52 protein-coding genes (1 of these 52 running past the window's edge) are annotated in these 57,671 nt (G+C 56.2%); 32 read left to right on the top strand and 20 right to left on the bottom strand.

What is annotated here, in order from left to right; genetic code table 11:
• Positions 1-287: 287 nt before the first annotated feature.
• The 3 genes from ACR0M9_RS11320 to ACR0M9_RS11330 are packed head-to-tail and all read left to right on the top strand — an operon-like array spanning position 288 to position 2,669.
• Positions 288-812, top strand: a complete 525-nt coding sequence (locus ACR0M9_RS11320; RefSeq protein WP_480773614.1) for an RNA polymerase sigma factor — start codon at positions 288-290, stop codon at positions 810-812.
• Positions 809-1,546, top strand: a complete 738-nt coding sequence (locus ACR0M9_RS11325; RefSeq protein WP_480773615.1) for an anti-sigma factor — start codon at positions 809-811, stop codon at positions 1,544-1,546. The genes ACR0M9_RS11320 and ACR0M9_RS11325 overlap by 4 nt, the downstream gene beginning before the upstream one ends.
• Positions 1,547-1,592: 46 nt before the next feature.
• Entirely contained in the window at positions 1,593-2,669 is a 1,077-nt protein-coding gene (locus ACR0M9_RS11330) for a helix-turn-helix domain-containing protein (RefSeq protein WP_480773616.1), read from the top strand.
• 42 nt (positions 2,670-2,711) lie between these two features.
• On the opposite strand, the gene ACR0M9_RS11335 is transcribed toward ACR0M9_RS11330, so the two are convergent.
• The 5 genes from ACR0M9_RS11335 to ACR0M9_RS11355 all read right to left on the bottom strand — a co-directional run bounded on the left by ACR0M9_RS11335 (position 2,712) and on the right by ACR0M9_RS11355 (position 9,921).
• Entirely contained in the window at positions 2,712-4,016 is a 1,305-nt protein-coding gene (locus ACR0M9_RS11335; protein ID WP_480773617.1) for a UDP-glucose dehydrogenase family protein, read from the bottom strand.
• A 381-nt stretch (positions 4,017-4,397) separates the two neighbouring features.
• Positions 4,398-5,462: a DUF2793 domain-containing protein gene (locus ACR0M9_RS11340; protein ID WP_480773618.1), complete on the bottom strand. Its 1,065-nt coding sequence runs from the start codon at positions 5,460-5,462 to the stop codon at positions 4,398-4,400.
• Between the two features lie 174 nt (positions 5,463-5,636).
• Positions 5,637-7,076 carry a mannose-1-phosphate guanylyltransferase/mannose-6-phosphate isomerase gene (locus ACR0M9_RS11345; protein WP_480773619.1) on the bottom strand — a complete coding sequence of 480 codons (1,440 nt, stop codon included), beginning with the start codon at positions 7,074-7,076 and terminating at the stop codon, positions 5,637-5,639.
• Between the two features lie 71 nt (positions 7,077-7,147).
• On the bottom strand, positions 7,148-8,041 hold the full coding sequence (locus tag ACR0M9_RS11350; protein ID WP_480773620.1) for a UTP--glucose-1-phosphate uridylyltransferase: 894 nt from the start codon (positions 8,039-8,041) through the stop codon (positions 7,148-7,150).
• A 644-nt stretch (positions 8,042-8,685) separates the two neighbouring features.
• Positions 8,686-9,921 carry a lytic murein transglycosylase gene (locus tag ACR0M9_RS11355; protein WP_480773621.1) on the bottom strand — a complete coding sequence of 412 codons (1,236 nt, stop codon included), beginning with the start codon at positions 9,919-9,921 and terminating at the stop codon, positions 8,686-8,688.
• A gap of 186 nt (positions 9,922-10,107) precedes the next feature.
• Between ACR0M9_RS11355 and ACR0M9_RS11360 the strand changes: the two genes are divergently transcribed.
• Genes ACR0M9_RS11360 through ACR0M9_RS11375 form a run of 4 tightly spaced genes read left to right on the top strand, consistent with a single transcriptional unit; the run spans position 10,108 to position 14,102 of the window.
• Entirely contained in the window at positions 10,108-11,067 is a 960-nt protein-coding gene (locus ACR0M9_RS11360; RefSeq protein ID WP_480483627.1) for a cytochrome ubiquinol oxidase subunit II, read from the top strand.
• Positions 11,064-13,154 (top strand): cbb3-type cytochrome c oxidase subunit I, encoded by a 2,091-nt coding sequence (locus tag ACR0M9_RS11365; RefSeq protein ID WP_480773622.1) that lies wholly within the window; start codon positions 11,064-11,066, stop codon positions 13,152-13,154. The genes ACR0M9_RS11360 and ACR0M9_RS11365 overlap by 4 nt, the downstream gene beginning before the upstream one ends.
• Positions 13,151-13,783, top strand: a complete 633-nt coding sequence (locus ACR0M9_RS11370) for a cytochrome c oxidase subunit 3 (protein ID WP_480773623.1) — start codon at positions 13,151-13,153, stop codon at positions 13,781-13,783. Before ACR0M9_RS11365 ends, ACR0M9_RS11370 begins: the two co-directional genes overlap by 4 nt.
• Positions 13,776-14,102, top strand: coding sequence for a cytochrome o ubiquinol oxidase subunit IV (locus ACR0M9_RS11375; RefSeq protein ID WP_480773624.1), 327 nt, complete (start codon positions 13,776-13,778; stop codon positions 14,100-14,102). The genes ACR0M9_RS11370 and ACR0M9_RS11375 overlap by 8 nt, the downstream gene beginning before the upstream one ends.
• Positions 14,103-14,175: 73 nt before the next feature.
• On the opposite strand, the gene ACR0M9_RS11380 is transcribed toward ACR0M9_RS11375, so the two are convergent.
• Entirely contained in the window at positions 14,176-14,877 is a 702-nt protein-coding gene (locus ACR0M9_RS11380) for a GntR family transcriptional regulator (protein WP_480773625.1), read from the bottom strand.
• A 67-nt stretch (positions 14,878-14,944) separates the two neighbouring features.
• Between ACR0M9_RS11380 and ACR0M9_RS11385 the strand changes: the two genes are divergently transcribed.
• Complete coding sequence (locus ACR0M9_RS11385) at positions 14,945-15,493, top strand: HutD/Ves family protein (RefSeq protein WP_480773626.1); 549 nt, start codon at positions 14,945-14,947, stop codon at positions 15,491-15,493.
• On the opposite strand, the gene ACR0M9_RS11390 is transcribed toward ACR0M9_RS11385, so the two are convergent.
• Entirely contained in the window at positions 15,490-16,854 is a 1,365-nt protein-coding gene (locus tag ACR0M9_RS11390; protein ID WP_480773627.1) for a formimidoylglutamate deiminase, read from the bottom strand. The two genes, ACR0M9_RS11385 and ACR0M9_RS11390, sit on opposite strands and share 4 nt — an antisense overlap.
• A gap of 82 nt (positions 16,855-16,936) precedes the next feature.
• Between ACR0M9_RS11390 and hutI the strand changes: the two genes are divergently transcribed.
• From hutI to ACR0M9_RS11455, 13 genes are all read left to right on the top strand, one after another.
• Positions 16,937-18,145: an imidazolonepropionase gene (gene hutI, locus ACR0M9_RS11395; RefSeq protein WP_480773628.1), complete on the top strand. Its 1,209-nt coding sequence runs from the start codon at positions 16,937-16,939 to the stop codon at positions 18,143-18,145.
• Positions 18,142-19,680, top strand: coding sequence for a histidine ammonia-lyase (gene hutH, locus ACR0M9_RS11400; protein WP_480773629.1), 1,539 nt, complete (start codon positions 18,142-18,144; stop codon positions 19,678-19,680). Before hutI ends, hutH begins: the two co-directional genes overlap by 4 nt.
• Positions 19,677-20,471 (top strand): N-formylglutamate deformylase, encoded by a 795-nt coding sequence (gene hutG / locus ACR0M9_RS11405; RefSeq protein ID WP_480483636.1) that lies wholly within the window; start codon positions 19,677-19,679, stop codon positions 20,469-20,471. The genes hutH and hutG overlap by 4 nt, the downstream gene beginning before the upstream one ends.
• A complete protein-coding gene (gene hutU, locus ACR0M9_RS11410) occupies positions 20,468-22,150 on the top strand; it encodes a urocanate hydratase (RefSeq protein WP_480507026.1) in 1,683 nt (560 codons plus the stop codon). The genes hutG and hutU overlap by 4 nt, the downstream gene beginning before the upstream one ends.
• A 142-nt stretch (positions 22,151-22,292) precedes the next feature.
• Positions 22,293-23,342 (top strand): quinolinate synthase NadA, encoded by a 1,050-nt coding sequence (gene nadA, locus ACR0M9_RS11415; protein ID WP_267366643.1) that lies wholly within the window; start codon positions 22,293-22,295, stop codon positions 23,340-23,342.
• A 6-nt stretch (positions 23,343-23,348) separates the two neighbouring features.
• Entirely contained in the window at positions 23,349-24,917 is a 1,569-nt protein-coding gene (locus tag ACR0M9_RS11420) for an L-aspartate oxidase (RefSeq protein ID WP_480773630.1), read from the top strand.
• The gene (gene nadC, locus ACR0M9_RS11425) at positions 24,914-25,762 is read left to right on the top strand and encodes a carboxylating nicotinate-nucleotide diphosphorylase (RefSeq protein WP_480483640.1); all 849 of its coding nucleotides are present in this window, start codon (positions 24,914-24,916) and stop codon (positions 25,760-25,762) included. Before ACR0M9_RS11420 ends, nadC begins: the two co-directional genes overlap by 4 nt.
• 114 nt (positions 25,763-25,876) lie before the next feature.
• Entirely contained in the window at positions 25,877-26,857 is a 981-nt protein-coding gene (gene bioB, locus ACR0M9_RS11430) for a biotin synthase BioB (RefSeq protein WP_209507670.1), read from the top strand.
• Complete coding sequence (locus ACR0M9_RS11435) at positions 26,854-27,987, top strand: 8-amino-7-oxononanoate synthase (RefSeq protein WP_480773631.1); 1,134 nt, start codon at positions 26,854-26,856, stop codon at positions 27,985-27,987. The genes bioB and ACR0M9_RS11435 overlap by 4 nt, the downstream gene beginning before the upstream one ends.
• Positions 27,984-28,604: a dethiobiotin synthase gene (gene bioD, locus ACR0M9_RS11440; RefSeq protein ID WP_480773632.1), complete on the top strand. Its 621-nt coding sequence runs from the start codon at positions 27,984-27,986 to the stop codon at positions 28,602-28,604. The genes ACR0M9_RS11435 and bioD overlap by 4 nt, the downstream gene beginning before the upstream one ends.
• Positions 28,601-29,887, top strand: coding sequence for an adenosylmethionine--8-amino-7-oxononanoate transaminase (bioA, locus tag ACR0M9_RS11445; RefSeq protein ID WP_480773633.1), 1,287 nt, complete (start codon positions 28,601-28,603; stop codon positions 29,885-29,887). Before bioD ends, bioA begins: the two co-directional genes overlap by 4 nt.
• Entirely contained in the window at positions 29,884-30,504 is a 621-nt protein-coding gene (locus ACR0M9_RS11450) for a pimeloyl-ACP methyl esterase BioG family protein (RefSeq protein ID WP_480773634.1), read from the top strand. Before bioA ends, ACR0M9_RS11450 begins: the two co-directional genes overlap by 4 nt.
• Complete coding sequence (locus ACR0M9_RS11455; protein ID WP_480773635.1) at positions 30,501-31,256, top strand: methyltransferase domain-containing protein; 756 nt, start codon at positions 30,501-30,503, stop codon at positions 31,254-31,256. Before ACR0M9_RS11450 ends, ACR0M9_RS11455 begins: the two co-directional genes overlap by 4 nt.
• Positions 31,257-31,380: 124 nt before the next feature.
• Here the strand turns inward: ACR0M9_RS11455 and ACR0M9_RS11460 are convergent, their stop codons facing one another.
• The 3 genes from ACR0M9_RS11460 to ACR0M9_RS11470 all read right to left on the bottom strand — a co-directional run bounded on the left by ACR0M9_RS11460 (position 31,381) and on the right by ACR0M9_RS11470 (position 33,775).
• Positions 31,381-32,307, bottom strand: a complete 927-nt coding sequence (locus ACR0M9_RS11460) for a carbohydrate kinase family protein (RefSeq protein WP_480560230.1) — start codon at positions 32,305-32,307, stop codon at positions 31,381-31,383.
• A 39-nt stretch (positions 32,308-32,346) separates the two neighbouring features.
• Positions 32,347-33,396 carry a glucokinase gene (locus tag ACR0M9_RS11465; protein WP_480560232.1) on the bottom strand — a complete coding sequence of 350 codons (1,050 nt, stop codon included), beginning with the start codon at positions 33,394-33,396 and terminating at the stop codon, positions 32,347-32,349.
• A gap of 91 nt (positions 33,397-33,487) precedes the next feature.
• Positions 33,488-33,775, bottom strand: coding sequence for a family 1 glycosylhydrolase (locus tag ACR0M9_RS11470; RefSeq protein ID WP_480773636.1), 288 nt, complete (start codon positions 33,773-33,775; stop codon positions 33,488-33,490).
• A 62-nt stretch (positions 33,776-33,837) separates the two neighbouring features.
• Between ACR0M9_RS11470 and ACR0M9_RS11475 the strand changes: the two genes are divergently transcribed.
• From ACR0M9_RS11475 to ACR0M9_RS11515, 9 genes are all read left to right on the top strand, one after another.
• Positions 33,838-34,587 carry a sugar phosphate isomerase/epimerase family protein gene (locus ACR0M9_RS11475; RefSeq protein ID WP_480773637.1) on the top strand — a complete coding sequence of 250 codons (750 nt, stop codon included), beginning with the start codon at positions 33,838-33,840 and terminating at the stop codon, positions 34,585-34,587.
• The gene (locus tag ACR0M9_RS11480; RefSeq protein ID WP_480773638.1) at positions 34,587-35,633 is read left to right on the top strand and encodes a LacI family transcriptional regulator; all 1,047 of its coding nucleotides are present in this window, start codon (positions 34,587-34,589) and stop codon (positions 35,631-35,633) included. Before ACR0M9_RS11475 ends, ACR0M9_RS11480 begins: the two co-directional genes overlap by 1 nt.
• 22 nt (positions 35,634-35,655) lie before the next feature.
• Positions 35,656-36,405, top strand: a complete 750-nt coding sequence (locus ACR0M9_RS11485; protein WP_480487386.1) for a basic amino acid ABC transporter substrate-binding protein — start codon at positions 35,656-35,658, stop codon at positions 36,403-36,405.
• Between the two features lie 66 nt (positions 36,406-36,471).
• On the top strand, positions 36,472-38,118 hold the full coding sequence (locus ACR0M9_RS11490; RefSeq protein WP_480773639.1) for an amino acid ABC transporter permease: 1,647 nt from the start codon (positions 36,472-36,474) through the stop codon (positions 38,116-38,118).
• Positions 38,115-40,100, top strand: coding sequence for a beta-galactosidase (locus tag ACR0M9_RS11495; RefSeq protein WP_480773640.1), 1,986 nt, complete (start codon positions 38,115-38,117; stop codon positions 40,098-40,100). The genes ACR0M9_RS11490 and ACR0M9_RS11495 overlap by 4 nt, the downstream gene beginning before the upstream one ends.
• A 124-nt stretch (positions 40,101-40,224) precedes the next feature.
• Positions 40,225-41,349, top strand: coding sequence for an extracellular solute-binding protein (locus tag ACR0M9_RS11500; RefSeq protein WP_209507630.1), 1,125 nt, complete (start codon positions 40,225-40,227; stop codon positions 41,347-41,349).
• A 116-nt stretch (positions 41,350-41,465) separates the two neighbouring features.
• The gene (locus tag ACR0M9_RS11505) at positions 41,466-42,578 is read left to right on the top strand and encodes an ABC transporter ATP-binding protein (RefSeq protein WP_480483654.1); all 1,113 of its coding nucleotides are present in this window, start codon (positions 41,466-41,468) and stop codon (positions 42,576-42,578) included.
• A 12-nt stretch (positions 42,579-42,590) separates the two neighbouring features.
• Positions 42,591-43,511, top strand: a complete 921-nt coding sequence (locus ACR0M9_RS11510; RefSeq protein WP_209597330.1) for an ABC transporter permease — start codon at positions 42,591-42,593, stop codon at positions 43,509-43,511.
• Positions 43,508-44,776, top strand: a complete 1,269-nt coding sequence (locus ACR0M9_RS11515; protein WP_480483655.1) for an ABC transporter permease — start codon at positions 43,508-43,510, stop codon at positions 44,774-44,776. The genes ACR0M9_RS11510 and ACR0M9_RS11515 overlap by 4 nt, the downstream gene beginning before the upstream one ends.
• A gap of 42 nt (positions 44,777-44,818) precedes the next feature.
• On the opposite strand, the gene ACR0M9_RS11520 is transcribed toward ACR0M9_RS11515, so the two are convergent.
• The 10 genes from ACR0M9_RS11520 to ACR0M9_RS11565 all read right to left on the bottom strand — a co-directional run bounded on the left by ACR0M9_RS11520 (position 44,819) and on the right by ACR0M9_RS11565 (position 56,085).
• Positions 44,819-46,735: a beta-galactosidase gene (locus ACR0M9_RS11520; RefSeq protein ID WP_480773641.1), complete on the bottom strand. Its 1,917-nt coding sequence runs from the start codon at positions 46,733-46,735 to the stop codon at positions 44,819-44,821.
• Positions 46,732-47,592, bottom strand: coding sequence for an SMP-30/gluconolactonase/LRE family protein (locus ACR0M9_RS11525; RefSeq protein ID WP_480773642.1), 861 nt, complete (start codon positions 47,590-47,592; stop codon positions 46,732-46,734). Before ACR0M9_RS11525 ends, ACR0M9_RS11520 begins: the two co-directional genes overlap by 4 nt.
• Positions 47,589-48,194 carry a 2-dehydro-3-deoxy-6-phosphogalactonate aldolase gene (locus ACR0M9_RS11530; RefSeq protein WP_480773643.1) on the bottom strand — a complete coding sequence of 202 codons (606 nt, stop codon included), beginning with the start codon at positions 48,192-48,194 and terminating at the stop codon, positions 47,589-47,591. Before ACR0M9_RS11530 ends, ACR0M9_RS11525 begins: the two co-directional genes overlap by 4 nt.
• Positions 48,191-49,084: a 2-dehydro-3-deoxygalactonokinase gene (locus ACR0M9_RS11535; protein ID WP_480773644.1), complete on the bottom strand. Its 894-nt coding sequence runs from the start codon at positions 49,082-49,084 to the stop codon at positions 48,191-48,193. The genes ACR0M9_RS11530 and ACR0M9_RS11535 overlap by 4 nt, the downstream gene beginning before the upstream one ends.
• Positions 49,085-49,088: 4 nt before the next feature.
• On the bottom strand, positions 49,089-49,853 hold the full coding sequence (locus tag ACR0M9_RS11540) for an SDR family NAD(P)-dependent oxidoreductase (protein ID WP_267364972.1): 765 nt from the start codon (positions 49,851-49,853) through the stop codon (positions 49,089-49,091).
• Complete coding sequence (locus ACR0M9_RS11545; protein WP_480773645.1) at positions 49,853-51,559, bottom strand: IlvD/Edd family dehydratase; 1,707 nt, start codon at positions 51,557-51,559, stop codon at positions 49,853-49,855. The genes ACR0M9_RS11540 and ACR0M9_RS11545 overlap by 1 nt, the downstream gene beginning before the upstream one ends.
• A gap of 59 nt (positions 51,560-51,618) precedes the next feature.
• Complete coding sequence (melA, locus tag ACR0M9_RS11550; RefSeq protein ID WP_480773646.1) at positions 51,619-52,959, bottom strand: alpha-galactosidase; 1,341 nt, start codon at positions 52,957-52,959, stop codon at positions 51,619-51,621.
• Entirely contained in the window at positions 52,956-53,804 is an 849-nt protein-coding gene (locus ACR0M9_RS11555; protein ID WP_480483663.1) for a carbohydrate ABC transporter permease, read from the bottom strand. The genes melA and ACR0M9_RS11555 overlap by 4 nt, the downstream gene beginning before the upstream one ends.
• A gap of 1 nt (position 53,805) precedes the next feature.
• The gene (locus tag ACR0M9_RS11560; RefSeq protein ID WP_480483664.1) at positions 53,806-54,732 is read right to left on the bottom strand and encodes a carbohydrate ABC transporter permease; all 927 of its coding nucleotides are present in this window, start codon (positions 54,730-54,732) and stop codon (positions 53,806-53,808) included.
• 93 nt (positions 54,733-54,825) lie between these two features.
• Positions 54,826-56,085, bottom strand: a complete 1,260-nt coding sequence (locus ACR0M9_RS11565) for an ABC transporter substrate-binding protein (protein WP_480773647.1) — start codon at positions 56,083-56,085, stop codon at positions 54,826-54,828.
• A 140-nt stretch (positions 56,086-56,225) separates the two neighbouring features.
• Here ACR0M9_RS11565 and ACR0M9_RS11570 point away from each other — a divergent pair, with 140 nt between their 5' ends.
• Both ACR0M9_RS11570 and ACR0M9_RS11575 read left to right on the top strand, forming a co-directional pair.
• Positions 56,226-57,032, top strand: coding sequence for an IclR family transcriptional regulator (locus ACR0M9_RS11570; RefSeq protein WP_480507002.1), 807 nt, complete (start codon positions 56,226-56,228; stop codon positions 57,030-57,032).
• Positions 57,029-57,671, top strand: the 5' portion of a protein-coding gene (locus tag ACR0M9_RS11575) for an ABC transporter ATP-binding protein (protein ID WP_480773648.1). The gene runs 416 nt beyond the window's last position; 643 of the gene's 1,059 nt are visible here — the first part of the coding sequence; it begins with the start codon at positions 57,029-57,031; its stop codon lies beyond the right edge, outside the window. Before ACR0M9_RS11570 ends, ACR0M9_RS11575 begins: the two co-directional genes overlap by 4 nt.

Here is a 57,671-nt window from a genome sequence, read left to right on the forward strand (position 1 = left end):
TAAAGGACAGATGCAACCCTGCGGCACACCAACCCATCCCAACATCCAAACACGCTAAATAAGACCTCACACACAAACCCGCAACCAAAACAACCGTCGCAAATGGCCAATATCCAACGCCAAGTTGGTTGCAGAAACAGGCGCTGCAACAATTACAGACGCAAACGTGACTGCATGGAGCAGGAGTTTCGTTTCATTTCACCGCTAAATATGACAATTCTGCCCTTGCGGGTCCGGTCCGTGATTGAGAAACACAAGCAGGTCGCGATCATTCGATGAGAGCCGAGATGACTTCTGAACAAGCCGTCCGCGATGCGGTTCAGACGCATTCGAAGCGTGTCTGGCGGTTTGCGATGGCATTATCGGGTGCCTCGGATGTAGCTGACGATTTGTTGCAGGCCACATGTTTGCGCGCGCTTGAACGACATCATCAGGTGACGTCGCACAACCGACTAGACAGCTGGTTGATGACAATCTGCCGGTCAATCTGGCTGAATGAGCTGCGTTCACGGTCGGTTCGGCGCGCGCAGGCGCTGTCGGTGACCCCCGAAGCGGATCTGGTTGCAACGGGACCGGATACAGAAACGAATATTTTCGCGGCTGAAGTGTTTACTCAAGTGATGCAGTTGCCTGAGGCACAGCGCGAAGCGGTAATGCTCGTCTTCGTTGAGGGGTACAGTTACCGCGAAGCCGCTGCCTTGTTGGAGGTTCCAATTGGCACGATCATGAGCCGGCTTTCGAATGCCCGGCAGAAACTTAAAACCGTGATGCGGATTGATGCAGCGGACACCGCGCGACGGAGTGGCAAATGACGTTTTCCGACGAGACGCTAATAGCGTATCTGGAAGGCAGCCTGGACGAGGCTCAGACCCGCGCCATTGAGGCTGCGGTTGAAGATGATGCTACGCTGGAACATCGTCTGATGGCGCTGGATCCGTTTGCGCCTGTTGTTCGGGATATTTTTGAGAACCTGCCCGCTGAAGCGCCGAAGGTGGACCTGCCGGAAATAACGACGCGGCCCGCCAATAACGGGTTTCTGCGTCTTATTGCGGTGGCGGCCAGCGCGGCATTTGCAGCCGTCGCCGTAACATTCTGGGCCACCCGGCCAGCAGATTTAAGCTGGGCCCAGCAGGCCGCGATCTATCAATCACTTTACGTGCCGGAAACGATTGCATCGCTGGACAGTTCGGAAACGTCGCTGGCCAAGCAATTTGCAATGGCCGAAGCCGAACTGGGACGAACGCTGAATCAGGAAACACTGGAAGCGATGCCAGGGCTGGAGCTGAAGCGGGCGCAGGTTCTTTCCTTCAAAGGCAAGCCCTTGATCCAAGTGGTTTTTGCCGATGATCAGGGTCGACCACTTGCCTTCTGTGTCATTCGCCAGGGACCGAATGCCCCAAATACCGAAGTCCAACAAACGGTGTTGAGCGGTTTGGCAACTGCAAAGTGGGAGCAGGGCGGTTATGGATATATGCTGTTGGGCAATTCCCCACACACGGATTTAAGCAACGAACTGGAAGTGTTGACCCGCACATTCTCGGGCTGATGGAAAACCCTTGTGAACTGTTGCAAATGCCCGAAGAATGCCGGGTATGACGTCGAAAAAAACCATGCCCCTTCCAGAAGACGAGGTCGATGACCTTGGCCCAGCCAGCATCTATGACGGCGATCCGGCAGAAGAGGATGATCCCTGGTTTTTGCCCCCGGACCAGGACGTGGAGGAAGATTTCTTTCTGCCCGGTCCCCGATCAGATCAGCGCCCGTTATTCGATCCGCGCGATTGGCATTCGGCACAATCAGAACTGTCGGCAGAGCTTGCTGATCTTGCCCTGACCTTTGGTGCTCTGGACGAGCGGCTGCGTTCGGGGCCTGAGGGGTGGACGCACCGTTTGGCACTTATGGAAACGTCCGATCTGGGGTGGTGGACAGGGGATCGGGTCAGCGTGGACCGCCTGGCTTTGTGGACGGGTCTGAGGATAGGCGCGACCCACGATGACGTGCAGGCGCTGTTTCGGGCAGGTTGGGCCGTACGCCGTCTGAGCTCAGGCACAGGCCCTGCTAGTGGCGGGTGGGAAAACGGGTTGACCGCGTTTCTTGACCGTCTGGCTCAGGGCTCCGATGCGACGCCCGAAGCGATCGTTGATCTGGCCGAAGTCATGCAGAATGCGGAAAGGCTGCACCCGGTGACACAATCGGCGATCGCGTTTCATGCTTGGCGAGCTATATCGCAGGGCGTCGGACAAGACACCGAGGCGGCAATTATCGCTGCGCGGCACGCGGCGTCGATGGGGCGGGGCGGCGCAATGTTCATGCCTCTGGCGTTGTCTGGTCCGGGTGCGTTGCGCGGAACGGGTGGGCCGACGGACAAGTTGGGGTCTTGGATACAGGGCGCCGGGCAAGCGGTTCTTGCGGCCTTGCTGCACCTCGACAGGATCAGTGTCTGGGAGGGCAAGGCCCGCGACGCGACGCAAGATATGAGCGGCCGCACCCCACCACGACTGATTGATGCTCTGGCGGCGTGGCCAATGGTCTCGGCCCCGCTTGCGGAAGACTTGACCAATTCTTCGCGCGCGGCGGTTCAGCGGAATTTCGACCTGTTCACCCGGAGAGGTCTGGTGCGTGAAGTCACGGGCCAAGGCCGTTACCGGGTTTGGACAGCTGCACTATGACCCGTCAACCACTTGCGAAACGGTAAGAATGGACGGGCGCTTTCAGCGTCCAACACCGACGTAGGTTTCGAACCCCGATTTCAGCGCTGTAGTTTTCGAGTAGATGTTGCGCAGGTCAACCATCCTGGCTGTGTTCATAGATGCTGCAATTTCGGAAAGGTTCAGCGCGCGGAACTCATTCCATTCCGTCAGCAGCACAACAACATCCGCGCCCTGCGCGGCGATATACGGATCGTCGCACCATTCGACGCCCGGCAAAAGCGCTTCTCCTTCAGATTTTCCCTGAGGGTCAACAACGCGAACCGTTGCGCCACCACCAATCAGGGCGGGGACGATGGACAGCGAAGGTGCGTCGCGCATATCGTCCGTGTTGGGCTTGAACGTGACACCCAGAACCGTCACGGTCTTGCCGTTGACATGATCGTCACATGCGTCTCGAATTTTCTCGATCATCCGTTTCTTGATTTCGTCATTCACGCGGATGACGGTCTCGGTGATTTGCATCGGATGCGCGTGGTCCTGCCCGATCCGGGCCAACGCGGCGGTATCCTTTGGAAAACATGAACCACCGTAGCCAGGTCCTGCATGCAGGAATTTGTTGCCAATTCGCCCGTCAAGGCCAATGCCACGCGATACTTCTTTGACATCCGCACCAACTTTTTCGCATAGCCCGGCGATTTCATTGATGAAGGTAATTTTGGTCGCTAGAAACGCGTTGGCGGCGTATTTTATCATCTCGGCGCTTTCCAGATCGGTGGTCAGGATCGGGAAGTCGCGCAGGTAAAGAGGGCGGTAAATTTCTGCCATCACCTCGGCAGCGCGGTCATTTTCGACGCCGACCACAACGCGGTCCGGGCGCATGAAATCGTCTATTGCCGCGCCTTCGCGAAGGAATTCAGGGTTCGAAGCCACGTCAAATTCGGCCAGGGGGTTAGCGGCCTTGACTGTCTCCTGCACTTTTCTGTTTGTTCCGACGGGAACAGTCGATTTTGTGACGATAACAGTATACCCGGTGACAGCCTGAGCGATTTCTTCCGCCGCTGCCATCACATAGGTCAGATCCGCATGGCCGTCTCCACGCCGGGTTGGCGTTCCAACTGCAATAAAGATAGCATCCGCGCCGTCCACTGCGGCTGCAAGATCGGTTGTGAAGCTCAGGCGGCCAGCCGCGACGTTTCGCGCCATCAGCACGTCCAGACCCGGTTCATAAATAGGCACCTGTCCGGCTTTGAGCATATCGATCTTCTGCTCAGCCTTATCAACGCAAATCACATCATGACCGAAGTCCGAGAAACACACACCGGAAACAAGGCCCACATACCCGGTGCCGATCATTGCAATGCGCATCTGCCTAATCCTTTTATACCAATTACTATCAACGGCGCGGGCACAATCGAAGAATCCAGCGCCGGTTTCAATGATTTACAGGTATGGTTGCTGAGTTCCCATGTTTTCTTGTTGTTTTTGAGGCAATATGCGCGGGAACAGAGTTTTTACAATCCGTCGTGCTGCGCAGAACTTGTTGAATCACGTCCATTGTCAGCTGAAAAGATACAATTCTGGGCATGGACCAGTAATAAACAGCCAGTAAGCGGGCGGTGTTGCGCCGCCCACTTTTCGCCCGGAGCAAGGCGGCTGTAGCGGGTCCAATGGAATTGGCGATTGCTATAGAAATAGACCGACGACGCAAAAAAACCGCCCGAACCACAGTTCAGGCGGCAGCTGTGCTCAGAACCAGCGCCCTATGGCGATGACACTTGGTGAAAAAGCCGCTGTATCCGAAGTTACAGAGAGGGCTTTGCACGTGGCTTGAGTGTTTCCGGGCCCATCAAACCCGATGAAACGATTATTTGCTCCAGCGCTGCCACTAACGCTTGGCGCAGAGGAAAATGGCGCTGGGTAGTTCCACGTCATTGCAGTGCTTGCGAACAATACGCCTTCAACGGCCGTGCATGCGACAGGAAGCAACGCGGCGGTGCAGATCAGGGTTCCATCGGCAAAACGTGTAAATTCGCCATTGGTGTTACTTCCGCGCTCTATGACCGCACCGGTTGGTATACCGCCAACTTCTGATACCGACCCCAGAAGGTTACCCGGCCCATAACCGTAGTCGGCACGCATCAGGCGACCCGGAGTGGTATCCGTCGCATCGCCCTGAACAGCCGCACCAGCCGCTGTTCCGGTCGCGGGGTCAAAAGTCAGAGCTTCCGTCCAGGTACCTCCGTCAGGGGACACTTTGATTGAAAACCCCGTACTTCCGGATAACCCCATTTCAGCGTGACCGGTCCAGTTCGACTGAAACACCAGCGATGCCGTATCGCTCGCACCCGCCTTGTTGATCTTCAGCTGATGCCCGCCGCCCTCATGGCTCAGAAGCGTGGCCGGGCTTCGGACAGACAAGCGATTCGTAGCGTCCGAACTTGTTGCCACCCCAACACCATTCAGGTTTTGAGTATTGACGGGCAAGGGCAGCCAGTCAGACCCATTCCAGAACTTCAGTTCACCAGTGGCCTCGTCCCAGGCGCGCCAGCCCGCATACGGGGTCAAGAAATGCCAGGCGTTGTCCAGCCATGCGGCAAGCTCTCCTGCATGTCCGGCCCAGTCCCCGGTGGGGGTGACGCCCAGAGCATGGATATCACCCTGCTCGGGGACAACGGGCGGGGTGCTGGCATTGGTCGTCTGAACTGTTAGCTGAACGACCAAATCAAGCTGTCGCAGTGCCTCGTTGTGGGTGACGTGCTTTTGAGCCTGCGAAGGTTGTAGAAAAGGCAGGCGCAATCTGGGTGAGGTCATTGACACGAGGGTCCTCCTGTGGCTGTCGGTCCGAAAGTTGGTTGCGCGCCACTCTGCCGTAAGGCGCGTCAATCCCGTCTGACCTGGCCGACCGCACAGGAAATAATCTGTTAACTTGAGTGTCCCCGGGGACAAGCCGACCCGAGTATGGCCTATGGAAAACTATGTCGCCGCTTAGTCCCGGGCATAGATGTCTTCATATCGAATGATGTCATCTTCGCCTAAATAGGTGCCGGTCTGCACTTCGATCAAAACCATGGGAACTTTGCCGGGGTTCTCCATCCGGTGCACGGCACCCAGCGGGATATAGACAGACTGGTTTTCGCTGACCAACCGTTCCTGATCATCGACTGTAACCTTGGCGGTGCCTTCAACCACAATCCAATGCTCGGACCGATGGTGATGGGACTGCAGGCTGAGCGAAGCGCCAGGATGTACATGGATTCGTTTGACTTGAAATCTGTCACCGATCACGAGGCTCTCAAACCAGCCCCAGGGGCGGTGATCGACCGGAAGCGTATCTGCCTGTTTGGCCCCTTTTGCCTTTAAGGCAGCGACAGCCTGCTTGACGTCCTGAGCTTTATCCATGCTAGCAACCAGCACAGCATCTGGCATCGCAATTGCGATAATGTTCTCAAGCCCCATTGCCACCACTTCCTGCGCAGGTGATTCTGATCGTATCAGAACGTTGCGGCAGTCGATTGTGGTTACTTCCCCATATGTCGCGATGCCGTTTTCATCAGGGTTTGACAATTCTTGAACAGCCGTCCAACTTCCAACATCCGACCAACCTGCGGAATACGGAACCACGCTAAGGTTGGGGGCTTTTTCCATGACCGCATAGTCGATCGAGACGTCATCGACGTCAGCCCAAGCCGAAGGGTCCAATCTCAGGAACCCCAAATCTGTCTTTGCGTTGTCGACGGCCTGTTGGACAGGTGCAACAAGGGTGCTTGCGTATTTTTCATATGCTGCAACGATGTCACGTACCGCAAACAGGAAGATGCCGGAATTCCACAGGTAACTGCCATCTTTCACCATCGCCTGCGCGGCTTCCAAATCCGGTTTCTCCACGAACCGATCCAGGCGAACTGCACCCCCGGACGCGTCTGGGGCGTCGTTCAGCTTTAAGTAGCCATACCCGGTTTCGGGTCGAGTGGGCGTGATGCCAAATGTCACCAGATCGCTTCGTTCGGCAATTGCGCGCACGCCTGTGGCGACGGCCTGATGAAAAGCGGCCTTGTTTGGAAGCACATGATCTGAAGGCGCGACCAGCATGATGGCATCCGGATCACGTGAGGCAAGGTACAACGCAGCCGCCAGTACGGCAGGGGCCGTGTTTCGCCCTTCAGGCTCAATCAGAATCGGACCGGGGTCGATCCCAATAGCGGTCAGCTGTTCAGGTACAATAAACCGAAAGGCTTCGTTGGTGAGAACCATTGGTTTGGCATAGGGCGTATGCGAGGGTCCAAGCATCCGGTCGGCACAATCCTGTAACAGACTGGTTTTTCCGACAAGTGGAACGAATTGCTTGGGATAGCTTTTGCGCGACAGGGGCCACAAACGCGTTCCTGAACCACCACACAGGATGACTGGATAGACCGTTCTGTTCATACACGTGCCCCTGAATTGCTGATGACCAACGATATTGTTCAATTCTTTTTGTGGAATGGGAGATCCCGTGGCTACTGGGCCGCTTTTCCAGTTGCAACGATGTCATTCAGATATTGGCTCAGATCATCGCGCAGGTCGTCACGGGCAAGGGCAAAGGAAACGGTCGCTTGCAGAAAACCGGATTTTGAACCGCAATCGAAACGCTGCCCGTCGAACTTGTAGCCAAAAACGGGCACGCCGGATGCGATATCCTCGGCGATTGCATCAGTCAGTTGGATTTCACCGCCGCTTCCGGTTTTCATTGCGTTCAGGTTGTTCAATACGGAAGGTCGAAGAATATAGCGCCCGATAACCGCCAGATTGGATGGCGCTTTTGAGGGTTCGGGTTTTTCGACCATGCTCCTGGCCGGAATGACCGGGCCGATACTGTCGACGACATCCAGAACGCCGTACGAACTGGTCTTTTCTGGTGAAACTTCCATTGTTGCCACCATGTTGCCGCCCGTTTCCTCATAGGCTTCAACCATTTGTTGCAGACATGGTTTATCTGCAGCAATCACATCGTCAGGCAGCATTACAGCAAAGGGTTCATCGCCTATCAAACGGCGTGCACACCATACAGCATGCCCCAACCCCAGGGCTTTGTGTTGGCGGATATAGGCAATCGCGCCGCTTTCCATATTCGTCTTGTTCAAGATATCGAGAAGCTTGTTTTTGCCCTTGGCCATTAGTTCCTGTTCGAGGACAAGGTTGTGGTCAAAGTAATCTTCAAGCGCGGATTTCCCGCGAGACGTCACAAAGATGAACTCTTTGATACCAGCGGCGCGGGCTTCATCGATTGCATATTGCACCAGCGGGCGATCCACCAACGTCATGATCTCTTTCGGAACAGATTTGGTTGCCGGCAAAAACCGGGTTCCCATTCCCGCCACTGGAAAAACTGCTTTGGTGACTTTGCGTGTCATGGTGCCTCTCAAAACAAAACTTGGCCGGAAAAGCAGAGAACATCCGGAATGTCCTCTTAGTCTTCAAAACCGCGTCAATCAATCATGCCCGGTGTGCCGGCCGTTATTGACCAAATCGTGCCACCTCGGTCCAGATGAGTCAAAAGCCGACTCCGGTGTTTCCTGTATACAAGGCCTGAACCACAGTTCCCAGAGACCCTTCCGCTATAACTCTGTGCCAAAAATCTGACGACGATTTGTCGTTCACGGAAAGTTGATATGTTTGGAGCAGCGTCGGTTGCCTTGAAAAACTCCCGGACGGAGTCCTGCATATTGTTCTTTGGATGGGCATAGCGCCTTGTTATGACGAGTAGTTTAGGACTGCGCGGCCGAAAAGAATTTGGATGGCAGAGACTGTGCAACTGAAATTAATACGGCTCACTTAGTCGCAAGCTGCGTCAAGTAACGTGTCTTATGTACACAAGTATTCCGTCGGCAAACATCCGAGCTTCTTGGAAATACATGATCTGACGCATCAAGTCCGTTTTCGAATGGGCAACAATATGGCCGGAACCGCAAAGATTAGTGACAATGGCGGTCTGTTGCGACTGGCGATAAGATGCTCAAGCAAGTCGCGAGGGACCGTTCAACGCATGCTTGGTGGCTTATCGGACCAGTTTTGTTTTCATCGAGATTTCAGGAAAACAGGTAGGTGCAACACCCATCGCTTCCTGCCATCTGCCTATTGATCGGCGGGTTTTGAAACCTGGCAAGCCGTCAACGCCTCCGACATCGTACCCCAAGCTTTCCAGCGCGCCCTGCATCTTTGCTATGTCAGAACGGTACAAGCCACCGACCTTGCCCCATTGCCCTTTAAAATCGCCGCTTCCAAATTGGATTCTGTCACCGACGTGGCCGACGAACAAAGCATAAAGATCGCTTTTGTTGTATTCCTTCAAAACGTAAAAATTCGGAGTGACCAGAAAAGCAGGACCAAATCGTCCTGCCGGCATCATCAGGTAACCTGCCCCCTTCAACTCGTGGGCTGGAAAAGGTTTGCCCGAGACCCGGTTTATGCCCATCGCTTCCCATTGCTGGATTGACTGCCCCTGATCAGGTCCTTCCAATGCACATGAAACGGTTGCCGGCACAGACACTTCGAAACCCCAGTCACGCCCGGGGAGCCAGCCGTGCTGTTTCAGGTAGTTGCCAATCGATGTGATTGTATCATCGGATGACCCCCAGATATCGACCTGTCCATCGCCGTTGCCATCTGCGGCGTAAGTCAAATAGCTTGATGGCATGAATTGGGGTTGTCCTAACGCGCCTGCCCAACTGCTTTTCATTTGCCGGGCTGGCAGGGGTCCTGCTTCCGCGATTTGCAGAGCCGCGATAAGCTCGGCCGTGAAGTAGTCCGCGCGCGTGCTCATGAATGCCTTGGTCGACAAAACCCTGAACGCATCATGGCGGATCGGCACCTGCCCATAGCCACTCTCTCTGCCCCAGATTGCCAGAATGATGCGAGCAGGAACGCCTGTATTGCTTTCGACTTTCGCAAGAATCGCAGAGTGTTGCCTCGCCATCCTGCGCCCGATAGACGTTGCGCCCTGAATTGACCCCGGATTGAAATACCGGCTGGGCGATCCAAACTCGGCTTGTTTTTGCGCCTTGGGCGTTTTGCGTTTATGTCCGGGGGGAACCAGATCAGGCAGGTCCCAGTACAGAGTAACACCGGAAAACGCCTGTTGCAGTGTGTTGCGCGAAACACCTTTGGCCTGCGCCTGCGGCCAGATCGTCTCCAACAACCACGACTGAAACTGGCGTTCAATTGCTGCACGATCCTGTGCCAGTGCGGTCTGGGACAGAATGATCAATCCTAGAGTGAACAGCAAAATACGCATTGACGATTTATCTGTCCCGACTGGCCTTGCAAGTCAACGGGAAGATGCCGCGCGACCCGTCGCCGTTTACACCCAAAGTTGAAAGAAAATTGAGGATGGCAATCCCCGGTTCGGAAAAACTCTTGAGAAAATTCACCCGCTTGCCGATAGTTGCATGGGATTGAGATGAGGAGAGGACAGTCAGCTGTGGCACAAGTCATTTCGTCCAATCCATCCTTGCTCAGGCTTGTCGTTGTGCTCCTGTTGATCGTTTCGGCGCAACCAGCTTTGGCCAGCGACAGCTTTATGGACCCGGAAGGCCCAATAGCGGCAGTTCAGAAAACGCATTTGCTTCGGGCGACCGTATTGATCCTGCTGGCCGTTATCCCGGTATTGGTGCTGGTCCCGATAATAGCGTTTCGGTATCGCCGCCGGAGCAACCGCATTGCGCCCTACGCGCCGGATTGGGATTTCTCGGCAAAGCTGGAATTTGTAATGTGGGGTGTGCCTGTCATAATCGTGGCCTTGCTGTCTTTTTACCTTTGGAAGGCGACGCATCGGCTTGACCCGTATTCGGCACCGTTTGGTGAAGATCCGGCGCTGCGGGTTCAGGTTGTCGGTCTGGATTGGAAGTGGCTGTTTCTGTACCCCGATCTTGGGGTCGCCACTGTAGGAGAGTTCGGAATTCCGACAAAGCGGCAAGTTGCATTGACGCTGACAACCGATACCGTGATGCAGTCGTTTATGATACCCGCGCTGGCTGGACAGATTTATGCGATGCCGGGCATGACCACCCAGTTACATCTTGTCGCGGATGCGCCGGAAGTGATGCAGGGTGAAAACACTCAGTACAACGGACGGGGCTTTACCAAGCAGAAGTTCCGCACCATCGCAATGAGTGATGAGGATTTCGACGCTTGGGTCGAAAAAGTGCGTAACAACAGCATCCAACTAGATGTGGCAACGTATCGGAAACTGGCCATGCGGACCGACAGGGATGAAGTTCAGGCCGCTTTGGGAACATCTCGGATGCCGGATGATGCGCTCTACTTCACAATAAAAGACGATCTGTTCCGGAATATCCTGAGCCGCTACCACAGCGGTCAGCCGCTGCCCATCGATCTACAGCCTGGAACTGCATCATTTGGGCAGGAGGCGCAAAAATGACGCCGACCGAGACAGGTTTCTTCGGGCGTCTGAGTTGGGACGCTTTTCCGATTGCCGGGTTGATCCAGAACCCAAATACTAATGAGATTGTGGCCAATACAGCCGCAGCTGTTGTGATTATTGGCGTTGTTGTTGTCGTAGGATTGCTGAGCTGGTTTCGTCTGTGGACACCCCTGTGGCGCGATTGGCTGACCAGCGTCGATCACAAAAAGATCGGTATCATGTATATCGTCTTTGCCATCGTGATGCTGGCGCGCGGTGTGCTTGAAGGCGTTGTCATGCGCGCGCAGCAGGCTTCCGGGCCCGGCGACGGTTTCCTCGAAGCCGAACATTTTGCCGAGCTTTTCAGCACTCACGGCACAATCATGGTCTTCTTTGTTGCCGTTCCCTTTGTCTTTGGTGTTGCGAATTACATTGTCCCGCTGATGATCGGCGCGCGCGATGTGGCGTTCCCGCGACTAAACCAGATTGGTCTGGGCCTTACGGTTTCGTCAGGCATGATGCTGATGGTGTCGCTGGTGATTGGAGAGTTTTCGACCGGCGGCTGGACAGCCTATCCACCGTATACCGGCGCAGCGTTCAATCCCGGTGTTGGACCGGATTACTGGATCTGGGCCATCGTTGTTTCGGGCATTGGCACCTCGCTGACGGGTATCAATTTTGCCGTTACGATCTACAAGTTGCGCGCGCCGGGCATGACGTTCATGCGGCTGCCGATGTATTGCTGGACAATCATTTGCAGTTCGATCCTGATCGTCTTTGCTATGCCGCCTTTGGGTGTCGCCGCGCTGATGCTTGCCGCTGATCGCTATCTTGATTTCCACTTTTTCACAAACGACCTCGGTGGCAACATGATGAACTATGCCAATCTGTTTTGGCTGTTCGGCCACCCCGAGGTTTACCTGCTGGTTTTGCCTGCTTATGGCATCTATTCCGAGGTGTTTGCGACCTTCTCGGCCAAACGGCTTTATGGCTACAACTCGCTTGTTATTGCGACCATGTCGATCGCAGTGTTGTCGTTCACGGTCTGGCTGCACCACTTTTTTACCATGGGTCAAAGCGCGCTGATCAACGCGGTGTTTGGTATTGCGACCATGCTGATTGCCATCCCAACCGGCGTGAAAGTCTATGACTGGATGGCGACGCTGTGGCGGGGGCGCATTCGGTTTTCGGTGCCGATGCTCTATGGGCTGTCATTTTTGATGCTGTTTGCCATCGGTGGGCTGAGCGGTGTGATCCTGGCAAACCCAACCGTAGATTACCAGGTTCACAATACGCTGTTTTTGGTAGCTCATTTCCACAACGCGTTATTGCCTGGCGTGTTGTTCGGATTGTTGGCGGCATACAATTACTGGTTCCCCAAGGCCTTTGGATTCCGACTGAACGAATTCTGGGGCCGGGTTTCTGTCTTTTGCTGGACCGGGGGGTTTTTGCTGACATTCATGCCGCTCTATTTCGTCGGGCTATTGGGCATGCCACGCCGCTCTTTCAGCTATAGCGATCCGTCTTTCCACCCTTTCATGATTGTGGCCATCATCGGAGCAATAGTTATTACCTGTGGATTGTTCTCGGTACTGATCCAGCTATGGGTCAGCATTCGTGACCGCGACCAAACCCGCGTTCCTGTTGGGGATCCCTGGGATGGTCGCACATTGGAATGGACTATCCCTTCACCGCCTCCCGCGTACAACTTTGCGATCATCCCCAAGGTTACGGATCGGGATGAATTCACGGCACAGAAGGCAAAAGGAACGGCCTATCCAACACCAGACGCTTATGAAGATATCGAACTGCCCCGAAACACGGGAATTGGCTTTGTCCTGTGTGTTCTCAGCGGCATATGGATATTTGCGCTGGTCTGGTGGATCTGGTGGCTTGCCGCGATAATGACGGTTTTGATGATCCTTGCGGTGATCATCTGGACATTTGATGACAGTACAGAACTCACCATCCCCGCGGAAGAGGTGCGAAGGGATCACGAAGCTTGGTTGGCGTTGGTCCACAGCGAAGCGGCGGTTGATCGCGCCTCTGAAACTTCTTCGGAAAACCGCGGCCTTTCCCGCCCGGATCTGGAGGTGGCGACATGAAGCGCGCGCCCACTCACAGTTATCCCGGTATCAATCTTGGAGAACATCACGCCAGTGCCCACAAGGCGACCGAGGTTGTCACCTTTGGGTTCTGGGTCTTCTTGATGAGCGATCTGGTTTATTTCGGCCTCATGTTTGCGATTTACATAACAATGATCGATGCACAGGCAGGTGGTCCCGGCCCGCACGAGTTGTTTGATCTGAAAAGTGTTTTTGCGCAAACCCTGATACTGCTGACCAGCAGCCTGACAGTGGGTCTTGCCATGCTGGCGCTGAAGTACAATCTGCCGCGCGGTCGTATTGTCTTGTGGTTTGGCGTCACTCTTGTGCTGGGGCTTGGTTTTCTGGTGCTGGAAGTGCTTGACTTCATGGCCATGGCGGAAAAAGGCGGCATTCCGCAGCGCAGCGGTTTTCTGTCAGCCTTTTTTGGGTTGGTCCCGCTTCATGGTCTGCACGTTGCGACTGGATGCCTTTGGCTGATCGTTTTGGGTATCCAGCTACGCGTCAAGGGCATGACGGATGTGGTTATCTCGCGCGTGGTGCGGCTGGCGTTGTTCTGGCATTTTCTCGATCTGATCTGGATTGGCATCATTACCATCGTGTATTTCGGAGGTCTGACCTATGGATAAGCGCTCTGAAATGCATCGTCGCGAGCGTCGGCGCTATGTGATCGGGTACGGTGGCTCGCTTTTGCTGACCTTGGCGATGTTTGGCGTAGCGCAGGTTTATGGGATTGAAACGGTTGGTATTTACCTGGCCATCGGGTTGCTTGGATTGGCGCAGCTTGTGTTGCAGCTTGTCTACTTCCTGCATATCGACCGTCGGCGCAGCAGCCGCGAAGATCTGCATCTGGTGCTGTTTTCGACACTGGTTCTGATGATCATGATCCTTGGCACCGTCTGGGTTCTGGGCAATTTGGCCACCCGAATGCACATGCACTTGATGTAGTGCGTATTTGAAACAAGCGGGGTGGCGGGTCGAGATTTGGCTTTCGGCAGGACCACCAATAGCGGAAAAAGCCTCAGTAGGTTGTCCGCATTTGATACCCCTGATGAAAGGTCATGCGTACAAAGGTGACCGGGGTTTTTCGAAACCACGTTGTCCGCTCCAACTGGAACAAAGGTGTTCCGGGCGGAACAGAAAGAAAATCCTGAAGCGGGCCGGTCGCCGGAACAGCCGAGAAGGCAATTTCCGCGTTCGAAAACGGAACTTCGGCCAGCAACCATTCGTTTGGACCGGTGGTCAGAAAGTCCTCATTCATGACGTGCGGTACTGCGGCTGTATTGATCCATCGCTCCTCGAACTGGAAGGGGCGATTGTCGGCATGGTGCATACAGCGCAAATGCAGAATTTGCGTGCCCTCGGGCAGTCCGAGTTTGGCTTGTAGCCATGCCGGACAATCTATCAGCGTACGGCTGACCAACGCATACCGGTATTCTGCATTCATATCTTCAATGGTTTGACGGACTACTGCAATGGGCAGCCTGGCCTGTTTGACCGGTGTTGTAACCACACGTGTGCCACCTTTGCGTTTGCGTGTGACAATACCCTGATCAGCGAGTTCACGGAGTGCTCGATTGACAGTCGCGCGGGCGCATCCGAACTCGGCGGCCAGTTCCAGTTCGGTGGGCAGCAGGCTGCCTTGCGGCCAGATTCTGGTCTGGATGCGATTCAGAACTTCATCGCGGACATCCTGGAAGCCGGTGGTTTTCTGCCCGTTCACATTGTGCTCACTATTTTTTTCGAACTTATTAGTATTATGTCTATGTTAACGGTGAGATGCAAAGAATTTGACCCAGAACCTTATAAGATTGCAGGATTGCGCGGTTACGCCTTGGGCCAATGGTGGCGGTGTAACGACCGAACTTGCCGCGAAGCGGGTCGGCGAGCACGTCGTCTGGCGTATCAGTGTGGCTCGGATCGATCGGGATGGGCCTTTTTCCCGATTTCCAGGCATGGCGCGTGTACACACGATCATCGAAGGCGCCGGGCTTGATTTGCTCGGCGATAGTGGCGTTTTATCAGCGCGACCATTCCTGCCGGTTTCGTTCGACGGAGCGCTCGCGCTGAATGCGCGTCTGTTGGGCGGGCCGTGTCGTGCGCTCAATGTGATCTACGATCCAAAGATCGTCGTTGTGGTAGTGAACGTTTTTGCAAATGATCAGGAATTCGAAGGGGCGGCGGGCGAGGTTATCTTTGTCGTCTCGGGAATGGCCCACATGTCAGACAAAACGCAGCTGGTTGCCGGAGACGCAATGACGCTGAACGCCGCTGTTACGATCAGTCCAGCTGCAGGCGCTAAGATCCTTCGCGTGTGTTTCGGCAAAGCCCCGATCTAAAGCTCAGCAAGAAGCCCACCTATTGCCTGTTTGTAGTTGTTCGCGACTTTGTCCCGCAGGACGTGACGCCCGTTTTGAACCTGATGTCGGCCTGCGGACCAAAGATCAGTAACGACATTATCTTTGGCGGCAAAGACTAAACCGTCCAGCAACTGTTGGGGCTGTAATGCGCAAAGGGCAGGGGCTTGGCTGTCAATGGCGACAAGATCAGCCAGCATTCCTTCGGCAATTTGCCCCGCATTGCGGCCTAGCGCCTGCGCGCCGCCCATAGCTGCGCCGCGGTAAAGGGTTTGTCCGACAGAACCTTCACCAACCACCAGCACGTTACGTGACAGGTCGCGCAGTCGTTGCGAATATTCGAGTGTGCGGAGCTCTTCGGTCATGGAAATCAACACGTTGGAGTCTGATCCCACGCCAAAAGCGCCGCCTGCATTCAAATAGAAAGGGCCATTGAAAGGCCCATCGCCCAGGTTGGCTTCTGTCACCGGGCACAGACCGGCAACGGCATTGCTATGGGCCATGGCGCGAGTCTCTTCGTCAGTCATGTGGGTGGCATGGATCAGGCACCAGTTGGAATCAACCGAGGCATTATCCAGCAGCCATTCGACCGGACGCGCGCCAAGGCCAGCCTGAACTTCCTCAACTTCTCTGGGTTGTTCGGCAATGTGAATATGAATTGGACCGGAACTTTGTGATGCCACAACTTGCGCCAGATCGCGCGGACAGGTGGCGCGCAGGGAGTGTGGCGCGATGCCGACGCGACAGTCGTCGGGAAGACTACCGAGCGCATCCCGCGCCTGCGCGACAAGTTCGCAAAAACGGTCCACATCATTTCCAAAGCGTCTCTGCCCCGCCTCCAGCGGTTTTTCCCCAACTCCTGCATATCTGTAGAGCACGGGCAGATGGGTCAGGCCAATTCCGGTCTCAGCGGCGGCGGCCATGATCCGGTCGCTGAGTTCGCTAATTCTGTCATAGGGTTGCCCGTTCGGTTGGTGGTGCAGGTAATGGAATTCACCGACCGAGGCGTATCCGGCCTCCTGCATCTCGACATAAACTTGCGCGGCGATGGCCTGAATGTGGTCAGGGTTCAGGTGGGCTGTGAAGCGATACATCAGATCGCGCCAAGTCCAGAAACTGTCACGGCCAGCCAGCCGATATTCGGTCATTCCCGCCATGGCGCGCTGAAAGGCATGGCTGTGAAGGTTGGCCAAAGCGGGCAGTAGAGTGTCGACGCGGGTGTCGCCGATTTGCGCGACAGCATTGGGTGTCAGTCGGGCAATGCGACCATTCGTGATCTCGAGTCGCAGATTCTCTGCCCAGCCGGCTGCCAGAAAGGCCCGTTTTGCAAAAATGACCGTCATCCCTACCTCCGGTTTTATGAATAGACATATGCCATAAAGACCTGTACCAGAAAAGAGAGAATTGCACCGAAGAGGGATTCGAATGCAAACCCACGATCATCTGTTCACAGATCTGCACGCCGCGACCATGGTTGGTGCGGATGCATACGGATTGATCGAAGACGCGGCGATTGTCGTGCGTGGGGACCGGATCGCGTGGGTCGGTCCGAAGACGCAGTTGCCGGAAGAGTACGCGACGTTCTCTCAAACCTTGCTGGACGGGCGGTTGGTGACGCCGGCTCTGATCGATTGCCATACCCATGTAGTGCATGGCGGCCACCGCGCAGCTGAGTTCGAGATGCGCCTTAACGGTGCCAGCTATGAAGAGGTGGCCCGCGCGGGCGGAGGTATTGTTTCGACCGTGAAAGCCACGCGTGCGGCCAGTAAAGAGGATTTGATTGCGCAGGCCCTGCCGCGCGTGGACGCGATGATCGCCGAAGGGGTTTCGGTGATCGAGGTCAAATCGGGCTATGGGCTTGATCGTGAAACTGAGCTGACCATGCTGCGAACCGCGCGGGCCTTGCAGGAAAGCCGCCCGGTGCGCATTGTAACCAGCTTTCTGGGCGCTCATGCATTGCCCGCCGAGTATGAAGACCGGCCCGAGGCTTATATCGACGAAGTCTGCATTCCGACGCTCCGCGCGGCTCATACCGAGGGATTGGTAGACGCAGTGGACGCCTTTTGCGAAGGGATTGCCTTCCTGCCCGGCCAACTGGTGCCACTGTTTGACGTTGCCAAGGAACTAGGACTGCCGGTCAAACTGCATGCTGAACAACTGTCCAACCTGGGCGGTACGAAACTTGCTGCAAGCTATGGTGCGCTTTCTGCCGACCACATTGAGTATCTGGACGAAAGCGGTGTCAAAGCCATAGAAGCGGCAGGCACGGTGGCCGTGATCCTGCCTGGGGCTTTCTACACCCTGCGCGAGACGCAACAACCGCCAATTGATCTATTGCGCAAGTACGACGTGCCAATGGCCCTTGCGACCGACTGCAATCCGGGCTCGGCTCCGATGACATCACTTTTGCTTGCGATGAACATGGGGTGCACCTTGTTTCGAATAACCCCCGAGGAAGCGTTGAAAGGTGTCACCGTGAATGCCGCGCGTGCACTGGGCCTGAGAGACTGCGGCAGGATCGTTCAGGGCCTGCGGGCGGACCTGGCTGTCTGGAATGTCACTCACCCGGCCGAGCTTGCCTACCGCATCGGTTTTAATCCCCTTCACGCCCGCATAATCGGAGGCGCATTTTGACCACTCTGACGTTAACTCCCGGTGCTGTCTATCTGGCGCAGCTGGAACAGGTATTCCGCCAGGAATGCGCCGTTCGGCTGGACCCGGATTGCAGGCCTGCGATAGCCGCGGCACACGCTCGCATCATTGAGGCGGCGACTGGCGAAGCCGCCGTTTACGGGGTCAATACGGGCTTTGGAAAACTGGCAAGCGTCAAGATCGCGGCCGAGGATACCGCGACGCTGCAACGCAACCTGATCCTGTCCCATTGCTGTGGCGTCGGACCAGCGATCCCGCGTGCTGTTGCGCGGCTCATGATGGCACTCAAACTGCTCAGCCTCGGACGTGGCGCGTCGGGTGTGCGGCTGGAACTGATTGACCTGCTGGAAGCGATGCTTGGCGCAGGTGTGACACCGGTAATCCCGGCACAGGGGTCTGTTGGTGCTTCGGGCGATCTGGCACCGCTGTCGCACATGGCAGCCGTCATGATGGGCGAGGGTGAGGCCGAGTTTGGCGGCACCCTCATGTCTGGCGGCGACGCGCTGGCAGCGGCAGGTTTGACCCCGGTCGAACTTGGCCCCAAGGAAGGTCTGGCGCTGATCAACGGCACTCAGTTTTCTACGGCGTTTGCGCTGGCGGGGCTTTTCGGCGCTTGGCGGGCGGCGCAAAGCGCTTTGGTCACTTCAGCCCTGACAACTGATGCGATTATGGGGTCTACCGCGCCTTTGCAGCCCGAAATTCACGCCTTGCGTGGTCACCGGGGCCAGATCGAAGCGGGCGCAACCATGCGCGCGCTACTGGCTGGGTCGGTCATTCGCGAAAGCCATCGGGACGGTGATACGCGGGTTCAGGACCCGTACTGCATCCGCTGCCAGCCGCAGGTTGTTGGTGCCGCGATGGATGTGCTGCGTCAGGCTTCGGTGACACTGGAAACCGAAGCCAACGCCGCCACCGATAACCCTCTGGTTCTGGCCGAGGCCGGGTTGATCGTATCAGGCGGAAACTTTCATGCAGAACCGGTCGGGTTTGCCGCCGACATGATTGCTCTGGCAGTGGCCGAGATCGGGGCGATTGCGCAGCGACGCATCGCGCTGATCGTCGATCCGGTGCTCAGCTTTGATTTGCCTCCGTTTTTGACACCCAACCCCGGTTTGAACTCTGGCCTGATGATTGCCGAAGTCACGACAGCCGCACTGATGAGCGAAAACAAGCATCTGGCCAATCCTTGCGTCACGGATTCAACACCGACTTCGGCCAATCAGGAAGATCACGTGTCAATGGCCGCCCATGGCGCACGGCGGCTGGGGCAAATGGTGACCAATCTGGAACGTATCCTGGGGGTCGAGTTGCTGTGCGCAACGCAAGGGGTTGAATATCGCGCGCCGCTGCCAACCAGTGAAAGCCTTCAAGGTGTCATGGCGCGTCTGCGTTCTGTTGTACCGGCGTTGGAAGATGACAGGTACATGGCAAATGACATCGAAGCAGCCTCGGCCCTTATTGCAAGCGGTGAGATTTCCGATGGCGCTGGTGTCGCCATGCCGGAGCTTGGCGCATGACTGATCCAGTCGAAGTAGTTCAGGGCGATAGTCCAATTGTTTTGGGGCTGCCTCACACGGGCACCTATGTGCCTGCGGCGATTGATGCCAAACTGAATGCACAGGGTCGGGCGCTGGCAGATACGGATTGGCACATCCACATGCTTTACGACGGGCTTTTGCCCGGTGCTACCACGGTCCGGGCCACCTTTCATCGCTATGTGATCGACGCCAACCGTGACCCGAGCGGTACTTCCCTTTACCCTGGCCAGAACACGACGACCCTGGTGCCGCTGACGGATTTCGACGGGCAGGACATCTGGGACATCCCTCCAACTGAAAAAGATATCATTGAACGGCGTGACGCATTTCATGCGCCATATCACGCCGCTTTGCTGGCCGAACTGGAGAGGGTGAAGGCGATCCATGGCATCGCTGTGCTGTATGATTGCCACTCAATCCGCAGCCGCATTCCTTTTCTGTTCGACGGCGTATTGCCCGACATGAACATTGGCACAAATAACGGGATGACCTGTGCATTGGAAATCGAAACAATTGCACATGAGTTCGCCGCTTCATCCCCTTACAGCACCGTTTTGAACGGGCGCTTCAAAGGTGGGTGGACGACACGCCACTACGGACATCCGGATAACAGTATTCACGCGATCCAGATGGAGCTGGCGCAGTCGACCTACCTGACCTCAGAAATGCCGCCCTGGACTTTTGACACCGCCAAAGCCAACCGTCTCCGCCGTTGGTTGAAAGACATTCTAGACGCCCTCAATGACACAGCATTGGAGCTTGCCCGATGACCGATCCTCGCAAAAACACCCGTGACATCTTTCCGCCCACCGGACCTGAACTGAACGCCAAAAGCTGGATGACCGAGGCGCCATTGCGGATGATGATGAACAACCTGCATCCGGACGTGGCCGAAAACCCGCATGAGCTGGTGGTCTATGGCGGGATTGGCCGCGCGGCGCGGACGTGGAAGGATTTTGACACCATCGTTGCCAGCCTGAAGGATCTGGAAGAGGATGAAACGCTGATCGTCCAGTCCGGCAAGCCGGTTGCCATTGTTCGCACCCATAGCGATGCCCCCCGCGTATTGATCGCAAACTCGAACCTTGTGCCGCACTGGGCCAATTGGAACCACTTCAACGAGCTCGATAAGAAAGGTCTGATGATGTACGGCCAGATGACCGCTGGCTCGTGGATCTATATCGGTACACAGGGCATCGTGCAGGGCACTTATGAAACTTTTGCCGAGGCCGGGCGTCAGCACTACGACGGCGACCTGACAGGTAAGTGGATCCTGACCGGGGGACTGGGTGGAATGGGCGGCGCGCAGCCTCTGGCCGCTGTCTTTGCAGGGGCTTGTTGTCTGGCCGTGGAATGCAACCCGGACAGCATCGACTTTCGCTTGCGTACAAAATACCTGGACGAAAAAGCCGAGACGCTGGACGAAGCGCTGGCAATGATTGATCGCTGGACCAAGGCGGGCGAAGCGAAATCCGTTGGTTTGTTGGGAAACGCTGCTGAAATCTTCCCGGAAATTTACGCTCGGATGCAAGCTGGCGGGATGCGCCCGGATATTGTCACGGATCAGACCAGTGCCCACGATCCGGTAAACGGCTACCTGCCGCTTGGTTGGACCATGGCGCAATGGAAAGACAAGCGCGAAAGTGACCCGAAGGCGGTCGAAAAGGCTGCACGTGCTTCGATGAAGCAACACGTCGCTGCAATGGTGGACTTCTGGAACGCGGGCGTGCCGACGTTGGATTACGGCAACAACATCCGACAGGTGGCTCAGGATGAGGGGTTGGAGAACGCTTTTGCCTTCCCCGGCTTCGTACCCGCCTATATTCGCCCGCTGTTTTGTCGGGGTATCGGACCCTTCCGCTGGTGCGCGTTGTCCGGTGACCCTGAAGATATCTACAAGACAGACGCCAAGATGAAGGAACTGTTCCCCGACAATACCCATCTGCACAACTGGTTGGACATGGCGCAGGAGCGTATTGCGTTTCAGGGCCTGCCGGCGCGGATCTGTTGGATTGGGCTAGGAGATCGCCACAAGGCCGGGCTGGCGTTCAACGAGATGGTTAGAAACGGCGAATTGAAAGCTCCGGTCGTCATCGGCCGAGACCATCTTGACAGTGGTTCTGTCGCCTCACCTAACCGCGAGACCGAGGCGATGAAGGACGGTTCGGACGCTGTTTCGGACTGGCCGCTGCTGAACGCGCTTGTCAATACGGCATCGGGTGCAACGTGGGTTTCGCTGCATCACGGCGGCGGAGTTGGCATGGGGTTCAGTCAGCATGCAGGCGTCGTCATCTGCGCAGACGGAACCGATGCCGCCGCCAAGCGATTGGAGAGGGTGCTCTGGAATGACCCCGCGTCGGGGGTTTGGCGTCACGCGGACGCCGGGTACGAGGACGCGAAAGCCTGCGCTCGTGAACATGGGCTGCGATTGCCGGGCATTTTGGGCTGATTACCACGCCAACCTTTGTTTTGTCGGTTTGCCTTAGCGCTAACGTCACATTTTCCGGTTTCGAACCGGTGCTGTTTCGGCTAGGGCTAAGCCGTTCAACAACCCCGTGGGGTTGAAGGCAACTGACAAAGGTGGCTACCCGTTGCTCGATATTGCACATGTCCGCTCGGTGATTTCGGACGTTTATGACCTTGCCCCATCGGCCGCACTGGCCAATGAGATGAAAGACACGTTTGCCCGCATGGATCGCGTGGTCAGCCCACCAGATTGGGCAATCTACGCGCCTTACGTGCGAGCCATCAATACGCTCAAGAAAGAGCGTAATGCCGTGATCCTTGGGCACAATTACATGACGCCCGAGATTTTTCACGGTGTGTCCGATTTCGTTGGGGACAGTTTGCAGCTTGCGATCAAGGCCAGTGAAGTCGAAGAAGATGTGATTGTTCAGGCCGGTGTTCATTTCATGGCCGAGACATCAAAGATCCTCAGCCCTCAGAAGACTGTTCTGATGCCCGACATGGATGCTGGTTGTTCGTTGGCAGAATCGATCACCGCTGAGGGAATCGATGAAATGCGTGCCAAATACCCCGGCGCGCCGGTTGTGTCCTATGTAAACACCACTGCCGAGGTCAAAGCAGCTTCGGATATCTGCTGCACCTCTTCGAACGCGCTTCAGATCGTCAACGCCATGGAAAGTGATACGGTCATCATGACGCCGGATCAGTACCTGGCGCAAAATGTTGCCAATCAAAGCCACAAGAATGTGGTGTATTGGCCCGGCTCTTGCATTGTGCATGAACAATACACGGCACAGGACCTGCGCGACTTCCGCGAATGGAACCCGGGAACACGGCTTATCGCGCATCCTGAATGCCCGCCGGATGTGGTGGCCGAGGCAGACTATTCCGGCTCGACCAGCGGCATCATCAAATACGTGCATGATGAAAAGCCGAAAAAGGCGATGCTGATCACCGAGTGTTCGATGGCATCCAACATTGCCGATGAATTGCCCGAGGTCGAATTTGTAGGGCCATGCAACATGTGCCCGTATATGAAGAAAATCACGCTTGAAAAGATCCTCTTCGCCCTGCACACGATGGAAGGGCAGGTCGAGGTCGCCGAAGATGTGGCTGAAAAGGCGCGAAAATCCGTTCAGGCGATGATTGATCTGTCCCGCAAGCTCGGCATTTGATCTGAAATGACCAAAGTCACCACGGATCGCGTCATTATTGTGGGGGCTGGCATCGGCGCGCTTTATGCAGCATTGAAGCTCGCGCCGCGGCCAGTGGTTGTAATCTCACCCGATGTTTTGGGCGAAGGTGCAAGTTCCTCATGGGCGCAAGGCGGTGTGGCCGCGGCAATGGATTTGTCGGATAGCCCGGAAAGCCACAGCCTGGACACCGTCAAGGCTGGCGCAGGAATAGTCGTTCCGGCCGTTGCCGATCTGGTCACGCGCGAGGCTCGGCAATATATCCTTGACCTGACGACATTGGGCACACCATTCGATCGCACCAAGGATGGCAGTTACGTGTTGTCACGCGAAGCGGCGCATAGCTTCGCCCGTGTCGTACGGGTGAAGGGGGATCAGGCAGGTAGTGAAATCATGGCTGCCCTGATCGAACGGGTGCATGAAACGCCCTCGGTTCAGGTGTTGGAAGGTGTCTTTGCCACGGCGCTGGACGTATCAAACGGTCGGGTGACAGGTGTCACGGTTCAGGACGCATCAGAAACAGGGTCCGAGCCCGTTACGATCTGCGGGCCTGCTGTGTTGCTTGCCGGGGGTGGCTCTGGCGGGTTGTATGCCTTGACGACCAATCCGGCACGCATTCGCGGGCAGGTCATCGGGATGGCCGCACGTGCTGGTGCGCTTATTGCTGACGCCGAATTCGTTCAGTTTCATCCGACGGCAATGGATGTTGGTGAAGATCCGGCACCGCTGGCAACCGAAGCGTTGCGCGGCGAAGGGGCAACCCTGATCAACAATAAGGGTGAGCGGTTCATGTTATCCGTTCACCCGGACGCGGAACTCGCCCCGCGAGACATTGTTGCGCGTGCGATTTTTGCCGAAGTGCAGGCAGGCAACCGACCCATGCTGGACACCCGCACCGCATTGGGCTCGAAGATAACGGACTTGTTCCCGGCAGTTGCTGAATACTGCGCGCGCAATGGTATCGACCCGGTCAACGAACCGATTCCGGTCGCACCGGCAGCGCATTATCACATGGGTGGTATTGCCACCGACACTGACGGTCGCGCGACACTTGACGGGCTTTGGGTCTGCGGCGAGGCATCTTCGACCGGCCTTCACGGCGCCAACCGGCTGGCCTCGAACGGGCTGCTTGAGGCGCTTGTCTTTGCGCGCATCTGCGCCGAAAGCATCGGGGCATCCGTTCCGGTGGTGTCAAATGCCGACCCCGTTACATTGCAGTTTGTCCATGTGGTGACTCCAGACACGACAAGGGCTATCCAGGAGTTGCGCGAAACCATGACGCGCGACGTTGGTGTTGTCCGGGACCGGACGGGCCTAATCCGTGCTCTGCAAACTATTGCGCATTTGGAGGCGCAGCACGATGCCTGCCCGTCATTTTGCAACATGTGTGCCACCGCGACCCTGATCGCTGCTGCTGCTTTGTACCGTGAAGAAAGCCGCGGTGCACACAAGCGATCCGATTTTCCAAAAGCCAATGATGGGCCCGGAGAGCGGTTCCGGATGTATTTGTCCGAAGCAATGAGCATTCGGGCCAAAGCCTGCGAGGAAGTGTCATGACATATGCGATCCTGCCAGATCTGATCCTGGAACCCATGGTCCGCGCTGCGCTGATGGAGGATCTGGGAAGCTACGGTGATGTGACAACTCGCGCGGTTATTCCGCAGGAAACAACCTATACAGCCAGACTGAACGCGCGCGAAAACGCCGTCGTGTCGGGGATGCAGGTCGCCGCAATCGCGTTCCGGCTTGTGGACCCGTCGCTTGAGGTTGACGTGCGGATCAACGATGGTTCGCGTTGCGCACGCGGTGATACACTGATGACCATCAAGGGCTCTGCCGCATCGATCCTGTCCGGCGAACGTGTCGCTCTGAACTTTGCCGGGCGCCTGACGGGTATTGCCACAAAGACAGCCGCATTTGTGGAGCAGACCAACGGCACTACGGCCCGCATGACCTGCACGCGCAAAACCACGCCAGGCCTGCGCATCGTGGAAAAACAGGCCGTGCTGCACGGTGGCGGTTTCAACCACCGCTATTCCTTATCAGATGCGATCCTGATCAAGGACAACCACATTGCTGCGGCAGGCGGTATCCGTCAGGTTCTTGAAGCCGCCAAGGCGCAGGCCAGTCACATGATGGCGGTCGAGATTGAAGTTGATCGACTGGACCAGCTTGCCGAAGTGCTGGACGTTGGCGGTGCTTCAGTGGTTTTGCTGGACAACATGGACAATGACATGCTGCGAGAAGCGGTTGCCATGGTGGGCGGGCGGTTGAAGACCGAAGCCAGCGGCAATGTGACGTTGGAACGGGTCGCATCAATTGCGGCGACAGGGGTGGATTACATCTCGTCCGGTGCCTTGACGCATTCCGCCCGCACCGTCGATCTGGGGCTCGATTTCTGAAGGCGCGGCATTTCCGCTTGATTTATGATCGTTTGCGCCAACACAGTTGCGTATTCAAGTTTTATCGATAATAAATCCACAGCAACGCAAGCTGCAGAAAGTTTTATAGATAAAATGATCATCCCACACTCCGGCTGGACCCGTAAAACTGCGCAAGCTATTCACGATCTTCCGTTGATGGATCTTTTGTTTCGTGCGCAGACCGTGCATCGCGAAAACTTTGATCCGAACCAGATCCAGACCTCGAAGCTATTGTCGATCAAGACTGGTGGCTGCGCCGAGGATTGCGCCTATTGCTCGCAATCAGCCCGCAATGGATCAACCTTGCCCGCGTCGAAGCTGATCGAGGTTCAGCGCGTTCTTACCGAGGCCAAGAAAGCTCGCGATGGCGGCGCGACCCGGTTTTGCATGGGGGCGGCGTGGCGCGAGCCAAAGGCGCGCGATATGGATGCGCTGGTCGCGATGGTCGAGGGCGTCAAGGAACTGGGTATGGAAACCTGCATGACGCTGGGTATGCTCGACGACACCCAGGTGGTGCAGCTGCGCGATGCCGGTTTGGACTATTACAATCACAACATCGACACCTCGGAACGTTATTACTCCGAAGTCATCACCACCCGTACTTTTGCGGATCGGATCGATACGATGAACCGGGTGCAGGAAGCCGGGATCAAGGTTTGCTCGGGCGGCATTCTCGGGATGGGTGAACATACTGGCGACCGTATCGACATGTTGCTGACATTGGCCAACATGACGCCTCCACCTGACTCGGTGCCGATCAATATGTTGATGCCGCAGGCCGATACCCCGCTTGCCGACGCCGAGCCGATCGATCCGATCGACTTTGTGCGGATCATTGCAACGGCCCGCATTCTGATGCCCAAGTCCTATGTGCGGCTTTCGGCCGGACGCAGCGACATGAGTGACGAGATGCAGGCGATGTGCTTTTTCGCCGGTGCCAACTCGATCTTTGTTGGCGAAACGCTACTGACAGCAGAAAACCCCGAAGAAGACACCGACGCGGTCCTGTTTGCCAAACTTGGCCTGCAAGCTGAAAAAGCCGAAACGCGAAACTGCACGGAAGCTGCCGAATGAAAGCAGTCAACCGACTGGAATCGATGCTTGATGCGCTTCAAGCCCGGCACCGCCGCCGGGCCTTGATCCCGACGCAAGGGCTGGATTTCGCGTCGAATGACTATCTGGGTCTTGCCGGTTCTCAAGTGTTACAGCGCGCGGCACATGATGCGCTGTCGCGGGGTGTGCCTGTAGGTTCGGGAGGTTCACGTCTGTTGCGGGGCAACCACCCTGAACATGAAGCACTGGAAAAGGAAGCGGCTGCATTCTTTGGAGCTGAGGCCGCGCTGTTCATGGGAGGCGGGTTCCAGGCCAATCAGGCAATCTTCTCCACGTTGCCTGCGGCTGAGGATTTGGTCCTTTATGACGCGCTGGTCCACGCGAGCGCCCATGAAGGTATGCGGTCCAGCCGCGCGGATCTGCGTGCCTTCCGTCACAATGATGTTGCGGATGCACGCAACGTATTGCGCGACTGGCAATCTTCAGGCGGTTCGGGTCAGGTCTGGATTGCGGTCGAAAGCGTGTATTCCATGGAAGGTGACCTGCCGCCGCTGGAAGACCTGTCCGTACTTGCGCGCGAAGCTGATGCAGTTTTGGTTGTTGATGAGGCCCACGCCACCGGCGTTTTCGGAGAGCGAGGCCGGGGTCTTGCGCATGACCTGAACGCTGATCTGCTAACATTGCATACCTGTGGTAAAGGGCTTGGTGTTTCAGGCGGGCTGATCTGCGGTCCGCGCGTGATGATAGATACCCTGATCAACCGTGCTCGTCCCTTCATCTTTGCGACCGCTCCGTCGCCTTTGAACGCTGCTCTGGTTCGTGCTGCGCTACGGGAACTGGCCGAGGATGTCAGTCTGGTTGAAGGCGCGCATGAACGTATGCGCCATGCCCATGACACCGCACGGGAACTGGGGTTGCCCGCAGCCGCGTTGAACAGCCAGATCATCCCGGTTGTACTGGGAGATGACGAGCGCACAATGGCGATGGCGGCCACTTTGCAGCAGCGGGGTTTTGACGTTCGGGGCATCCGCCCGCCCACTGTCCCAAAAGGCACATCCCGTTTGCGCGTCTCGATTACCGGAAATGTCACCCTTCAGGATATCACGGCCTTGTTCACCACTATCTCAATCTGTCAGTCGGAGGCCGCATGAGCGCGCTGATCGTTACCGGAACCGACACAGGTGTTGGAAAAACCGTGTTTTCGGCTGGTCTGGCGGCAGCGTTGCAGGCCCGGTACTGGAAACCTGTTCAGTCTGGTCTTGAGGATGTTACAGACACTGAAACCGTCAGCGCGCTGAGCGGTGCCGAGGTCCTGCCCGAAGCGTACCGGCTGAACATGCCCGCCTCACCGCATCTGTCTGCCGAAGACATGGGCGTTGAGATTGACCTCTCGCGTCTTGAAATTCCGAAAGTGGACGGGCCTCTGGTTGTCGAAGGGGCAGGGGGCCTCATGGTGCCGCTGAACCGCCAGTCCTTCTTTCTGGACGTGATTGCCGGATGGCAGGCTCCGGTTGTTCTTGTTGCGCGCACCGCCTTGGGAACGATCAACCACACCACATTGTCTCTAATGGCGCTTCGGGCTGCTGGCTGCGAGGTTGTCGGCGTCGCATTCGTGGGTGACCCCGTGCCGGACGTAGAGCAAACCATCGTCGAGATGTGTAAAGTGCATCATTTGGGACGCCTGCCATTTCTGAGCGACCTGACACCGCAGTGCCTGAACAGCGCATTTTCGGCAATCGATGTGGCGACCATTCGGAGGTTCCTGTGACCCCGTTGGAATTTGATGCGCGCCATCTGTGGCACCCTTATACACATGTGCTTGAACCCGGCCCGATGCACCTGATTACCGGGGCAGAAGGTGTCTGGCTTACGCGTGCTGATGGCATCAGAATGATCGACGCAATGTCGTCCTGGTGGTGTACGGTGCATGGCCACAGGCACCCGGCCATCATCGATGCGATGCAAAAGCAGCTGAATACACTGCCGCATGTGATGTTTGGCGGTCTGACCCACGAACCCGCCGTGGAACTCGGGCGCAGGTTGGTCGACCTTCTGCCAGATGGCCTGGATCGCATTTTCTACAGCGACAGCGGCTCGGTCGCGATTGAAGTCGCGTTGAAGATGGCAGTCCAGTACCAGATTGCCAAAGGCCGGGGCGAACGGTCTGAATTTGCCACGATCCGGGGTGGCTATCATGGCGACACGTGGAAGGCGATGAGCGTTTGTGATCCCGTCAACGGGATGCATGGTCTGTTTCGCGGTGCGTTGTCGATCCAGCACTTTCTGCCACGCCCTCACATCCAGTTCGGCAATGTGTGGCTCGACGATCCTTCCGAGAACGGGTTGGAGGCGCTAGAGGCGTTGCTGAACGACAAAGGCAACAGGATTGCCGCACTGATCCTTGAACCGGTGGTGCAGGGCGCAGGTGGGATGTATTTCTATCACCCCGCATGGTTGCGCGGGGCGCGTGCTTTGTGTGATGCGCATGACGTTTTACTGATCTTTGATGAAATCGCGACTGGATTCGGACGCAGCGGCGAAATGTTTGCAATGGATCACGCGGGGGTGGTTCCGGATATCCTGTGTCTTGGTAAGGCGCTGACCGGTGGGCATATCACCTTGGCCGCCACTATCGCGACCGAGACCGTCGCTCGCGGGATCGGTGAAAGCGAGGCCGGAGTTTTGATGCACGGTCCCACCTACATGGCCAACCCTTTGGCTTGTTCGGCAGGGGTGGCGAGCCTTGACCAGTTACAACAGCGAAACTGGAAGCAGGAAGTTGCATCACTCTCGCAGCAGATGAAGGCCGAACTCGCCCCCGCGCGCAATCTGCCCGGTGTTGCAGATGTTCGCGTGCTTGGCGCAATCGGCGTTATCGAGATGGAAGAGCGAGTCGACCCCTCCATCGCACATGGATTGGCCGCGGAAACCGGTGTTTGGCTGCGCCCGTTCGCTCGCAATATTTATTGCATGCCTCCCTATGTCATTTCACCTGACGAACTGAGCAGGGTAACGTCTGCGATGCTTGCTCTGGTTGGGGGACACAAATGAAAAGCCGTTGGCTGGCGCGATCAGGTGACAGTACTCTGACCCTTGTGTTCGGTGGATGGGCATTGGGCGATGCTCCGTTCCGGGGTCTTGCGGGGGGCGGGAATATCCTGTTGGTGGAAGGTTACACCAGCCTCGATGATCCCCTGCCTGATCTCGCCCGTTTCGATCACATAGATATGCTGGCCTTTTCCTTTGGTGTCGCGTCGGCTGCGCATTGGCTGGCGTGCTCGGGCTTTCGTCCCGACCGTTTGATCGCCATCAGCGGCACTTTGCACCCGGCGTGCCCGGAACGTGGCATTGCGCCCGACATGATCAAGGAAACGGCGGCTCAGCTTTCAGAGCGCAGCTTTGCCAAGTTCTGCCGCCGTGCGGGGTTGCTAGGCGAGCCCCCGGAACTGGACATCGCAGCAGCACAACAGGAGCTATTTGCCGTGATCCAACGTGGGTCTGCCCCTGATCCGGGTTTTGACAGGGTGTGGATACCCACAAACGACCGGATCATTCCGACAGCGGCCCAAGATGCCGCATGGGCCTCAACCTCGGCCCGAGTCGAACATGTTGCGGGGCCGCACGTACCATTCCTACGGGGGCAAAGTTGGGCGAGTTGGGTATCATGACAGCGCAACTGGCAGACAGGGTGCAGCGGAGCTTTAGCAGAAGTTTTCAAACCTACCACGACACGGCAAGTCAACAAGCCTGGGTTGCAGGCAAGCTGGTGTCCGAACTGCGTCGTGCCGGAGTCCCGGACCGCTTTGAAACTGTCTTCGAGCTGGGATGTGGCACAGGGCATCTGACCCGTCTGATGCGACAAAAATTTCACCTGCCAAACCTCATATTGAACGACATCGCGCCGCAGGCTCAGGCAACGGCGGATGCGGAACAGGCCACGTTCATTGCCGGTGATGCGCGTGAAGTTCACTGGCCTTCCCGGATTGATCTGATCGCCTCGGCTTCGATGATCCAATGGATGGCAAGCCCGTTGCAATTGCTTCACAAAGCGATGGACGCGCTGGAGCCCGGCGGGTGGTTGGCGGTTTCGGGTTTTGGCCCTCAGCAATATCAAGAGCTTAGTCAGATTGGATCAACTGCGCGTGCACCGGGACTTACTACGCCGACTGCTCTTGCCGCTGCTGTCGACGGCCCGATGCAGGTATTGGCCGTTGGTGAAAGCCTGAGGCAAACCTATTTCGATACGCCCCGCGAGGTACTTAGGTATTTGCGAAGAACAGGTGTAAACGGCAGGGCGCAAGGGACATGGACCAAGTCCACGCTGGCTCGGTTCGAAAACGAATACGCTAAGGAGTTCGGCACGGATCGCGGGGTCTCACTGACATATCATCCCGTGTGGATCATTGCCCGGAAGCGATAGGTGCTTATTCTGCCGTGGCCAAACGTAATTTGTGAGCCTGCCAGACGGTCGCAATCTCCGCAGCCACGGCCCTCGGCCTTGAAGCGATTGTCACCAGTTCGTTTTTTCGGGTTTTTGCAGGCAATCAAATCTCATGTGCCCAGGGCGGTTCTGCCCCGGCGCGTGATACTGTTACGGCGGCAACAGTTGCGCCCAACGCCATGGCCGCCCGCAAGCTTTCGGAGGTCAGATTGCGCAGCCCTTGCTTTGTCAAATGCCCTGCGCGGCTGAGTTCAGTCAGAACACCAGCGTTAAACGTGTCGCCCGCGCCGATTGTGTCGACAACCTGAACAGGTTTCACAGGAACCGAAACCTTGGATCCGTCGGCCAGGTACCCATTCGCCCCGTCGCCACCCCTGGTCACGATGAGGGCTGACGGACCGGTCTGCAACAAAAGAGACGCTTTAGCCGCCTCGGGTTCGGCTCCCGGGATGATCCAGTCAAGATCTTCGTCTGAAACCTTCACAATATCGGACTGCGCAATCATGCGGTTCAGACGGGTTCGATACCGGGTCTGATCCTTGATGAAGCCCGGTCGGATATTCGGATCCAACATCACTGCGCGATCCGCTCCGTGGCGATTCAGAAGGGAGGCATAAGCATCCGCGCAGGGTTCACATGCCAGGCTGATACCCCCAAGATACAAGGCGGACACGGCTGTAAGCTGGTCCGGCATGTCCTCGGGTTGCAGCATTCGTCCGGCGGTGTTTTCATCAACAAAGCTGTAAGTGGCGTGACCATCTTTAAGCTGTACAAAGGCAAGGGTCGTGGGGCGGTTAGAGACAATCACATGTGACGTGTCAACATGGCTTGAATTCAGCGCCTTTGTAATTTGTTGGCCAAACATGTCAGACGACACACCGGTCAGCATTCCGACGGAAACACCCAGACGACCGACTGCGACCGCCGTGTTCAATATCGCCCCACCTGTGTGCGGTACAAATCCTTGTGCGCCCGACACTGTCGGCTCGGAAATCATGTCGATCAGGGCTTCACCACAGCACAGGATCATTTCGTAGTCCTTTTCAGAATTTTTCGTCAGGAAGACTTGCTATCGCATCAAAGCGTTCTTGCAGAAATTGTTCGCCCCGATGATGCCGAATTCTGCTTGCTCGGACACATAAAGGTTCAATGAGCGGCGCAGTTCGCTGAAACGGCCACCGCCGTTGAACGCCTCTCTGAACTCATCACCGAATAACCAGCGGTTCTTTTCTGCGACACCGCCAACAAGAAATACTCCGCCTGCAGGCATCAGTGTGACGGCCATGTCGCCCATCAAAGCCCCCAGATGGGTGTTGAACATCCGAGCGGCCTGTACCGCGATGGGGTCAGAACGGTCGCGGGCATCAAGCAGAATGTCTTTCGCCGAGCGCGTTGGTGTCTGCATATGGCCTGCCGCCAGCCCGATCGCCTGATAGAGGATAGGCAAGCCCGTACCGCTCAGGAACATTTCAGCTTCCAGCGCGAGGCTGTCACCAAAAAAACACTCAGGCGCAATGCTGCGGGCTGCTTCAAAGATGTCAACTTCGTCGCGGTGACGCGGATACAGGCCCACATGCCCACCTTCGCCAGAGACTGTGTGATAGTGGCCCTCGGAAAACAGCAACGCCCCCACGCCAAGCCCTGTGCCGGGGCCCACCACCAATCGCGTGCCTGCGGGCGGTGTCGCGTGACCTTGCAAGACGGCAACATCTTTCTGGGTTACTTCAGCCACCGACCACGCTGCAGCGGTGAAATCATTAATTACAAACGTATGACTGGCACCAGTGGCCTTTGCCAATTCGGCCTCGGACAGGTCCAGATTGGCATTTGTCAGCCGAATCGTGCCGTTCCGGACAGGGCCCGCACCCGCCGCCACGACCGCCTGTGGATTTGTTCCGATTTCATCCCTAAGCGCGTGAAACGCTTCCAGCAGATCTTCCAGTGTCCCCGTTGGGCGCTTGCGCAGGTCTGTCAGCTCTCCGTTCGTTACCACGCCCAGCCGCGTGTTGGTGCCCCCTATGTCAGCAACCAGATTCCAATGCTCATGCACTGCACTGGATGGTTGCGCTAACGGCTGAGAGACGTTCTGACCCCCGGAAAGGGCAGGCTTGAGCGCCATGAAAGACGCTTTGGGTGTTCTCTCAAGCGTTTCAAAATTCACGTCCACCAGTCCAAACCTTTTTCCACATCCCAAGGCCCATTCGCATTTGTCACAGCAGTGACCAGACAAAACAGCCCTTTACCGGAACATCTTGTGCCAAAGCGTCCCTTACGGCAGCCAGGTGTCGGTTGAGATAATCTATACGATCATCATTCTGAAGACGTTCCCCGCTCGCCATACCGTTTTCGGTGATACAGATTGGTAGCCCGCTCGTATAGCCCTTCATTGTTTGGATCTGAAATCGGTTGAAAAAAAAGGCTCGATTGCCCACCCCATCTGGGTTTTGGGCAAAGGTTCGGAGCCCCTTCTCAGGGCTGGCCATACAGATCGCAACCATACGGCGCTTGACAAGGGTGCAGCTCGTAATTCACCCTAATTGAAACGTTTCAATGGTGAAGGATGCGAGTTTCTGCCCAACTCTACACAGTGCGGCAATGCGGTGATCTTGCAGATCAACTGCAATTGGTTGCGAACTGCGGGTATTCAGATGTCGAAACCACCGGCTTGCATGGCCTGACCCCCGCTCAGATGGCGGGCATTATTATCGGGTCAGGCCTTAATGTTCGGTCAGCACATTTTGATTGGGAAGAGTTTGAAGGGCGTTTTACGGATATCGTCGAAGTATTAAACCTAATGGAATGCCGGGTGGCTGTCATGCCTTGGCTGGCGCCCCAGGTGCGGCCCGACACTGAAGAGGGATGGAGGGCGGTGTCGGGCCAGTTGTCCAAATGGGCAAATCAGCTGACAGATCATGATATCAGCCTAGCGTATCACAATCATGATTTTGATCTTATCGGTGAGGCTGGTGACACACCTCTTGACCTGATCCTTGCCGGCGGAGATGTCTTTTGGCAACCAGATATCGGTTGGCTGGTTGCGGATGGTCTGGATCCGGCGGACGCGATCCGCCGCCACGCCAATCGAATCCTGTCCGTGCATGCAAAGGATATCGACCCAGCAGGCGGAACAGGTGACGCGCGCTGGCGCGATTTGGGCGAAGGCGTAGTTGACTGGAACGCAACCCTGCGTGCACTTGCCTCGACCAACTGCACGGACCTGTTTGTCGAACATGACGAAACCGATGATCACGTGCGCACCCTGCAAACGGGTCGGTCATTTTTGACGGAACAACTGGCAGGGTTTGGGTGATGGCGCGGGCGACGATTAAATCGATTGCCAGAAGTACCGGGTATTCGGTTGGCACAGTCTCGAATGCCTTGCGGGGTTCCGTTTCGGTAAAACGGGAAACCCGGGAAGAGATTCAAAAAGTTGCGTCGGATCTGGGATACCGGGTGAATCTGGATGGCCTGAAGCTACGCACCAATAAATCCTATAGAATCGGGGTCATGGTCAGTGTTTCGAACGATGCTGCGGAAGAGTGGGAAGGTGTAGAGTTTACGCGTATTCTAGCCGGTATATCCAATGCGCTAATAGGAACACGCTATCAGTTGAGCGTATTCAGCACATGTGATGGCGAGGCTGCGGTGCAGACGTTGAAGTCCATCGTGCAGGAAGGGCAGGCTGATGGCGTGATCTTTTCCGGCACACGTGTTCATGATGAACGCGTCGCGTATCTGCAGGGGCAGGGCTTTCCTTTTGTCACATACGGCATGAGCGACAGCCCCCAACCGCATCCTTATGTGGATCTCGACAGTCAGGCAGCGGCTTATGATGCCACCGCCAGGCTGCTTGGGCTGGGGCATCGCCGCATCGCTTTGATAAACCCGCCGGATGACCTGATCTATGCGCAGCAACGCCGCAGGGGTTATGCTGATGCGCTGTCAGAATGCGGTGTGGAGTTCGACCCGACACTGGTTTCCACCGGCCCGACCACCGCGGAATCCGGTCAGCAGAAATTTGCTACGCTTATGGAGTTGCCGAAACCGCCGAGCGCCATCATCTGCGCTAATGAGGCCATAACCCTTGGGGCGCTGTCAGCTGCCGATAAAGCCGGAGTGCAGGTTGGAAGGGACGTTGTGGTCATCTCGAACGACGACTTGAAGCTCAGCCAGTATTTTGTACCGCCACCCAGCACTTATTACTTGCCGATTGCTGAAACAAGCCGTCTGCTGGGTGAGTTCATGTTGAAAGCTTTGGACGGGGTCGATCCGTCCGAGATTCAGAAAAAGATCAGGGCCACATTGATCGAGCGACAACCTGACACCCCGGCGCCGGATGCGGCGCAGACCACCTGATCCAACAAAGGAGTACCTGAACATGATTAAAAACCTACTTGCCGCTGCCACACTCACGACACTTATGGCTCCAGCGGTTATTGCTGCCGACCTGGAAGGTCGTGTTCTGAAAATCGGAACCGATGCGACATACCCACCGATGGAAACCGTGGATGAAACAACCGGAGAGATCGTGGGCTTTGACGTCGATGTGATGAATGCGATCTGTGAGAAGGTCAATTGCGTTCCCAACTTCGTAAACACCGCCTGGGACGGTATCTTTGCGGCTCTTCAGCAGGGCGAGTTCGATCTGGTTATCTCGGGCGTGTCGATCACCCCGGAACGCGAAGAAACCATGGATTTTTCCGAGCCTTACATCGTTGTCAGCCAGGCCATTCTGTTGCAGGTCGATAATGCTGACATGACACTTGAGGATTTCAAAGCCGGTGGCCAGAAACTGGCCGCGCAAACCGCGACGACCAACGCCCAATTGGCGGAAGAGCTTGTCGGGCGCGAGAATGTCAGCCTTTACGACAACTTCTCGGCCGCCATTCTGGCGCTTCAGAACGCAGACGTCCAGGGCGTGATCATCGATGGCACATCGGCGGCGGCCTACGAACAGGAATTTGCGGGCGAATTGACTGTTGGCATCACAGGCCTGCAATCCGACCCGTTAGGCATCGTGTTTCAGGAAGGCGATCCGACAGTGGATGCAATTAACGCTGGTCTGAAAGCCATTCAGGAGGATGGAACGCTGGACGAGCTGACAGCCAAGTACTGGGGCACCAACTGATCCATTAGCGCCCTTTTTTGGTCCGGCGGCCAGTGCCGCCGGGCCTTGTCATAGCGGAGAAGTTCCATGTCGCGCCTCAGCACGATCCGCCCGAGTAACCTGGTGTTGCTCGCAGCAGCGCCCTTTATTATCTACTTGTTCGCCACATCCTCAAAATACTTGCGGTCTCTGGTCGCAATTCTGGGGATCGGCACAGATGCGGGGGCCATCTTTGTTGGATTTCTGCTGATTGCGAGCGTTGCGATCCTTGGATATCTTTGCGCACGCTACGTGCGGTTTTCACAAAACTCCCCCGGCTGGTTGCGGCTCTGCGCGCTTGCCGCGTTACCGGCTGCTGCGGCGCTTTTGGTCATCAGCTTTGTTTCTCCTCAACTTCTGATGCCATTTGCGGAGTCGGTCTTCTTTCATGCGCTCAGCGAAAACACCTCGCCCCTCATCGATCGGTCCAATCAGACCTGGGTACTGTTTCCGGACGTGATCGCCAGGGTTCAGACGGGGTTACAGGTTTTCCTGGCGGTTTACGCAGCTGTAGTCGCGCTTTGCCTATTGTCGGCACGTTTGCAGCCACCCTGGCGCGGGCGCGTCTTGTTGGGGTTGGAGAGTCTCACAGGCGCAGTACTGTTTTATCTCATGTTCATGGCTCATTGGCAGTTCGCGACCGGGGTGGCCATTACTTTCCGCGCGGCCATCTTTGCCTATGTCTTCGCGGCCATTCTTGGTTTGGTCTGGGTCGGGTTGCAATCGTTTAAGCCAAAGGCGCGTACTACGGTCGTCTATGGTTCGATCAGTTTGGCATTGCTGGCAGCCTCGGCCTTTTTCTTCATGCAGCCGCAGGTCAGCTTTGTTCTGGTGGGCAGCACCGAGGGGCGTATCGCGGTTGTGCGCGGCACGCCGCAGGCGCAGGCTGACATTATCCGGTTTGGCGAGTTCGAGGGGGCCGGCGGTCAGCAATATCGCATTCGCAGCGCAACCGATGCCACTGCCGCGCTTGAACAAATCGAAACGGTCGACAGTGTCTCGGGCGCTTTTATCCCGGAGGAGGCGCATTCGCAAGGTTATCCGGTCCTGTGGCAAACAAGATTTCTACCCGACAAGTACCGCAATCCAGCCCTGGCATTTGCCGTGCTCGGGTTTTTGTTGCTGACACTGACCATCGGCGGGGCTCAGCATAAGCTGCATCCGCTTGCGGTCGGGGCCGAGTTTTTCGTGGATACGATACGTGGCATTCCGATGCTGGTGATCATTCTTTATATCGGTTTGCCGCTGGCGGGCGCAGTCAAGGATGTTACCGGCGGCGGTATCGATATGACCAATATGACACGGGGGATTATCGCGATCTCGGTTGGTTATTCCGCCTATATGGCCGAAATTTTCCGGTCCGGGATCGAGGCGATACCAAAAGGCCAATTGGAAGCGGGCAGCTCTCTGGGTTTGTCGCGATGGCATACGGCGCGGCTTATCGTTCTGCCGCAAGCCCTGCGGATTGTAACTCCACCGCTTGGCAATGAGTTTATCGCGATGATCAAGGACACGTCATTGCTGTCAATCCTGTCCGTCCGCGACATGACCCAGAGGATGCGAGAATTTCAGGCGGCCAGCTTTCTGCCCTTTGCTCCCTTCAACACGGCGGCAATCCTGTATGTTGTCCTCACACTCGGCTGCGCCAGTTTCTTGAAGTGGATCGAACGACGCACAGCAAAGGACACACGATGAGCGCGCTGGAACTTGGGGTTTGTTACTACCCCGAACAGTGGAACCCTTCGCAATGGCGAGACGATGCCGCCCGAATGGCAGATATGGGGTTGGATTGGGTGCGGATTGCTGAATTCACCTGGGGCCTGATCGAACCCGCGCGCGGTCAGTTCCACTGGGGCTGGCTGGATGAGGTGATTGAGATTTTGGGGCAAGCCGGTCTGCGGGTCATGATGTCCACCCCAACAGCCGCCCCCCCAAAATGGTTGATCGATGAGTACCCCGAAATCCTGCCTGTAGGGCCGGATGGTCGGGTCAGAGGGTTCGGTTCGCGCAGGCATTATTGTTTTTCCAGTGATGTTTATCTGACCGAGGCGCAAAGGATCGCAACCGAATACGCTCGCAGATATGGTCAGAATTCGTATGTACAAGCGTGGCAGATCGACAATGAGTATAACGACCACGATACAGTTCTCAGCTATTCCGATGCCGCGCGGACTGGTTTTCAGAACTGGTTGGAGGAACGATATGGTGCAATCAACGTATTGAACGACGCGTGGGGAACCGTTTTCTGGGGGTCGCTTTACTCACGGTTTGGTCAGATCGAACTGCCCAACGGGCTGGTCGCCATGCCCAATCCAGCCCACGCGCTGGATTTCGCGCGCTATTCTTCAGAGCGGGTTCGGCTGTTCAACAAAACGCAGGTGGATGTTCTGCGCAAATATGCGCCGGGCCGGGATATCACCCATAACTTTATGGCAGGCAGTTTCGAGTTCGATCACCACGTCGTGGCTGCTGATCTGGATATTGTCGGGTTCGACAGTTACCCGCTGGGGAACCTATTGGGCTCTTCCCTTTCGGATGAAGAAAAGCGCCGTTATCTGCGCACCGGCGCACCGGACTATCAGGGATTTCATTGTGATTTATATCGCAGTCAGGGGCGCGGTCGGATGTGGGTTCTGGAACAGCAGCCGGGTCCGGTAGATTGGGCCGATAAGAACCCCTCTCCGGCAGAGGGGATGGTTCGGCTTTGGACCTGGGCGGCCTATGCACATGGCGCGCAAGCCGTGATGTTCTTTCGCTGGCGACAGGCAAAATCTGCTCAAGAACAATACCATACAGCGATATTGCGGTCAGATGGCAGCCTGGATCAGGCCGCTGTTGAATTGGCCCAGATCGTGAAGGATCGCGCCATTTTGCCACCCGAGAGGCGGGCAAAAGCGCGGGTTGCAATGCTGCTGGATTATACCTCGATCTGGGCGGCGGATATCCTGCCGCATGACAGGGATTTCCCCAATGTCCAGATTTTTCGCGAGTGGCACACTGCTATTCGTGGTTTTGGGGTCGATCTTGATTTTGTTGGCCCTGAAGATGAACTGAGCGACTATGCCCTCATCGTATTACCGCAAAGCATGATCGTGACGGCTGACCTTGCAGACAAGCTTGACGCTTCGGGAGCCAAGATACTGATAGGTGCCCGTTCCGGCAGCAAGACATCCGGGATGAACACTCCTTCCAATCTGGCTCCGGGCGAACTGGCAAAGTTAACAGGTATCCGTGTCACGCGCGTCGAATCACTCCCTTCACTTGCGCAGGAGGCTGTGATTCTTCCCGATGGTCAGCAACTCGAATTCACGGGCTGGCGTGAAATCGTCGAAACCAAAGAGCACGTTTTGGCCCGCTTCAAGAGCGCTTATTGCGATGCCAGCCCGGCGGTCATCCGTTCTGACCGCACGACCTATCTGGCAATGGTTCCGCGTAATGAGCTTTTGCAAGCGATTGTCGGTGAGGTACTGAACTGGGCTGGGATAAATGCAACGCCTTGCGATCCCGATTTGCGCATAACCCAACGCGGCTCGACCTACTACGCGTTCAACTTCAGTGACGTTTCAAAGCCTTTGCCTGTTGGCCTTGCACGTCAAATTTTGCTTGGTTCAGATCCGGTCAATCCAAAGGACATTACCGTTTGGCAGGAGAATGCGGCGCCTCATAATTCAGCTTAGACGTGTCAAATCGCGAAACTGGACATAAGATTTTCGCAAACTGTCACTTTTGGACTGACGGATGGGCGCAGAAAGTCCTATGAATAGAAAACAAAAAAATCGAGTCCAACAACGGGAGAACACTATGGTTACCAAATCATCACTTTCCAGACGCACTGTTTTGAAAGGAGCGGGTGCCGCTGCACTTGCCGCGCCTCTTTACAGCAAGAGCGCACTGGCGTCGTCCGGTGAAATCAACATCCTGATGTGGTCGGATTACCTGCCGCCCAGCTTTATCGAAGAGTTTGAGACCCTTACCGGCATCAAGGTGAACTACACCGGGATCGGCTCAAACGAAGAAATCATCAACAAGATGAAGGCAACCAAAGGTCAGGGCTTTGACATCGTCTCACCGACCAACAACCGCTCGTTGCAGTGGGAGCCGCTGGAGCTGTTGCAGCCCTTTGACATGAACAAGGTTCCGGTCGACTTGGTGAACCCTGCCATGGCCAAAATCGGTACGGATGCTTGGAACTTTGGCGGCGCCGGGGTCCACTGGTTGCCGCATATCTGGGGCACCGAAGGTATTGCATACCGCACCGACTTGTGGCTGCCGGCTGGGGATGCACCATCCTATGGCGACGTCTGGTCGGAAGAAAACGCAGGCAAGACCATGGGCCGCGCGCATTCGATGATGCTTGGCGCTGGTCTTTACATGGAGCGTTCCGGCGAGATGGAGCCGGGTTCGGTCTGGGCCGCATATGGCGATGAAGAAACCATGCGCAAGGTCTGGGGACAGATCACCGACTGGTGCATTGCACGTAAGGATCGCATCAAGCTGATCTGGAACGACGCCGACACGCAGAAGAACGGCCTTCTGAACGAAGGTGTTGTTGTCGGTCAGACCTGGGACGGTCCGCCACTGGCACTGAAATCGGCTGGTGAACCGGTGCACTATCAGGCGCCTATCGAAGGGGCGATGGCATGGGTTGACGGGATGTCGATTCCATCTGGTGCGGCGAATATCGACCAGATCTATGCCTTCATCGACTTCGCCTATCAGGCCAAACCTGCCGGTGTTGCCATCGACAGCCACGGGTACAACTCTCCTGTTCTGGGGGCTGACCAGTATTCTGGCGACACCTACAAGAAGAACTTTGCCGAGGCCTATCCGGGCGACTCGCTGGCCAACCTCAACCCGTGGCCGGCCGAAGCACCATGGTATGCTGAAACGCGGACCGAGTTCGTCAACAAGTTCAAGAGCGCATAAGCGATCTGAAACCATGCCCCTCGCGTTCTGCGGGGGGCAACAATCTGTGCGCCGCTCCGGCGTAACGGAAAGCTATGTGGTGTGGTGACAGCACACACCTCAGGGAGATACCAAAAATGAGTGCAGGGGTCGGAGTCGATCTGGAAAACCTGTGGATCCGTTTCGGTGACTTCGTCGCCGTGCGCGATGCAAACGTCAATATAAACGGGGGCGATTTCTTTTCGTTCCTCGGGCCCTCGGGTTGCGGAAAAACAACGATCTTAAGGGCTGTTTCCGGCTTTCTCGAGCCTAGCGAAGGCAATGTTCTGATCGGCGGCAAGAACATGCGGGGCATCGGACCTAACAAACGCCCCACTGCTCTGATCTTTCAGAACCTGGCGTTGTTTCCCTTGATGAAGGTCTGGGAGAACATCACGTTCTCGATGGAAATCAAAGGTGCCAGCAGCGCCGAACGGCGCAAGCGCGCTGATGCGCTTTTGGACATGATCGCGCTGCCGGGGCAAGGCGACAAACTTCCTAGCGAATTGTCTGGGGGTCAGCGTCAGCGAGTGGCCATCGCTCGCGCCCTTTGCGCCGAGCCGGATGTTCTGCTTCTTGATGAACCTTTGTCGGCACTTGACCTCAAACTGCGCCAGCACATGCGAACGGAACTGCGTGAGATACAGCAGCGTGTGGGCATTACCTTTATCTACATCACACACGACCAGGGCGAGGCACTGACCATGTCAGACAATATCGCCGTCATGCGTGCAGGTGTGATTGACCAGATTGCCGACGGTAAAACCATCTACAACGATCCCAACACGGCTTTCGCGGCCTCATTTGTCGGCGAAAACAACGTTTTCCGTGGCAAGATCAAACAGGTCATGGGCAACGAGGCGCTGATCTCGACCAACCGTTCGGGCGACCTGGTTGCACGGATATCGACCGCCAACCAAGGCAAGATGAAAGAAGGCGATAGTGCGATGATGTTCATTCGCCCCGAAGCTTTCGCCATTGCGCCCGAGGGGGCTTCGGGAGACCATTTTGTTACCGCGCGGGTCAACCACGAAGAATTCGAAGGCAACGTCTTCAATATCTTTACCGAAGGTGAAGGCGGAAAAGAGATCAAGGTGTCGATCCCGAACCATGGACAATCCTTCGAGGACCACACCGGACAGAACATCACGTTGGAATACAAGACGCATAATGCCGTCATCGTTCCTGCGGGTGAACTGGCTGCAGAATAAGGGGAAATACTCATGCCCCAGTTTCTGAAAGACTTCTTCAATCGCAACGGCACCGGCATGGGAGTGGCGATCCTGGGTCTGGTTCTGTTCTGGACCATCGGCCTGATCATCCTTCCGCAGCTGTCGATGTTGGACTTCTCGTTCCGTCCGAACCTGCCGCCGCCAGAGATCGGCGGACCCAAAGACGTATATACGCTAGAGAACTACAAATATCTGATTTATGGCCCCGAAGGCGGCAGTCAGGACTACAACACCGTTGATCTGAGGGTGTTTTTCCGAACTCTTGTGGCTGCGGTTTTTGTGACGGTTTTCAACCTGATCATCTGCTATCCGATTGCCTATTACCTGGGTCAGGCTGAAGGTAGCCATATTCGTATCTTTGCGATCATGCTGATCATCCCTTACTGGATCAACGAAATCCTGCGCGCCTTTGCGCTGCGCATCATCTTTGGGGAAACAGGTGTGTTGAACACGTTGTTCACGGGACTGGGCATCTGGGATACGCCGTTCGACTTCATTCGCAATGACATCGCGCTCTATGCGGGTCTGGGATACGCCTACATTCTGCTGATGATTTTCCCGATGTATAACGTGATTGAAAGTCTGGACAAAAACCAGATCGAAGCAGCACGCGACCTTGGGGCGCCGTGGTGGCGGATACATTGGCGTGTGGTCATTCCTTATGCCAAGCCGGGGATCAGCTCGGGCTGTACCATGGTCTTCATGTTGTCCGCCGGTGCGTTGGCTGCGCCGCAAATTCTGGGCGGGCCGTCCAGTCTGTGGTTCACCCAACTGATCTATCAGCAGTTCAATGACAACAACGACTGGCCACAGGGCGCCGCCTACGCGATCGTTCTGCTGGTCACTTGTATTCTGTTCGTGCTGGCCATGATGCGCCTGTTCAAAGTGAACATGGGGGATATCGGGAAATGAACAATTCCTTCCTCCGTATAAGCATCTGGGTCTATCTGGCGATCTTCTTCCTGTATCTGCTGGGCCCGCTTGTGATCATGTCGATCACCGCGTTCAACTCGTCCGGCTTCCCCCGAATGAGCCCATGGGAATGTCTGACATTCCAGTGGTTTGGCGAACTGTTTCAGGATCAGCGCATCCTGAACGGTATCAAGAACTCGCTGATCATCGGAATCGGCACAGTGATCCTGTCCGTGGCGATGGGTTTGGCAGGCGCGCTGATGCTGACCCAGATCTGGCCGAAGCTTCGCGCGACCTACTATACTGTCATCATCGCACCGATCCTGATCCCCGGTGTGGTACTTGGTATCTCGACGCTGGTCTTCTGGGACCGGATCAACCGGATGCTGGGGCTGGGTGCAGACAGCTTTCTGTCAAACGGCATCTTCCTGACGGTGATCGGCCAATCCACCTTCATCGCCAGTTACTGCATGCTGGTGCTAGTGGCGCGGTTGCAACGGTACGATGTTGCCTTGACCGAGGCGGCACTGGACCTTGGGGCCAGCCATGCACAGGCTTTCCGCAAGATCCTGCTGCCCTTCATGCGCCCTGCAATCGCCTCGGCAGCGGTGCTGGCATTCTTGGCCTCGTTCGAGAACTACAACACCACCACTTTCACCTTTGGTGAATACCCGACGCTGACGATTGAGCTGGCTCAGAAGGTTCGCTACGGTATCACGCCTGCGATCTCGGCGCTGGCATTCATCATCGTTGCGCTGACGGTTTTCTTCGCTCTGCTTAACGAAGCCAAGCTGAAACGTCAGGAACTGGTGGCCGCGGCGCGTAAGAACGCAACGGTCGAGGAACTGGCTGGAAAGATCAAGCTGCCCAGTTTCTTTGCCGGTAACATGGCCGCCGTGTTGTTGGTCGCATTTGCGGTTGTAACGATCACCGTTATCGGCACAGCGGCGACCTACAGTCCGGCGCAATGCATTGCCGATGTTCGCGAGCAAAAACAGCTGGAAGCGGAACAACGCATTCAGGAACTTCGCAAGCAGCGTGAGGAACGCCGCAAACAGCAGGAGGCGGAAAAAGCCGGGCAGGGTGATGCCCAAACCGCGCCAAAGCCGTCAAATAACAGCGGTTTTGGTAATGTCTTCGCTCCGAACTCGCTGGATGGTAGCGAGAATGAAAGCAACGAAGGTACTTCTGAATCCGAGAGTGAGCCATCCAACAACAGTGGTTTCGGAGGGGTGTTTGACCCCAACAGCCTGAAAAGCGACTAATGCTGTGCTAAGCGGCAACCAACGCAACTGCCCGGACAGGATTCAAATCTGTCCGGGCAGATTGCGCTTCAGGATTTTTACATCACAACCGCCGATGGTCGACCCGTTCCAGACCACCGGTTCAGCGTTATAGTTGATCAGGAACACGTGATCGGCTGTCTCACGCAGTCGCAGTCCTGGCGGCATTGGCTTCAGGCTCAATCCCGTTTCTTCCGCAGCCAGGCCGATGACGCGATCCCATAATATTTCGTTTGGGAAGCCTGCAAGATACCAGAGCCCGTCCCCTGCCATAAGCGCAGGCGCTCCGTCGTCAAAACTCAGAATTTCTTCGGCTGATCCTGAAAGGCGATCAATCCAATGTTGTACCGCGCCGCCACCTCGGACAGTCCGGTTGTTTGCGGGGGGCAGTGTTTCGACCAAATCCACGTTGCAATCCAACCCTTTCAGGCCAGGTCGACCGACGACGGGGATCTGGAAATCACGAGTAATTGCGCCGCTGCGCGGACCGAGGATGGCCAGATCCGAGTTGTCCGTTAACCTACGCTCCAAATCCGGGCCAATCGTTGCCAGTCCGGGGGCAAGGATCAGCGCATAATGCGCGGACAGGTCATTGGACGAAACGAAATCAATCGACAGCCCCGCGCGGCGCAATGCACGATAAGCTGAGAAGACCAACCGGAAATAGTCAAAGCCTGCTCCTTGCGGTAGCGATGTCCAAGCCCAGTCCGAGGGGTAATCAAACAGTATCGCAACCTTGGATTGCACCTGATACACCTCGCCCAATGTGGATAGCTCTCCCGCTGTCTGACGGGCCTCGTGCAAGGCAGGGGCAGGGCGATTGTCCGGTGTCAGCAAACCCGCGTGCATCTGTTCCTGTGCAAAGGGGGCTTGCCGCCACCGAAAATAGCTCACAACCTCAGCTCCGTGGGCGACAGCTTCAAGCGACCACAACCTTACCATTCCGGGCAAGGGTGCCGGGTTATAGGGCGCCCAATTCACCGGACCGGGTTGTTGCTCCATCACCCACCATCGGCCACGGCCCACTGCCCGGTAAAGATCATGGTGAAACGCCTGCATGTCCGGATCGCCTTGCTGAAGAAAGGCGGCCTTGTGGGCTTCCTCATATTCCAATCGGTCCGATAGAAATCCGATCGGATAACTGTCCCAAGTCGCAATATCCAGATCCGCGCCAACCTCGAAATGGTCGAAATCCAGAATACGGCCCATATAGTTATGCAACAGCGGCGCATCGGTTAAAGTTCGCAATACATCGACCTGAGCTTTGTTGAATGCCACAACCTGATCTGAACTGAACCGACGGAATGCCAGTACATGAGCAGGGTTCGGTTCGGTCACAGTTTGATTGGGTAGGTCAATCTCATCGAAGTTGCGATACTCCATTGACCAGAACACGTTTCCCCAGGCCTTGTTCAGTTGTTCTATGGAACTGTATTGAACAGCCAGCCAGCGCCTGAATGCGTTCAGTGCCGGGGTGCTGTAGCTGACGGTTGTGTCGTGACACCCATACTCATTATCGATCTGCCATGCCGCCACGTACGGGTTATGACCATAGCGCTCTCCTAAGACCCGTGCGATGCGGACACATTCATCGACATAGCCCTGGTAGCTAAAGCAGTAATGTCGCCGTGACCCGAATTTGCGCGTGTTTCCATGTGCATCCACAGCCAGCATGTCCGGATGTTTGTCCAGCATCCAACGCGGTGGTGTTGCTGTTGGTGTACCAAGCACGACTTTCAATCCTGCCGCGCCAAGTGTTTCAACCGCGCGATCCAACCATTCGAATTGCAGGGTTCCGGGGTGAGGTTCCAGCCGGTTCCACGCGAACTCTCCAATGCGTACCCACGAGATGCCGGTGTCCACCATGCGCGCGGCATCTTCCGCCCACATCGCCTCGGGCCAGTGTTCAGGGTAGTAACACACACCAAGTTCCGGCTTCATAATATGATCCTGTGTTCTGCCTGCCCTCGCCCCACGCTTGGCATTGCAAAGGTCATGCCGTTGGTGGGTTGGGATTCAATATCCGCGTTGCTCAACCCCTGGCGCGCTGAGGTGCAGAACAGCGTGCCTAAGCTGTCGCCACCAAAGGCCGGGCAGGAGGTATGTGACGCGTCGAAGGAAATGGCCTTTAGGAATTGACCTCTGGGCGTGTAGGCCGCGACACGTCCAATCCCCCATTGCGCGATCCAGATGTTCCCGTCGGCATCAACCACCGCACCGTCCGGGTTCAGGCCTTCTTTGCGTAGGTCCAGAAATACCGTGCTTTCCCCTTCGGGCCATCCGCTTTCTGCATTCAAGCTCCAGCGCCTGACCTGCCTCGTTTTCGTGTCACAGAAATAGGCCACGGATCGATCCGGGGGAAAACAGATTGCATTGGAAATCGTCACATCAGACACGAGACATCTGAGTGTACCTTTCCAGAACCGATAGATTGATCCGGCCCCGGCTTCAGCCTGTTTGCCCATCGTGCCGATCCAGAAACCGCCCCAAGGATCAGCGCGACCGTCATTCGAGCGGGTGATTGGGTTGTCTGCCTCGAGTGGCGTGACCAGCGCTCGATGCCCGGACTTCAAGTTAAACTGCCAAAGACCCGTTTCCGACGCCAAAAGCAGTGTATCGCGATCCACCCAGCCGGCGGCAGAGACATGTTCATCGAATTCCCAGCTTATCTGATTTACGCCTTCGCGCGCCATCAGGCGTTTGTTGAGAATGTCGAACCAGAATAGCTGTTGCCGAGCGGGGTGCCAAAGCGGACCTTCGCCCAACGCGCAGGGGCGGTCGTCAAAGACCGTGCTCATCCTGCCGCCCTGTCAAAGGCTGTAACGATCTGCCTCGCGCGTTTTGCGATTTCGACTGTGTCCATGCCGGGTTTGTACAGCGCTGATCCAATCCCGAATCCATCGGCACCAGCTTTGATCCATTGGTCGAAGTTTTCAGGTCCGGCACCACCGACGGCAAAGACGCGTGTTTTCTTGGGCAAGACGGGTCGAAGTGCGGCCAATCCTGCAGGGCCTGCCATGACGCCAGGAAACAGCTTTAGTCCTGTGGCCCCGGCTTTGAGAGCGGCAAAAGCTTCGGTCGGCGTGTAAACACCCGGCCAGCTTTGCATCCCCAACGCCACAGACCGTTTAATCACATCAGCATCATAGTTGGGTGACACGATCAGCCTGCCTCCGCCATTCCGGACGGCGTCCACCTGATCAACCGTCAATACAGTACCTGCGCCTATCAGGGCGTGACCTTCGAAGGCACGGGCCAGGATGGAAACGCTGTCGAGCGGATCAGGCGAATTGAGTGGAACTTCGATCCTGTCGATCCCTGCATCGATGATAACTCTACCAACCGCCTCGGCTTCCTGTGGTTGCAGACCACGCAGAATGGCGATGATGGGGCGGCTCATGCGATTTGCCTTGTCATGTTGCGCGCCAGCGCCAGCCCGGCCAGGGTTGTTTCGGTGGCGTTTGCAGTCTCAACAAAAGCGCCCTGTTGTCTCAGCGCTGCCGCATAGACCCGCGATACGGCTTCTGCGCCGATGATAGCCAGTTGTTGGCCCAGCCAATATGGACGAGTGGCGGCCAATTCAGCACCGATAAGCAGTCCGGACAGCCGTGCGCGCGCGATGTCTTTGTCCTGATCGTGCAGCAGGTCTGCAGCCCGCAAGCCGAACAGGCGCGCAGCCAACTGTTCGGGTTTGGACAATGTATCCGCCACAGCATCTGCAAAGGCATCTTCATCCCATCCTCCACCTATAGAATGCCGCAGAACAGATTGCGCACTTAACAAATCAAAAAGCTCTCCGGTCATGAGCGTCCGAAAGCTCACGATTTCACCTGCGCTGACCTGAACCCATTTCGTATGGGTTCCTGGAAGGCAGAGGACACCATCCCAGTTCTGGCGAGTTCCCAAAAATCCCGCGATTTGTGTTTCTTCGCCCCGCATCACATCCGGCGGGGTCAATTGCTTTAATCCGGGTATGACGAAGGCCCGGATGCGCGGGTCTGTGCTGGGAACACGGACCGGTACTTGCGGCAAGGGCTGCGACGGAACGGTAGAATAAGGTGCTTCGACCCAGCCTTGGCGTGCACCGACCATACCGCAGGCGATCACATCGATGGGGCCATCCTTCAGCCAGTTTTCAACAAGGTCCAACAGGGCGGTCTGGAAACTGCCTGTTCCGATACGTGCCATACCTTTGTCGGACTGCGCGCAGTCCAGAACCGTTGCCCCCTGCATGGCCCAGACCCGCAGGTGAGATGTGCCCCAATCAACGGCGATCCAGTCAGTATTCATTGTGTCACCCTGAAACCACGACGCCGCCATCAACCGCCATACACTGACCGGTCATCGCCCGGCTGGCGTTGGATGCAAGAAACAATGTCGGTGCAACCATGTCTTCGGGCGTCAAATGTTCTTTCAGGCATTGTCGATCCAAATGCGCGGCCAAATCTTCGGGCGTCGCCCACATATCCAGTTGTTTTTGCGTCAAGACCCAACCGGGAGCCAGCGCATTCACACGTATGTTCTTTGGTCCCAGTTCGCGGGCCAAAGACCGAGTCATCCCTGTAATGCCCGCATTTGACGTCGTATAGATCGGATAGCCTGCATTGCCCATCATGTAGCTGATCGAACTGAAGTTGATGATAACGCCGCCTTCTTTCATTTGCCGGGCCGCTTCCTGACAGGCGAAATAATAGGCTTTCAGGTTTACCTCGATCATCCAGTCCCAGAACTCGGTCGTGGTTTCCTCAAGTGTATGGCGTTGGTCATTGGCCGCGTTGTTAACCAAAACGTTCAGGGGGCCGTGGGCTTTGGCGGCTTTGGCCATTGTCGTGTGAAGAAGCTGGGTGTCGGTCATGTCACCCTGCATGAACAGAGGTGCGCGGCCGTGTTTGTCGCGCATCTCTTCGACAAAACCGCTGGCGTCCGATCTGCCGATAAAAGCCACATTGGCCCCCTGAGCCAGAAACCCATCCGTCAATGCTGCGCCCACGCCCGAGCCTCCGCCGGTGATATAGACGGATGACCCGTTCAAGTCATGAAATGTCGCTGCTTGGGTCATCAGTGGCTCTCTCTGGTCACAAGGCGGGTGTCTTTGCCGACGAGGAAATCCAGATCGGCCCCTTGATCGGCCTGCAGCACGTGATCGACGTAAAGTTTGGCATACCCGCGGGAATAATGCGGCTTGTCTGGGTTCCATTGGGCTCGGCGCGCGTCCAATTCTTTTTCGTCCACCAACAGTTCAAGCTTGCCGGCGCTGGCAGATACGCGGATGCGGTCGCCGGTTTTCACCAACGCCAGCGTGCCACCCGCCTGTGCCTCAGGGCTGACATGCAGGATGACGGTGCCATAGGCGGTGCCGGACATGCGGGCATCCGAGATACGGATCATGTCGCGAACGCCTTCCTTCACCAATCTGGCCGGAATCGGCATGTTTCCTACCTCGGGCATCCCGGGATAACCCTTGGGTCCACATCCCTTGAGCACCAGAATGCTTTTGGGTGTGACCGGCAGATCATCCCGGTCGATATTGGCTTTCAGGTCTTCGATGTTTTCGAAAACGAACGCCTCACCCTCGGTTTCAAGAAGGGCATCTGTTGCGGCAGAAGGTTTGACGATGGCTCCGTTGGGCGCAAGATTGCCGCGCAAAACACGAAGGCCAGCAGCGGGCTTCACCGGATCGTTGAAAGGGCGGATGACATCGCGGTTGAAACATTCGGCGCCTTCGAAATGGGCCGAGATGTCCTTGTTCAGAACCGTTCTGGCCGGTCGCAGGAAAGGTTTGAGTTCGCTCAACACAGCCGGAACACCGCCAGCGTAACAGAAATCTTCCATCAGGTATGTGCCCGAGGGCATGCAGTTCACCAGAAGGGGAATCTCTGATCCGATTTCAAAGTCCTTGAGCGTCAGGTCAACGCCCACGCGACCTGCGAGTGCCAGTAGATGCACAACGGCATTGGTCGATCCCCCAACGGCTGCATTGGCGAGGATTGCATTCTCGAAGGCTTCCCTGGTCAAAATGTCCGATGGTTTCAGGTCTTCGTCGACCATTTCGACAATCCGCTTGCCGGTCAAATGGGCTAGGGCCATGCGGCGGGCGTCAACGGCGGGCAGGGCGGCATTGGTGGGCAGGCTCATGCCCATCGCTTCGACCAGAGACGCCATGGTGCTGGCTGTCCCCATGGTCATGCAAACCCCGGCACTGCGGGACATCCCGGATTCCGCGTTCATAAAATCCTGAAGGGTCATCTCTCCGGCACGCACGGCCTCGGAGAACTTCCACACATCGGTTCCTGAGCCAATATCCTGACCGCGATATTTTCCATTCAGCATAGGGCCGGAGCTGACAACGATCGACGGCAGATCGACCGAGGCCGCGCCCATCAATTGGCCCGGCGTGGTCTTGTCGCACCCGCCCAGCAGAACCACACCGTCAATGCCATATGCGCGGATCGACTCTTCGACATCCATGGCCAGCAGATTGCGAAACAGCATGGCTGTGGGTTTCATCTGGGTCTCGCCCAGCGACATGACCGGGAATTCGACGGGAAAGCCCCCGGCCTCCCACACACCGCGCTTTACCCCTTCGGCCAGATCACGCAGGCCGGAATTGCAAGGGGTCAGCTCCGACCATGTGTTGCAGATTCCGATGATTGGCCGCCCATCGAAGGCGTGATCAGGAAAACCCTGATTTTTCATCCAGGATCGATGGATGAACCCATCCTTGTCGAGTTTCCCGTACCAATGCTGTGAGCGGCGTTTTGACATTGTTCTGTGATGCTTTTTTTAGGTCTGGGTGGATTTGAGTATTTGTAAAAAGGTGAAATTCAAGCGGCGCGAGATGGGCGGCACCAATCTGGCAGCCAGTCGGCATGGGCAGACAGAAGGTCGTTCACCAGATTTCGAATTTGGCGCAGGTCCAGTTCGGCGGCGGTGTGCGGGTCCATCATGGCTGCATGATAGATATGCTCGGGGTTCTGGTCGACCAATGCCCTGACTGTGAGTTCCTGAACGTTGATCTGGGTACGCATAAGGGCGATCAGCTGCGCTGGGACGTCTGTGATGACAGAAGGCTGAATGCCATTTGCATCAACCAGACACGGTGTTTCGACAGCAGCCCCCATAGGCAGCTGAGGTATCTGGCCGGTGTTTGGCAGATTGCCATAGGCCACGTAGGCGGTGTCAGAGATGATTGCGTTCATTATGTCTGCCGCAAACTCATGGCTGCGAGTGACGGCTATGTCGCGCCCGTCAGTCACGGTTTTGGCCTGCTCTTTCCAGTTGCTCATCTGTTCCACACAGCGGGTCGGGTATTCATCGAGTGGGATTGAGAATTTCTCGATCAGGTCCGCCCGCCCGTCTTTGATGAACCATGGCACGTATTCTGCCAAATGCTCAGAACTTTCGGTGCAGAAAAAGCCAAGGTGATCCATCACTTCGTAGCGCACCTTGTTGGGGCAGCGCGGCATCAGCAGCGGTGCCTTGGGGATCCTGCCGCTGACATAACCTTGCCGAAGGGCGGGGTATAAATCATGGCCCTGATGCTCAAGCCGCAGGAAGAAGGCGACGTGATTGACGCCCGCGACCTTGTAGCGAATGTCGTCTTTTGACAGGTCCAAATCATGTGCCAGTTCCGCCACCGTGTTCTGAACCGAGTGGCACAGGCCGACCTGCTTCAATGACGGGTATCTCTCGGCCAGTGCCCAGGTGTTGATGGCCATCGGATTGACGTATTGTAGTAGTGTCGCATCAGGGCATAGCTGCATCATGTCATGCGCTACGTCCCACAAGACCGGCACAGTGCGCAGCCCCCGCATGATGCCACCCACGCCCAGCGTATCGGCGATGGTCTGGCGCAGCCCGTATTGTTTGGGGATCTCAAAATCAGTGACGGTACAAGGCTGGTACCCGCCAATCTGAAAGGCAGTGATAACGAAATCGGCACCATCAAGTGCCGCGCGTCGATCCGCATGTGTGGATACTGTCGCGTTTGACCGGACCGAACGGACCATGGCGCGGGCTACAGTTTCGCTTTCCGTCAAGCGTACGGGGTCGATATCCATCAGCGCAAAATGACTGTCCGCCAGAGCAGGCGTTAACAGAACATCCCCCACGATGTTCTGCATAAAGATCGTGGAACCTGCTCCGATAAAAGTTATCTTTGTCATTTTACAGCTCCGAGGGTCAGGCCCGCGATAAAGTGCTTTTGCATCAGGAAGAACATGGCAACCGGCGGCAGCGCTGCTACGATCGAGCCCGCGCTCATTAATTGGTAGGCGGCGCGGAACTGGGCGTTGAAACTGGTGATGCCTGCCGTGACAGGTTGGCTTTCCGCGCCCTGTGTCAGGACGACCGCCCAAAAGTAATCGTTCCAGATGAAGGTAAAGATCAGCACGCTGAGTGCGGCTATTGCGGGTTTCATCAACGGCAGCACCACGTACCAGAAGATGCGCCATTCGCTGATACCCTCGACTCGCGCGGCCTCGATTAATTCAAAGGGCAGGGCCCGGATAAAGTTGCGCATGAACAATGTGCAAAAGCCGGTCTGGAAGGCGATGTGGAACAAGACGAGGCCGGTTTTTGTGTTGTAGAGGCCTAAATCCAGTGTCAGGTCGCGCACAGGCACCATCAGGATCTGGAATGGCACGAAATTGCCGGCTACGAACATAAAGAAAATCCATAGGTTCGATTTGAATTTGTAGATGCCTAGTGCAAAGCCGGTCATGGAACTGAGAGCAACGGCACCGATTACCGTAGGAATGGTGATCATGAAAGAGTTCAGCAAATATCGCGGCATGTCCGAGTTGAAGAACACCAGCCCGTAATTGACTGCACCTTCAAAACTGGATGGCAAGCCCCAATAGTTGGCGTTGGTGAAATCCGCCGCTGGTTTGACCGAAAACAGAGCCACCGCCAGCAGGGGCCCCAGCCACAGCAACAATGCAAGTGGCAGCATCGCCTGATAGGTGATCTGCGCGGCGCGAGGTTGTTTTTCGATGGGTTTGGGAAACATCTCAGTGCCCCCTTTCTTCGCGATACATCGACCAGAGGAAATAGGCGATGAAGCAGAGCATAATCAGGAAAAGCACCACAGCGATTGCCGCGCCATACCCCATGCGGAAGCCATATTCAGATAGGGCGACTTCGAACATGTAATAGGCCAGCACGCGGGAGGATCCGAACGGCCCGCCCTGTGTCATGATTGAGATCAGGTCGAAACTGCGCAGCGCTCCGATGATTGTCACGACGAATGCAATGAAAGTCGCCGGGCGCAACTGCGGCAGAATGATGTGCCACAGCATTCTCAAGCCTTTGGCACCGTCCAGGCGCCCGGCTTCGATCTGTTCGGGGTCGACGGCATTCAGACCGGTGAGGTAGAGGATCATGCAATAGGCGGTTTGCGGCCAAAGGCCCGCGACGATGATGCCGTAGGTGACCAAACGTTCGTCGCCCAGCACATTCAAGGGGCCTATTCCAAATAAGCCAAGAAGCTCATTCAGAAGACCAAAAGTCGGGTCGTAAAACCACGTGAATACGAGGCCAACGACAACCTGAGAAATGACAAATGGAAAGAAAAACAGCGATTTGTAAAGGCGGATACCCCAGACTGTCTGGTTCAGAAACAAGGCAATGAACAGGCCCGCCGGAATGGCCAGAAGGTATAGGATCAACCAGATCAGATTGTTTTTGAGCGAGATATAGAATGCGTCCCGGTCAACCCATTCCCAATACAAATCTTCATAGTTGCGCATGCCTACATATTCGGCGGCACCCAACCCATCCCACTCGTAAAGTGACAGGTTGAAGGATTGGAAGACCGGAATGATCACGTAGACCATAAAGAACAGCAGGCCCGGAGCCAGAAATAGCCACGGCGCGATGCGCTGTTGGTTTCTGTGGAACCAGCTTTCCTGTTCTGGGGCGTCGGCGGCAGTGGTCATGGGTGTCCCGGATTTTCTTGAGGTGAAGGCGGGCTGAAGCCCGCCCTACAAAGCGGGTCAAATGGGCCGGGCTTCAGCCCGGCCCAAGCCTGATCAGTTGTCGTAGATACGCTCTCGCGCGCGTTCCAGCTTGGCCAGAATACGGTCAACATTGTCTGGTTTAACCATGAATTCCTGGAAACCTTCCATTGACACTTTGGCCATTTCAGCCGGTGCGTCGCGGTCCCAGAACTGAGCCACTCCGCCGGGGCTGTTGGTCGAGAGCATCGAAAAGCCCTGCTGCAAGAATTTGTCATCATCCACCGAAGATTGCGCGTTCACCGGCAACTGACCGAGGTTCGATCCGTTGTTGATCTCGGTCTGTTCATCCGACGAGACAACAAAGCGCAGGAATTCACGCGCTGCTTCTTTGTTCGAGGCATTCGCCGGGATATGGAATGTATCGGTCGGCGCGTCTTCAGCCAGTTCGACATCAGGATTGATCGACACGAATTGGTAGAAATCCAGCTGATCGTCTGTCAGCCCTGCTTCACGCAAAGGCGCGACTGCGAAGTTGCCCATCAGATAAGCAGCGGCCTCTCCGTTGACCATGAATGGCAAAGCCTCCTGCCAGCTATAGGTCTGATGGTTATCAATGAAGGCCCCCATGTCGATCAACTGCTTCCAGTTGGCAAAGGTCTGCTTGACCCGGTCATCTTCCCAGCTGATTTCACCATTGGCCAGCTGGTTGTGAAAATCAAACCCGTTGGTGCGCATGTTCAGGTAGTCGAACCAGCCACCAGCGGTCCACAGGAACTTGGTGCCGATAGTATAGCAGGCGCGGCCGGAATCGACGATCTTCTGACAGTTTGCCAGCTCTTCTTCCCACGTCGTCGGTTCGCTGAGGCCCAGCTCATCAAAGATATCTTTGCGGTAGTAAACGCCCCACTGGTAGTAGGTATAGGGCACGCCCCATTGTTTGCCGTCGATGGTCATCGCGCCTTTGGTCGAAGCCAGGTTCTCGGCAATTTCGGGCTCGGCCCACAGGTCTGATACGTCTTCAAACAGGCCAGCCTCGACATACGGCTTCATACGGTTGGCGGCGTACCAAGTGGCCACGTCAGGTGTGTCAGCCGTCAGAAAGTTGCGGATCTGGGTCTTATACGCTTCGCGGTCGATAACCGTGGTTTCAATCTCCAGGCCGGGGTGCTGCGCTGCAAACCGTTCGATCATCGCTTCCATCGTTGCGCGCGGGGCCGGGTTTGACGTGTCTAGGAATATCCGAAGCTCTCCGGTCAGGTCAGCCGCCGCCGGTGCCGCCATAGCAACGCCAAGTGCCAGCGCAGCGGTTGTGCGCTTGAAAGTGGAATACATGGTTTCCTCCCTGTTGTCTCCACGCAAGTTTCAAATAATGAAACCTAGTTTTATATATTGAAAACTACACATCGACTCGGTTAGTCTTGTCAAGACCCTCGTGCAAACTGCGATGGGCAAGCGGAGGAGAACGGACGCCCGTGTCAGGTGACGGAACTATTGGCAAAGCATGTGACGTGCTGGATCAGGTCGCCGCATTTCAGCGCCCTGTGCGATTTTCGGAATTGCTGGACGACAGCGATTTCCCGAAAGCAACACTGTATCGGTTTTTGCAATCATTAACCAATCAGGGAATGCTATGTTACGACCCCGAGCGCCAAACCTACGCTCCGGGTATGCGTTTGGTAAGGCTTGCGCATGCAGCTTGGACCCAAAGCTCACTGGCCCCTATCGCACGTCCGTTTCTCGATATTCTAAGCCAGGAAACCGGCGAGACCGTGCATTTGGCGCAGCTCGATGCAGGTCAGGTTCTATACGTTGATAAACGCAACGCAGCGCAACCGATCGAGATGTATTCTCAGGCGGGTAAGGTGGGCCCGGCCTACTGCACGGGCGTCGGCAAGGCGATGCTTGCATTTCTGGATGAGGGAGACCTTAACCGGGCAATTTCGCAGCAGAGTTTTCACCGCTTTACCGACAAGACCCTGACGTCGGACAATGATCTGCGCACCGATCTTGATCGAATTCGCAGCAAGGGTTTTGCCGTTGATGACGAAGAACATGAACCTGGAATTATCTGCGTTGCCTGCCCCATTCTGACAACAAGCGGTCGGGTCCTAGGCGCAATCTCGGTAACCGGCTCGACTCAACGAATGGATTTTGAACAACTCGAGGCATGGGTGCCTCGTGTGCGGCGGGTGGCTGAACAAATCAGCACCGAGGCACAGGCTTGGCGTTTCCCTGAAACGCGACCAGACCTCGGCAATGACAGGAAGCAAGCGACATGACAGGTGTAACTCTGAACCAGGCAATCAAGCGGTACGGCCAGACGCAAGTCATTCACGGCATCGACTTGCAGATCGAAGATGGTGAATTCTGTGTTTTCGTTGGCCCTTCGGGATGTGGCAAATCCACATTGTTACGGATGATCGCGGGTCTTGAAGAAACGTCGGAAGGCGAGATCCACATAGGGGCGCGGGACGTAACCCATATGGATCCGGCCAAACGTGGTGTGGCGATGGTGTTCCAGACCTATGCGCTTTATCCACATATGACCGTAGCGGAAAACATGGGCTTTGGGCTGCGCATGAACGGCATCCCAAAGGCAGAGATCACCAGAAAAGTGCAGGAAGCCTCGAACATTCTGAAGCTTGACCAGTACCTCAAACGCAAACCCAAGGCCCTGTCGGGTGGTCAGCGGCAGCGGGTTGCGATTGGCCGTGCCATCGTTCGCGGCCCCGACGTTTTCCTGTTTGACGAACCCTTGTCCAATCTGGACGCCGAGTTGCGCGTGGAAATGCGTGTCGAGATCGCGCGCCTTCATCAGGAAATCGGCGCGACCATGATTTACGTGACCCATGATCAGGTCGAAGCCATGACCATGGCCGACAAGATCGTCGTGCTGCGGGATGGTCGTGTTGAACAGG

The organism is Ruegeria sp. CH2 (genome assembly GCF_056537065.1).

Bases quoted from the DNA above. Each gene is read 5' to 3' on its own strand.
- nadC (WP_480483640.1), top strand. From the start codon at position 24,914: ATGACATATGCGATCCTGCCAGATCTGATCCTGGAACCCATGGTCCGC.
- hutU (WP_480507026.1), top strand. From the start codon at position 20,468: ATGACCGATCCTCGCAAAAACACCCGTGACATCTTTCCGCCCACCGGA.
- ACR0M9_RS11480 (WP_480773638.1), top strand. From the start codon at position 34,587: ATGGCGCGGGCGACGATTAAATCGATTGCCAGAAGTACCGGGTATTCG.
- ACR0M9_RS11345 (WP_480773619.1), bottom strand. From the start codon at position 7,076: ATGAACAGAACGGTCTATCCAGTCATCCTGTGTGGTGGTTCAGGAACG.
- ACR0M9_RS11495 (WP_480773640.1), top strand. From the start codon at position 38,115: ATGAGCGCGCTGGAACTTGGGGTTTGTTACTACCCCGAACAGTGGAAC.
- ACR0M9_RS11465 (WP_480560232.1), bottom strand. From the start codon at position 33,396: ATGGCGCTCAAGCCTGCCCTTTCCGGGGGTCAGAACGTCTCTCAGCCG.
- ACR0M9_RS11320 (WP_480773614.1), top strand. From the start codon at position 288: ATGACTTCTGAACAAGCCGTCCGCGATGCGGTTCAGACGCATTCGAAG.
- ACR0M9_RS11450 (WP_480773634.1), top strand. From the start codon at position 29,884: ATGAAAAGCCGTTGGCTGGCGCGATCAGGTGACAGTACTCTGACCCTT.
- ACR0M9_RS11555 (WP_480483663.1), bottom strand. From the start codon at position 53,804: ATGTTTCCCAAACCCATCGAAAAACAACCTCGCGCCGCGCAGATCACC.
- ACR0M9_RS11475 (WP_480773637.1), top strand. From the start codon at position 33,838: ATGCGAGTTTCTGCCCAACTCTACACAGTGCGGCAATGCGGTGATCTT.
- ACR0M9_RS11340 (WP_480773618.1), bottom strand. From the start codon at position 5,462: ATGACCTCACCCAGATTGCGCCTGCCTTTTCTACAACCTTCGCAGGCT.
- ACR0M9_RS11470 (WP_480773636.1), bottom strand. From the start codon at position 33,775: ATGGTTGCGATCTGTATGGCCAGCCCTGAGAAGGGGCTCCGAACCTTT.
- ACR0M9_RS11435 (WP_480773631.1), top strand. From the start codon at position 26,854: ATGAAAGCAGTCAACCGACTGGAATCGATGCTTGATGCGCTTCAAGCC.
- ACR0M9_RS11365 (WP_480773622.1), top strand. From the start codon at position 11,064: ATGACGCCGACCGAGACAGGTTTCTTCGGGCGTCTGAGTTGGGACGCT.
- bioD (WP_480773632.1), top strand. From the start codon at position 27,984: ATGAGCGCGCTGATCGTTACCGGAACCGACACAGGTGTTGGAAAAACC.
- bioB (WP_209507670.1), top strand. From the start codon at position 25,877: ATGATCATCCCACACTCCGGCTGGACCCGTAAAACTGCGCAAGCTATT.
- ACR0M9_RS11565 (WP_480773647.1), bottom strand. From the start codon at position 56,085: ATGTATTCCACTTTCAAGCGCACAACCGCTGCGCTGGCACTTGGCGTT.
- ACR0M9_RS11525 (WP_480773642.1), bottom strand. From the start codon at position 47,592: ATGAGCACGGTCTTTGACGACCGCCCCTGCGCGTTGGGCGAAGGTCCG.
- ACR0M9_RS11490 (WP_480773639.1), top strand. From the start codon at position 36,472: ATGTCGCGCCTCAGCACGATCCGCCCGAGTAACCTGGTGTTGCTCGCA.
- ACR0M9_RS11330 (WP_480773616.1), top strand. From the start codon at position 1,593: ATGACGTCGAAAAAAACCATGCCCCTTCCAGAAGACGAGGTCGATGAC.
- ACR0M9_RS11460 (WP_480560230.1), bottom strand. From the start codon at position 32,307: ATGATCCTGTGCTGTGGTGAAGCCCTGATCGACATGATTTCCGAGCCG.
- ACR0M9_RS11420 (WP_480773630.1), top strand. From the start codon at position 23,349: ATGACCAAAGTCACCACGGATCGCGTCATTATTGTGGGGGCTGGCATC.
- ACR0M9_RS11325 (WP_480773615.1), top strand. From the start codon at position 809: ATGACGTTTTCCGACGAGACGCTAATAGCGTATCTGGAAGGCAGCCTG.
- hutI (WP_480773628.1), top strand. From the start codon at position 16,937: ATGCAAACCCACGATCATCTGTTCACAGATCTGCACGCCGCGACCATG.
- ACR0M9_RS11350 (WP_480773620.1), bottom strand. From the start codon at position 8,041: ATGACACGCAAAGTCACCAAAGCAGTTTTTCCAGTGGCGGGAATGGGA.
- ACR0M9_RS11485 (WP_480487386.1), top strand. From the start codon at position 35,656: ATGATTAAAAACCTACTTGCCGCTGCCACACTCACGACACTTATGGCT.
- ACR0M9_RS11530 (WP_480773643.1), bottom strand. From the start codon at position 48,194: ATGAGCCGCCCCATCATCGCCATTCTGCGTGGTCTGCAACCACAGGAA.
- melA (WP_480773646.1), bottom strand. From the start codon at position 52,959: ATGACAAAGATAACTTTTATCGGAGCAGGTTCCACGATCTTTATGCAG.
- ACR0M9_RS11510 (WP_209597330.1), top strand. From the start codon at position 42,591: ATGCCCCAGTTTCTGAAAGACTTCTTCAATCGCAACGGCACCGGCATG.
- ACR0M9_RS11370 (WP_480773623.1), top strand. From the start codon at position 13,151: ATGAAGCGCGCGCCCACTCACAGTTATCCCGGTATCAATCTTGGAGAA.
- ACR0M9_RS11500 (WP_209507630.1), top strand. From the start codon at position 40,225: ATGGTTACCAAATCATCACTTTCCAGACGCACTGTTTTGAAAGGAGCG.
- ACR0M9_RS11505 (WP_480483654.1), top strand. From the start codon at position 41,466: ATGAGTGCAGGGGTCGGAGTCGATCTGGAAAACCTGTGGATCCGTTTC.
- ACR0M9_RS11455 (WP_480773635.1), top strand. From the start codon at position 30,501: ATGACAGCGCAACTGGCAGACAGGGTGCAGCGGAGCTTTAGCAGAAGT.
- ACR0M9_RS11535 (WP_480773644.1), bottom strand. From the start codon at position 49,084: ATGAATACTGACTGGATCGCCGTTGATTGGGGCACATCTCACCTGCGG.
- ACR0M9_RS11540 (WP_267364972.1), bottom strand. From the start codon at position 49,853: ATGACCCAAGCAGCGACATTTCATGACTTGAACGGGTCATCCGTCTAT.
- ACR0M9_RS11335 (WP_480773617.1), bottom strand. From the start codon at position 4,016: ATGCGCATTGCAATGATCGGCACCGGGTATGTGGGCCTTGTTTCCGGT.
- ACR0M9_RS11375 (WP_480773624.1), top strand. From the start codon at position 13,776: ATGGATAAGCGCTCTGAAATGCATCGTCGCGAGCGTCGGCGCTATGTG.
- ACR0M9_RS11520 (WP_480773641.1), bottom strand. From the start codon at position 46,735: ATGAAGCCGGAACTTGGTGTGTGTTACTACCCTGAACACTGGCCCGAG.
- ACR0M9_RS11545 (WP_480773645.1), bottom strand. From the start codon at position 51,559: ATGTCAAAACGCCGCTCACAGCATTGGTACGGGAAACTCGACAAGGAT.
- ACR0M9_RS11355 (WP_480773621.1), bottom strand. From the start codon at position 9,921: ATGCGTATTTTGCTGTTCACTCTAGGATTGATCATTCTGTCCCAGACC.
- ACR0M9_RS11560 (WP_480483664.1), bottom strand. From the start codon at position 54,732: ATGACCACTGCCGCCGACGCCCCAGAACAGGAAAGCTGGTTCCACAGA.
- ACR0M9_RS11390 (WP_480773627.1), bottom strand. From the start codon at position 16,854: ATGACGGTCATTTTTGCAAAACGGGCCTTTCTGGCAGCCGGCTGGGCA.
- hutG (WP_480483636.1), top strand. From the start codon at position 19,677: ATGACTGATCCAGTCGAAGTAGTTCAGGGCGATAGTCCAATTGTTTTG.
- ACR0M9_RS11515 (WP_480483655.1), top strand. From the start codon at position 43,508: ATGAACAATTCCTTCCTCCGTATAAGCATCTGGGTCTATCTGGCGATC.